The following is a 55,249-nucleotide window of genomic DNA, read 5'->3' as shown; positions in this document are numbered from 1 at the left end:
AGCGCGCCCGTCGTCGAGCACAACGGCAACGGCACCACGAAGGCCGCCGTCTGACCTCAGCCCCACCCCGACGCCCGCCGACCTTGCTGTGAGGGTCGGCGGGCGTCGTCGTGCGCGGCCGCCGGCCCACATAGCGCAACGACCCCCGTCAAGAGCATTGCTCTCGAAATGGATCGTCAGCCTCCACACCCTCGCCGACACGACGAGCCGGGACTGCCGGACGAGATGTCCGACGGCTAGGGTCCCTGAGAAGTAGTCGTCAGAACCCTCACGCCGTCGGAGGTGACCGTGCGCGCCGTCGTACTGTCCGGAGGCCTCACCCACGACTTCCCCGCGACGACAGCGTGTCTGGCCGCGCTGCTCGAGGGCGAGGGCGCCGAGGTCGAGGTGCACACCGGGACCGCGGGCGTCGACTCCGCGCTGTCGGCGCTGCCCGGCGCGGGGCTGTTCGTCGTCAACGCGCTGCGGTGGTCGATGACGGGGCCGCAGACGCCCGAGCGCTACCGCGGAGCAGCCGCCGCCGAAGAGGGTGTCAGCCCGTCGCCGGCTGCGCGTGAGGCACTCGCCGCGCACCTCGCCGCCGGTGGGGGCGTGCTCGGCATGCACACCGCGAGCATCTGTTTCGACGACTGGACCGACTGGGGCGACACGCTGGGCGGGGCGTGGGTGTGGGGGTCGTCGTCGCACCCGCCGCTGGGCCCGGACGTCGAGGTCGCGGTCACGGCGTCGCACCCGCTCGTCGACGGTCTCGACGACTTCCGGATCCTCGACGAGGTCTACAGCGACCTGCAGATGCGGCCCGGGATCGAGCCGTTGCTGGCCGCACGTCGCCCCGGCGACGACGCCGGTCCCGCGCAGCCGTTGCTGTGGGCGCGCGAGCACGGCGGCGGCCGGGTCGTCTACGACGCGCTGGGCCATCACGTCCCGTCCTACGAGGTCCCCGAGCACCGCGAGATGGTGCGCCGGGCGATCGCCTGGACGACCCGTGGCTGACGCGTGAACGACGGGCCGCGGACGCACCGCGGCGGGGTGGTGCTCACCGTCGCGACGATCGCGATCGGGCTCGGCAGCATCCCCGGCTTCCTGTTCGGCTACCTCGGCCCGCTGTTCGAGGCCGACCTCGGCATCTCCAAACCCGCCCTCGGCGTGCTGATCGGGGTGTTCTTCGGCGCGACGGGCCTCGCGTCGACGGTCGGTGGTGCGTGGGCCGAGCGGATCGGTGCGCACAAGGCCGTCGGGATCGACCTGCTGATGGTCGCGGCCGGGCTGGCGCTCGCGGTGCTGGTCCCGACCTACGCGTCGCTGCTGGTCATGGCCGTGTTCACCGGAGCCGGGTACGCGCTGGCCAACGCGGGCACCAACATGGCCGTCGCCGCGAGCATCGCGCCGGCCCGGCACGGCATCGCGATGGCGGTCCGCACCGCGGGAGTCCCGGCCGTCGGGGCGGTCCAGTCGCTCGTCGGGGTCGGCGCCGCCGCGGCGTTCGGCTGGCGGCCGGTGCTCGCCGTCGTGGTGCCCGTCGTCCTCGTGGTCGGGGTGCTCTGCTTCCGGCTGCTCCCCGCGGCGCGCAGCGCGGGTGACCCGGCGGCGGCCGTCGTCGAGGCCCACGACCTCGTCGGCGACGGACCGGGCACGACGCGGCGGGTCCGGCTGCCCGTCGGTTTCGGCTGGTACCCGGTGGCCGCGTTCCTGCTGATCGCCGGCACCCAGCCGATCTACTCCTGGACCGTCTCCTACCTCGACGAGGTGGGCGGGATGTCGGTCGCGACGGCGGGCGCGCTGGCCTCGATCGGGTCGGCGTTCGCCGTCGTCGCCATGATCGTGCTGGCCGGAAGGGCCGACCGCATCGGCGGCGACCGGGTCCGTCCCGTCGTGCTGCTGACGGGCGCGGCCACGGTCGGCGTCGGGCTGCTGTGGCTGGGGATCGTCGCCGGGCCGGTCGCGATGACGGCCGGGCTCGTCGTCGGCAGCCTCGCGCAGCTCACGGCGATCGGGCTGATGCACGCCGCGGTCGTGGCCACCGCACCGCACCTGGTCGGGCGGGCCTCGGGCGCGACGATGGCCGGCTACTACCTGGGCGCACTGCTCAGCGCCCCGCTGTTCGGCCTGTCGGTCAAGGCGACGGGTGGCTACGGGCTGGGCTGGGGCGTGAGCCTCGTGCTCGTCGCCGCGAGCGTGCTGTGCTTCGCGCGCTGCCGCAAGGTGACCGCGGACGCGCGCGCCGCCATGCAGACCGGCTGAGCCGTGCTAGTTGTTGCCGCGCCGTCCGCGTCGCGGCGGCGTCGTCGCCGACGTGCCGACGGGCCCGCGGGCCAGCAGCGCCGCCGGGATGCCGTGGTCGGCGCGCAGCCGGCGCAGCGCGGGGTCGGAGGTCCAGAACGACTCGAAGTCCTCCGGGGAGAACTTCTCGGCGATCAGGTGCATCGCGATGTCGTGGCGCACGTACTCCACCGCGACGAGGACGACGGCCGGGTCGTCGGTGTAGACGCCCCACGCGTCGCCGTTGACGACGCCGCCGATGACGGCCTGCTCCCGGTCCGCGGCCACGACGAGCAGCCGGCAGCCCAGGTTCTCCAGCGCCACCTCGGGCGTCGAGAAGCGGTGCGGGATCGTGGTGCCGACCGGGTCCGGGTCGTCGCCGAACATGACGACCGAGACGTCGACACCCTCGGCGTCGGCGCGGCGCACGACGGGCTTGAGCGGCTCGATCTCGGCCGGCCAACCGGAGAGGAACAGGTCGTTGCGGGCCGCGGCGACGACGTCCTCGGCGCGGGCGAGCAGCGACTCGCGGTCGGACAGGTTGTGCACCAGGCGGACCTGCGGCGGCGAGGCCACCTGGGGCAGCGCCTCGCGCAGCGCGTCGATGGAGCTGTCGAAGTCGCGCCGCATCCGGTCGAGCAGCGCCGACGGCGGCAGCGAGATGTAGCCGACGCTGGCCTCACCGGCCCGGACCTCGTAGGCGGCGCCGCGCACGACGAGCTTCGCGAGCGTCTCGTAGACGGTGCTGCGCGGCACCCCGGAACGCTTGGCGACCTCGTAGCCGTTGAGCGGTGTGCCGGCACCGACCAGGGCGACGTACGCCTTGGCCTCGTAGCCCGACATCCCGAGGCGTTGCAGCTCCTCGATCACGCTCTGCTGCGACATGGGCCCATCGTCGCATCCGCACGTCGCGACGCGGCACTCCCCCGCCGGGTCGTCGCTGGTCGCGCGGGCTACCTGACGCCCACCGAGTCGACCGCCTTCGGCCGCGGCAGCGACGCCAGCGCTCCCTTGATGATGCCGCCGTCCACGGCGATCGTCTGCCCGGAGATGTAGGACGCCTTGGCCGAGGCCAGGAACAGCACGGCGTCGGCGATGTCGTCGGCGGTGCCGAGGCGGCCCTGCGGGACCCGGCCCTCGCGCAGCTTGCGCACCTCGGGGTCGGCGTTGACGGCGTCGGACATCCCGGCGTTGATCAGGCCCGGGGCGACGGCGTTGACCCGCACGCCCAGGGGCGACCACTCGATGGCCATGTGCTCGGTGAGCATGACGATGCCGGCCTTGGAGGCGGTGTAGGCGCCCGCGTTGGGAGCCGCGGCCAGACCGTTGATCGACGCCATGTTGACGATCGCGCCACCGCCGGCCTCGATCATCCGGGCGGCGACCGCCCTTCCGACGAGGAACGTGCCCGTCAGGTTGACCTCGACGGCGGCGCGCCACTCGGCGGCGGCCAGCGTCAGCAGCGGACCGAAGCGCGCGATCCCGGCGTTGTTGACCAGCAGCGTGGGCGCCGCGGGCAGGTCCGCGACGGCGGCGGCGATCGAGTCCTCGTCGGTGACGTCGACGGTCGCCGCGACGCACGCGCCCCCCAGGTCGGCGGCGACGGCGGCGGCAGCATCACCGTCGACGTCCCACGCGGCGACCCGGTATCCCTCCTTGACGGCGTTGCGGGCGATGACGGCACCGATGCCGTTGCCCGCGCCGGTGACCACGGCCCACTCGTTCCTCACGGCCGACCTCCGTCGTCGCTCGCGCCCGCCCGGATCGACCCGGCCCGGTGGGCGGCGTTGGCTTTCTGACGACGCTAGTGGCGCACCGAGCCGCCGTCTACACACCCGATGCTGTGCCGACGTCACAGGCCTGCACGAATCGGTACGATCCACCCACTTCGACCGTCCGACAGGGGCTCCCCGCGTCCCCGTCCAGTGTGCGACACTGACCACAGGGCGGGACTAGTCGTCAGTCTTCTTACGGCGGTTCTCGCGACACGGATCGAACCCCAGTTACGACGACGTTCCGGGAGGCGCCGTGAGTGGCAGCATCCTCATCAGTGGCGGCACGCTCATCGACGGGACCGGCTCGCCGGCCCGCCGCGGCGAGGCCGTCCTGCTCCGCGACGGCCGGGTCACCGCACTCGGGCAGCAGGCCGTCGACGATGCCGAGACCAACGGTGTCGACGAGCGGATCGACGCGACCGGGCGCACCGTCATGCCCGGACTGATCGACGCGCACACCCATCTCACGTTCGGCGAGCCCACGGGCAACGACGAGCTGTTCAACCACCGCACCGAGGCCTACAGCTCGATGCTCTCGGCCTACAACGCACGCAAGGTGCTGCGGGCGGGCGTGACGAGCGTGCTCGACGCGGACTGCCTGTGGAACATCGGTGTGGAGCTGCGCGACGCGATCGAGGCCGGCATCGTCGAGGGCCCGCGGATGCGCGCCGGCGGCCAGGCCCTGATGACGATGCTCGGCGGCACCGCCGGGCGGATGATCAAGGACGAGGGCACCACCGGCTACGCGACGGTCGTCTCCGGCCGGGACGTGATGGTCAACGAGATCCGCCGCCAGATCAAGTACGGCGTCGACTGGATCAAGATCATGGTGACGGGGCTGATCCCGTCGATGAAGGGCCCCGAGGTCAAGGTCTGGAACATCGACGAGCTGCGGACGGTCTGCGACACCGCGCACGAGCTCAACACCAAGGTCGTCGCGCACTGCCGCAACTCCGACTCCACCCGCGACGCCGCGCGCGCGGGCGTCGACCTGATCTACCACGCCTCCTACCTCGACGACGAGGCCATCGAGGCGGTCATCGAGGCCGGCTCGGCGATGTGCCCGACGTTCACGCTGCTGGGCAACCTGGCCGACTACGGCGCGAAGGTCGGCACCGCGCCGGAGCTGCTCGACGTGTTCCGCGCCGAGATCGAGGTGACGGCCAAGCAGCTCACCAAGGCCCACGCCGCCGGGGTGACGTTCCTGACCGGCTCCGAGACCGGGTTCGCCGTCACGCCCGTCGGCGAGTGGCACGCCCGCGAGCTGGAGATGTTCGTCGAGTACATGGGGATGACGCCCATGGAGGCCATCGTCGCGGCGACGAAGAACGGCGCGTTCGCGATGCGCATGGAGGACGACCTCGGCACGCTCGAGCACGGCCGCATCGCCGACGTCCTGATCGTCGACGGCGACCCGCTGGCCGACGTCCGCGTCCTGCAGCAGAAGGACAAGATCGTCGAGGTCATCAAGGCGGGCAAGCGGATCGACCTCGTCACCCCGATCCCCGAGCACAAGCAGCGGACGTCGGACCAGGTGCGCTTCCTGGCGGCCTGCCCGCTGACCCGGTCCCTGGCGTTCACCGAGGAGCAGCTGGAGCGGATGTCGCATGTCTGAGGCCCGCATCATCGACGTGCACGCGCACGCCGTCCTGGAGCTCACCGAGGGAGCGGCGGGCGCCGCCGGCCCCGAGCTCGGCGCCACCGACGACGGCGTCCCGTTCTACCGCGTCGGCGAGTACCGGCTCATGGGCGTCAAGTACGCGGGCAGCCCGTTCATGGACGTCGACGTCCGGCTCGCCGCGATGGACGCCGCCGGGATCGACCTGCAGGTGCTGTCCCCCAACCCGATCACCTACTTCAACGACCTCCCCGCCGACGCCGCGACCGAGTTCGCGCGCAAGCACAACGACGGGCTGGCGGAGCTGGTCGGCAAGCACAAGGGGCGGCTGCTCGCGACGGCGCAGCTGCCGGTGCAGGACATCACCGCATCCGTGGCCGAGGCCCGCCGCGCCGTCCGCGACCTCGGCATGCCCGGCGTCTACATCGACACCGACCCCGCCGGGCGCACCCTCGACGACCCCGAGCTCGACCCGCTCTACGAGGCACTGGTCGACCTGAACGCCCCGCTGTTCGCGCACCCGTCCCCCCTGGGGAAGAACGGCCCGGCCGACGACGTGCGGCTGCGCCGCTTCGACCTCGACCTGACGTTCGGCTTCGCCTACGAGGAGACCCTCGCCGTCGCGGCGATCGTCTTCGGCGGGGTGCTGGAGCGCCACCCGGGTCTCGACGTCTGCATCTCCCACGGCGGTGGAGCCGCGGCCTTCGTGTCGGGCCGGTTCGCGCGCGCCGTCGAGAAGCGCCCGTGGGCCAGCAAGGCCCTGCGCGACAACGGGTTCGACCACTACTACAAGCGCATCTGGTTCGACACCCACGTGCACGACGGGGAGTCGCTGGACCTACTCGTCAGCCACGCGGGAACCGAGCGCCTGGTGTTCGGGACCAACTTCGCGGGCTGGGACTCCGGCGCGGGCGAACACCCCGCGGGCGACCTCGGCCCCACCCTCTCCGCCAACGCCGCCCGCCTGCTGCGCCTCTGACCCGTGAGCGGCCCCCGGGGCGTCGCCTACGAGGCGGCGCGCCCGGGGACCGGCTGCGACACTGGTGCCCGGACGACCGGCGTCCGGGCGAGGGGGCGGCGACGCCATGTCAGGCGGACACGGCGACCCCGGCGGGCCTGATGCCCGCGACGTCGTCTTCGTCGTGTTCGACGGCGTGAAGATGCTCGACGTCACCGGCCCCGCCGAGGTCTTCGCCGACGCCCACCGGTTCGGTGCCCGCTACCGGCTCCGCTACGTCTCGCCCTCGGGCAGGCCGGTGCGGACCTCGATCGGGCTCGAGCTGCCCGTGGACGGCTGCCCCGGCTCCGCCCCCGATCCCGACACCGTGATCGTCGCCGGTGGTGACGTGCTCGCCGAGGAGCCCGTCGCGCCGGAGCTGGTCGGTGCGGTCCGGGAGCTGGCGCCCCGCAGCCGCCGCGTCGTGTCGATCTGCACCGGCTCGTTCGCCCTCGCAGCGGCCGGTCTGCTCGACGGTCGGCGGGCCACCACCCACTGGCAGCACGCCGCGCTGCTGGCCCGGACCCACCCGCTGGTCCGGATGGAGCCGGACGCGCTGTTCGTCGAGGACGACGGGGTCTTCACCTCGGCCGGGGTGTCCGCCGGGATCGACCTCGCGCTCGCGCTCGTCGAGCAGGACCACGGGCCCGAGCTGGCCCGCACGGTGGCCCGCGACCTGGTGATGTTCATGCAGCGCCCGGGCGGGCAGTCCCAGTTCTCGGCGCCCCTGCAGCGGCGCCCTCCCCGCACCGCCGGCCTGCGCACGGTGGTCGACCTGGTCGCCGCCCGGCCCGACCTCGACCACAGCGCACACGCCCTCGCCGCCCGGGTCGGGGTCAGTCCGCGCCAGCTGGCCCGGATGTTCGCCACGGAGCTGCAGTCCACCCCGGCCAGGTTCGTCGAGCAGGTCCGGCTCGAGCACGCCCAGGCCCTGCTCGCGGACGGGCACGGTGTCGCGCAGGTCGCCCGGCGGTCGGGGTTCGGCAGCGCGGAGACGATGCGGCGCACCTTCGTCAGCCGGCTCGGCCTGTCGCCGAGCCAGTACCGGGCACGGTTCGGCACGACGCGGCGCGCCGCGGAGCCCCGCCGCACGCCCTGACACCGGCGGGCGTGCCATGTCCGGATCTGTGGGGCGCCCGGCAGGCCTCGCGGTGGGCACACCGCATACCGCTCGCAAGACTGGAACCAGTCCAGTACACACGAGCAGCTCCAGGAGGCACCCAATGCCGGAGACGATCGCCGGGATCGGCATCCCGGACACCGACCTCGTCCGCCAGGCCACCGACCTCGTCCGCGCCGCCGCCGACGACACCCTGTTCCACCACTCCCGCCGTGTGTTCCTCTGGGGCTCGCTCAAGGCCGCGGCGCGGGGGCTCGAGGTCGACCCTCAGCTCGCCTACGTCGGCGCGCTCTTCCACGATCTCGGGCTCACCGACACCTACCGCACCCGGGACCGCCGGTTCGAGATCGACGGCGCGGAGGTCGCCCAGGACTTCCTGCTCGCGCACGGCGCATCCCCGGCCGAGGCCCGCGCCGTGTGGCTGGGCATCGCACTGCACACCACCCCCGAGGTTCCGCAGTACCTCACCCCCGAGGTCACCGTCGTGACCCTGGGCGTGGAGACCGACGTCCTGGGGCTGGACCTGCACGAGATCACCGACGAGCAGCGCGCCCAGGTCGTCGCCGCCCACCCGCGTCCGGACTTCAAGAACCGGATCCTGCGGGCCTTCAACGACGGCATGGTCGACCGGCCGGACACCACCTTCGGGACCATGAACGACGACGTGCTCGCGCACTTCGACCCGTCCTTCCGCCGGACGGACTTCGTCGAGATCATCCGGAACAGCGCGTGGCCCGAGTGATCGGAGCACTCCGTCGGCGCACGCGACGGGGGGCGAGGCCGGCGCCGGCTACCAGCAGCACGGGGACCTCGATACGGGCGAGCACGTCGTCGCCCGCGGCGTGGGCGCCGACCGCCGTGGCGATCGCCTCGAGCGTGTCCTTCACGCACCGCCGCCATCAGCACCGGCAGGACCGGGCCCGCCGGAGGTCGGCGCGTCGTCGGGATCGGCGTAGAGGCGGATCTCGATGCCGTCCGGGTCGTGCAGCCCGACCAGCACCGAGCCGCCACGCGCTCCGGTGACCACTCCGCCGTGGGGTTCGCCGAGTGCGTCGAGCCGCTCCCGCCAGCGCGCCACCTCCGCCACGGACGGCAGGCCCAGCGCGAAGGCGTCGAAGCCCTTCATCGCCACGGCCCGGTCCGGATCCCCGCGCAGGGCGATGCCCGCGGTGCGCCCGGGGTCGGCGAGGCCGACGCCGGCGAGAACGCCGTCCTCGACGAACTCGATGTCGACCGTGTAGCCGAGCACCCGGCAGTACCAGTCCCGGCTGCGTGCGACGTCGCTCACCGGCAGTTTGACGTGGTGGAACCCGTTCAGCCGTGCCTCCATGGCCGACCTCCCGAACCTTGTAGTTGGACTCTAGCGTTAGAGTCCAGCCTTGTGGGGAGACCTGTCAAGGGCACCGGGCGCCGCGGCACCGGACGCAGCGCGCGGGCGCGGGAGACGCGGCGACGGATCGTCACGGCGGCCGGGGAGCTGTTCGTCGCACAGGGCTACGTGCCGACAACGCTCGAGGAGGTCGCCCAGCGCGCCGGCGTCGCGGTGCAGACCATCTACTTCCACTTCGGGAACAAGCGCACCGTGCTCAAGGAGGTCGTCGACGTCGCGGCCGTCGGTGACGACGAGCCCGTCGCCGTGCTGGACCGCCCGCAGGTCCGCGCGGCCGCCGACGAGGCCACCCCTGCCGCGGTGATCGCGGCCTGGTGCGAGGTCGGCCGCACCATCTACGAGCGGGTCGCGCCGATCATGCGGGTCGTGCGCGACACCGCGGCCGTCGACCCGGACATGGCCGAGCAGTGGCGTGTCAACGAGGAGCAGCGCAAGACGGCGTTCCGCGTGTGCGCGGGCCGGCTCGCCGAGCTCGGCGCGCTACGCCCGGGCCTGGACCTCGACGACGCCGTCGACATGATCGAAGCTCTCCACGGCCTCGACACCTACCACCTGCTCACGAGCCGCGGCTGGCCCCCTCGGCGGGTGCAGGCGTGGGCCGGCGAGATGCTCTGCGCCGCCCTGCTCGCCGACCCCCCGCCGCGCTCGTCGCCGGATGCGGGTCAGAGCAGCGCCTGGTAGGCCCCGCCGTCGACGGGCACAGCGGCGCCGGTGAGGAAGCCCGCCTGCTGCGAGCACAGGAAGGCGACGACCGCGCCGAAGTCGGCCGGGCTGCCGAGGCGGCCCGCGGGGACGTCGGCGAGCGCGCCGTCGAGCGCCGGGCCCTCCGTGCCGTAGACGCCGGTGATCCGGTCGGTCTCGTGCAGGCCCGGCTGGACCGAGTTGACGGTGACGCCGTCGCCCGCGATCTCCCGGGCCAGCGTGCGCAGGAAGCCCGTCGCGCCGGAGCGTGCGGTGTTGGACAGCGCCAGGTTCATGTACGGCTGGCGCACCCCCAGCGACGTGATCGCGACGACCCGCCCCCACCCGCGCTCGCGCATCCCGGGCGTCGCGGCGAGACACATCGCGACGACGGCGAGCAGGCTGCGGTCCAGCGCCGCCTGGTAGGCGTCGAGCGGGACCTCGGTGACGGCACCCGGCGCCGGGCCCGGCCCGTTGACGACGAGGATGTCGACCCCGCCCATCCGCTCGGCCGCGCCCTCGACGAACGCCGTCGCCCCCTCTGGGCCGCGCAGGTCGGCGACCAGCCACTCCGTGCCGCCGCCCAGCTTCTCCGCGGCGGCACGGGCCCGGTCGGCATCGGAGCTGCAGATGGTCACCCGCGCGCCCTCGGCGACGAGCGCCGCCGCGCCGGCATACCCCAGCCCCGCACTCGCCGCGGCCACCGCCGCCCGTTTCCCCGCGATCCCGAAGTCCATGCGCTGCATCCTTCCTTCCCGCGCGCGCACCCGCCGAACATCTCCCGGTTGCACGAACGGCACAGTCACGCCGTTCAGGTGCGCCACTGTGCCGATCGTGCAATTCCTGGCGGGCGCCGGTCGTGCCACGTCCGACCCCGGAACGGCTCAGTTGACGTCGATCTCCTCGCCCGAGTCCGCGTCCGTCACGACCAGCGCGCCCGAGGGGCAGGCGCGGGCGAGGTCGAGGATGCGTTCGTCGTGCGGCTGCTCGGCCCCGGGGATCATCTCGGCGATCTCGTCGTCGTCGAAACGGAAGAGGCCGGGGGCGTCGGCGACGCACTTGCCCGAGCTCATGCAGACCTCGGCGTCGACACCGATCCGGTAGGTCACGATCCACCCCCGAGCAGGACGGGGTAGGTGCCCCAGTAGGGGCGGGCGGTGGCGGCGTCGCGCTGGGGCGCGTTGTCGGGGTCGCGACGGACCCCGACCCCGAACATGTGCCGCACGGCCCCGGTGACCAGGCCGTGCAGGTGGTCGTCGGGATCCGTGCCCGGTCCGGCGACGACACCCGCGGCCAGGTCCTGCCCGATGCAGACGTGCATGCCGCCGCCGAAGCTCAGCCCGAACGGCGCGACGCCCGGCGGCATGGTGCGGGTCGGGTCGAAGTCGGCGGCGTCGGCACCGAAGAAGCTGGTGTCGCGGTTGATGGCCTGCAGGTCGATGACGACCGTCGCGCCCTCGGGGATGTGCTGCCCCGACTTCAGCGTGACCGGCGCGAGGGCGATGCGCCGGCCCGTCGGGCTCGAGGGGTTGAGCCGCACGGTCTCGTGGATGCAGCGCTGGACGAACAGGGCGTCGTCGCGGACCTTCGCCTCGTCGGCCGGGTGCTCATCGAGCCAGCCGAGGATGTGGTCGATCGCGCGGACGAACGCGGTCGCGGACGTGTGCGCGCCCGCGAGCAGGAAGAACGCCACCTCCCGGCGGATGACGTGCTGCGGCAGCTCCAGCTCGTCGCGGTGGCGCAGCAGGGTGGCGAGCACGTCGCGCGGGACGTCGACGTCCTCCCCCGCGGCCTCGCGCGCGAGCAGGTCGAGCCGCCGCGCGATCGAGGGCGCGAGGAACTCCTCGTCCCACTCCTCCAACGCCTGCGCGATCTCGCGTGACAGCGCCGCCTTGTCGCCGGTGGAGTGCGCCAACGTCGCGCCCTCGATGAACTTGGCGTTGTAGTCGAAGAGCCGCTTCGTCTCCTCGGCCGTGCCGAGCGGGCGGTCGATGCCCGCGGTCAGCGCCGACAGGTTGAGCATGAGCTCGTGGCCGAGGTGGACGAGGTCGACCCGGCCGGCGTCGAGGTAGGGCGCCAGCGTCTGCACCGTGACCTCGGGGAACAGCTCGCGCTCGTAGCGCTCGAAGACGTCGCGGCGGAACATCCGGTTCTCGACGCGGCGGCGGTCGCGGTGCTCGCGCCCGTGCAGGTTGACGAGCACGTCGGACATGACGACCTCGCCCTCGTCGTAGAGCGACTGGCGCAGGTCCTTGCTGCGGTAGGCGTCCTTGGCGTCGGCGAAGGTGCTCAGCACGATCGTCGAGGCCGCGGCGTCCTCGGCGACTGCGGTCATGGTTCCTCCGTGGTGGTGGGCACGGCTGCGAAATCCTGTGCTCCGGGTTCCCCTGCTGCGAAGGCCTCCGAGTCGACGGCAGCGGCGACGCGCAGCGCGGCCACCCCGTCGTCGAAGGTCGGGATGTCGTCGGTGTCGCCCGCGGCGAGGCTGCGGACGAGCAGGGCGAACGGTTCGGTCGGTCCGCCGTCCGCGGCGACGAGCGGGCGCAGTCCGTCGTCGCCGAGCCGCGCCCCGCGCAGCCCGACGGGGAAGTGCCCGGTGTGGCCCGCGGCCTCGGCGACGAGCACGCCCTCGGAGCCGTGCACGACCAGCCGCCAGCCGGCGCCGAACGGCGCGACCCACGAGCTGTGGACGGAGACGACGGCGCCGTCGGCGGTCCGTGCGGTCCAGGCGGCGCTGTCGGCGCTGGTGGCGGGGATCGGGCCGTCGGGGCCGGACCAGTCGGACCGGCGGGTGGCGGCGGTGCCCGTGACGTCGGTGAGCTCGCCGAACGTCCAGCGCAGGACGTCGGCGGTGTGCAGGCCGTGGACGCGCAGCGAGCTGGCGCCATCGGTGGCGTCGGCGCACCACCTGGACGACGCGACCGCCGCCGGCACCGTGAACGTCGGATAGAACGCCTGTGCCGCAACGTTGTCGACGCGTCCGACGTAGCCGTCGAGTACGAGCCGGCGCAGCTCGGCGATCCCGGGCCGGAACCGCGACTGCATGTCGACGACGCCGCAGACCCCGGCGGCGGCGGCGGCGCGGGCCATGGCCAGCCCGTCGTCGACGGTGGGCGCGAGCGGGGCCTCGCACAGCACGTGCTTGCCGGCGGCGATGGCGGCGAGCGTCATGTCCTTGTGCCGGCTGGGCCGGGTCGCGACGTCGACGAGGTCGACGTCGGGGTCCTCGCACAGCGCCTCGAAGCCGACGTGGGCGCGGCGGACGTCGAACTTCGCGGCGACGGCGTCGGCCGTCTCGCGGTGGGCGGTCGCGACGGCGACGAGCTCGACGATGCCCGCGGCGGCGAGCTCGGCGTAGACGGGCAGGTGGGTGCCGGAGGCGTAGCTCGCACCGACGACCCCGACCCGCAGCGGGCGCTGTGCGGTCATGCCTGGACCGTCGCGGTGTCCAGCTGCGGCAGCACCTCGGTCCCGAACAGCTCCATGGCCTCCAGGACGGCGCCGTTGTCAGGCCCGGTCGGGTACCGGAAGATCATCAGGAAGTCGTCGACCCCGGCCTGGTCGCGGAACCGGCCGATGGTGTCGACGCACTCGTCGGGGGTGCCGAACACGAAGCGGTCACGGACGAACTCGTCGAGGGTGATCTGGTCCGACGAGGTGACACCGGGCAGGTCGGTGATGGCGCCGTAGTCGAACAGGGTGCGCGCCATGGCGAGCGCGGTGTCGCCGAACTTCGCCAGTGCCGCCTCGCGGTCGCGGTAGGGCCAGCAGAACCGGATCGACGTGACGTGCGGGTCGCGCCCGCCCGCCGCGGCGGCGGCGGCCCGGTACTGGTCGGCCATCGCGGTCATGGTGTCCAGCGACATGAGCGCGTTGGTGATCCAGCCGTCGGCGAGGCGCCCTGCGCGGCGCAGCCCACCGGGCGTCCAGGCGGCGAGGTGCAGCGGGACACCCTCGGCACGGGCAGGGCGGGGGATGACGGAGACGTCGTCGAACGAGTAGACCTCGTCGGCGAAGGAGAAGCGGTCCTTCGTGTGGGCCTCGCGCAGGATGCGGACGGTCTCGTCGAACCGCTGCGCGCGGTCGTCCCAGGACACGCCGACGGTCGAGTAGTCGACAGGCATGTAGCCGACGCCGAGGCCCAGCCAGGCGCGCCCGCCCGAGAGCTGGTCGAGCATCGCGGAGTCCTGGGCGAGCTCGATCGGGTTGTAGAGCGGCGCGATCGCGATGGCCGTACCGACCTTGACGTTCCGTGTCCGCGCGGCGATGGCGAACGACAGGTGCAGCGGCGAGCCGAAGTACTCGTCGGAGTACTTGTGCTCGGTGGTCAGGGCGTGCGAGAAGCCGAGCCGGTCGGCGGCCTCCGCCTGCTCCAGGATCTCCCCGAGCACTGTGTGGGGGTCGCCGGTGACCAGCCCCTGGGTGAACAGGACTCCGACGGACATGTGTTGCTCCTCGTGGTGGGGGGTGGGCGGGCCACGACTCTGGGACCCGCCCGGCTCAGGGGGTGGGCTGTCCTTCGTGCTGCGGGTCGAGATGCACGAGCGCGATCCGCGTGTCGAGCATGCTCGGCATCCCGGCGTGCATCACGCTGCCGTGGTCGGTGCGGTCCTCGACACCACGGGCGACGGCCCGCCCCGCGATCCGGCCCAGGGTCAGGCCGCCGCAGATGTGGATGCCGCCGAGGTCGGAGACCGGGTTGAGCCCGCCGACGCAGTCGCCGCCGGCGAACAGGCCCGGGATGGGGGCGCCGAAGACGTCGACGACCTGCATGTCGGTCGTGGTCCGGAAGCCACCGCAGCAGAAGTTGACGCCCTCGATCATCGGGACGGCGGTGAACGGCCCGGTCGTGCACCGGCGGCGCCCGGGCGGCAGCACGACGCGGCCGTGGTCGGGATCGACGTCGGCGTCGGTGTCGAGGAAGGCGTTCCAGCGGTCGACGGTGGCGGCCAGCGCAGCGGCGGGGACGCCGATCGTCACGGCCAGGGCGTCGAGGGTGTCGGCCTGCACGGCCGGTTCGGGCATCTGCCCGATCAGGCCCGCCTTCTCACGGGCGACGACGTCGTCGACGACGTACCAGGCCCGCCGCCCCGGCTGGGCGTGCAGCTTCTCGACACGCTCCTCGTAGGGGCCGGCCTCGTCGTGGAACCGCTCGCCGGACTCGTTGACCGCGATCGCGTCCTCGACGACCGACGACGACACGATCACCAGCGGCGGCACGAACGTCATGTTGATCAGGTCCCCGCCGACGGCCTGGCCCATGAGATGGCCCGCCCCGCGGCAGGAGTCGACCCCCAGGTAAGGGGCGCGGGCGACGAACTCGGGCTGGTAGCGCCGCCGCAGCTCCGGGTTGGACTGGTAGCCGCCGGTGGCGAGCACCACGCCGCGCCGCGCGGTGATCTCGATCGTCTCGCCGGGGGCGTCAGCCCGGTGCGCCAGGACCCCGGTCACCCGGCCGTCGGTGACGACGAGCCGGTCGGCGAGGGTCCGGTAGAGCGTCGTGACGTTGTCGCGCTCGAAGTCCTCGCGGAACGCGCGGCCGATCATCCAGGTGTCCTCGACGGCGGCCATCCGGTCGACGGTGTGCTGCTTGGGCCGCGGGATGAACCGGCTGAACCGGACTCCCCGGTCGGTCAGGATGCGGTAGGTCTCGGCCGACTCGCGGGCGTAGAGCCGCACCAGCGCCTCGTCCCACTCGACGCCGAACTGGTCGCGTGCGAGGTCGACCATGTGCCGCGCGTCGGCGACGAAGGCCTCCTCGCTGTCGACGATCCCCTGCTCGGCCTGCATCCCGGAGTTCACGAAGGCCAGGTAACCGGTGGACCAGACCGCGTTGCCGCCGATGTGGTCCATCGCCTCGACCGCCAGGACCTGCGCACCGTCGGCCGCGGCGGCCGACACGGCGGCCATGCCCGCGGGACCGGTACCGAGGACGACGACGTCGGCGTCGTGGGTCTCGGGCACGGCGACCGCCTTTCGACGAGGTGAGCGGGGTCACCAGACCCTCTCCTGCCGAGGCAGCGGCGTCAACCCCCTAACGACGTCTTCGCGGGCCCCTGGATCGGCCGTCCGAGCCCCACCGCTCCGCCCCGGCCTGCCGGGGGTCGGACTCAGGTCCACCGGGCTCCGGCTCACGTCGGGGTCCGACTCACGTCGGGTCCGGCTCACGTCGGGTCCGGCTCTCGTCGGAGTCCTGGGCGGGTCGGGGTCCGGCTCACGAGAAGCGGTGCAGCGCCGGCAGCATCGACGGCAGGTCCTGCTCGTAGAACGACACGTACCCGAAACCCCAGCGTTCCCGCAGCTCGGCGAGCCGTTCGGCCACCGCACCTGCCGGCCCGATCAGCGCGTGCGGCGAGGCCAGCAGCTCGTCGGGGGTGAGGTCCAGGCCGAGCGCGGCGATCCGCCGGGCCGCCGCGGCTTCCGGGTCCTCGGTGACCTCCGACCAGTACGCGACCAGGTGCAGCAGCGGATCGCGATCGCCGGCCGCGGCCCGCACCCAGGCGACCTTCTCGTCGGTCGCGGCCGCGGTGGCCGACGCCGTGGCGTGTGCCCCGAGCCTGCCCTCGCGGACGTCGAAGTTGATCCCGACAACGTCGGCCGTCCGCCCGGCCAGGCCCAGCACCCGCCGCCCGCCACCACCGACGAACAGCCGCGGCGACGACGTCGGCGCCGGGATGTTGCGCAGGTCCCGGACGGCGACACCCGGCGCGTCGAGGTCCACTGCCGCGGTCGCGACGCCGTCGCGCGGGAAGAGGGCCCGGAGCAGCTCGAGGGTGCCGCCGAGCCGGTCGATCCGCCGGCCCGCGGGTTCGCGGACGATGCCGGAGACCTCGTAGTCGTCGTCCATCCAGCCGGCGCCGACGCCGATCTCGAGCCTGCCGTCGCACAGCACCGACAGCGACGCGATCTCCTTGGCCAGCACGGCCGGCGTGCGGAAGTCGTTGTTGAGCACCAGGGTTCCCAGCCGGATCCGGCTCGTGACCTGGGCCGCCGCGGCGAGCGCCACGAGCGGGCTGACCGGGGCGCGGTCGAAGTGGTCGGTGGCGTGCAGCGTCGACAGGCCGTCGTCCTCCATCCGTCGCGCCCGGTCACGCCACTGGCCCGCCGACGTCACGGCCTCCATCATCAGGACGCCGAATTCCATGGCCCACTCCGTTCAACGACCTCGGAGGAGCCTGGACGGCCCCACTGCCAGTTGATAGCGTCGTTAGAAGTATCACGCCGAACCTCCGGACAGGGACACGCCGATGCAGACGATCACCCTCGACGGCTTCGCCGACGTCCGCGAGGCGTTCCGGCAGCACGACCTCGAGCAGGCCCTCTACGACGCCGGTGGCGTCGTCATGGCCGACTGCCTGCTCGTGCTGCACGGATCCGACCACCGCAAGCGGCGCCGCGTCGAGAACCGGCTGTTCCGCCGCGGGACGTTCCGCTACTGGGAGAAGGCGTTCCTGCGCGACGTCGTGCGCGACACCCTGGCACCGTTCGCCGCGGCGGGGCGGGCCGACCTGCAGGAGCTCGGCTACCGCACGATCATGAACCTCACCGCGATGGTCGCCGGACTCGACCAGCCCACGGGCTCGGTCGAGGAGACCGACGCGCTGTACCGGTTCGCGAAGAAGTTCTCCGAGGGCGCCACCCTCGTGCACACCACCCGCGACCCCGAGGTCGTGCGCGCCGAGGTGCAGCAGGCCCTCGACGACTTCGACGCCGTGTTCCTGCAGCCCTCGATCACCCGCCGCCGCGCCCTGCTCGCGCAGCTGGAGGCAGGCGAGATCACCGAGGACGACCTGCCGCGCGACGTACTCACCGCGCTGCTGCGCAACTGGGACGAGCTCGACATCGACGACGACATCCTGCGCCGCGAGTGCGCCTTCTACCTGCAGGCCGGTTCGCACTCCACCGCCGACGCGTTCACCCATGCCGCCGACGACTACTTCGCGTGGGCGCAGCGCGACCCCGCTGCCGCGGCCCAGGCCCGGAAGGATCCGGCCGTCCTGCAACGCTGCGTCTACGAGACCCTGCGGCTCCACCCCGCGAGCCCCGTCGCCCAGCGCCGCGCGCTCGCGCCGATCACGCTGAAGGGCGGCACCGAGATCCCGGAGGGCTCGTCGGTCGTCCTCGACCTCGCCGCCGCCAACCGCGACCCCGCCGTCTTCGACCGCCCCGACGTCTTCGACCCGCTGCGCGAGGTCCCCGCCGAGGTGCCGCGCTGGGGGCACGCCTTCGGCGGCGGGATGCACGCGTGCATCGGGACGGAGCTGGCGGGCGGGGTCCCGTCCTCGGAGAAGGCGCCGTCCCCGGACGAGGCCCACGACCAGGTCCTCGGCACCGTCACGCTGATGCTCGACGCGCTGCTCGGCGCCGGTGGGCGTCCCGACCCGGAGCGCGCACCGCAGCGCGACCCGCATTCCGCGCGTGACCACTTCTCGTCCTACCCGGTGGTCTTCGAAGGGTGAGCACCCGAGAGGTCGTGGCACGCTTCCTCGCCGCCGTGGGCGCCGGTGACGCCGACGCGGCCGCCGCCTGCTTCTCCCCCGACGCGACGTACGCGAACATGCCGCACCCGCCGGTCACCGGACCGGCGGGGGTGAAAGCCCTGCTCGCGCCCATTCTGGACCGGGCCGAGTACGTCGAGTGGGAGATCGTCACCGCGAGCTACGGCGAGACCCGTGCCTGGCTCGAGCGCGTCGACCGCTTCCGCATCGACGGCCGCGAGTACGCCATCGAGTGCAACGGCGTCGTCGAGGTCGACCCCGCGTCCGGGCTGATCACGGCGTTCCGCGACTACGTGGACCTCGGCGTGTGGCGGGCCCGGCTCGGGGACGTGCTGGGGTGACGGGCGGGCGGGGATGAGACTCAGCGTCGGGATCGGGCTCTACACCGGTCAGGGCAGCGACTACCGCGACGCCGTCCCCCTCGCCGTCGCCGCCGAGGACGCGGGCTTCGACTCGTTCTGGGTCACCGAGCACCACGGGCTCCCCGACGGCTACCTCCCCTCCCCGTTGACACTGCTGGCCGCGCTCGCGCCGGCGACGTCGCGCATCGAGCTCGGCACCGGCCTCGTCCTCGCGCCCCTGCAGCATCCGTTGCGCCTCGCCGAGGACGCGGTCGTCGTCGACCGGCTGTCCGGCGGACGGCTGGTCCTCGGGCTCGGGCTGGGCTACGCCGAGCACGAGTACCGGGCGTTCGGGGTCGATCCCTCGTCGAGAGGAACCCGGCTGACCGCGCTGGTCGACGCCCTGCGGGATGCCTGGACCGGACTCCCGTTCTCGTCTCCGGCGCTCGAGCTGCGCGACGTCCGCGTCACCCCGACCCCCACCCGGCCCGTCCCGATCTGGCTCGGCGGGTACGCGGCCACGGCGGTCACGCGCGCCGGACGGATCGCTGACGGGCACCTCGTCGGACGCGGGGCACCGCACATCGTCGATGCCGCGTCCGCGCAGCTCGCCGCCGTCCGCGACCCGGCGGATCCGTCGTTCACCCGGGCCGTCAACGTCACCTGCGTGCTCGACGCCCCCGGCGGCGGCGCCGCGTCGGCCCGCGCGGGGTTCACCGCGCAACAGCTGGTCTACGAGTCGATCCAGGCGGGGCGGCCGGTGTACGCGGGGCTGGTCGGCGACCCGTCCGGCTCGGCGGGCCTGGCACTCGGCGACATCGACTCCTACGTCCAGGTCGCGGGCGACGTCGACGCGGTCGTCGCCGGGCTGCGCGCGGTGCTCCACGGCCTGCGTGACTGGGCGAACGTGCACCTCGTCCTGCGGGTGCTGTTCCCCGAACCCGATCCGGACGTCCAGCTGACCCGGCTCGCCACCTTCGGCGAACAGGTGCTGCCCCGAGTCAAGGAGGCCTGACGATGCGCATCGAGGACCGCGTGGCGATCGGCGACCTGATGGCGCTCTACTGCGAACGCGTCGACGAGTACGACATCGACGCCGTCGCCGCCCTCTTCACCCCCGACTGCGTGACCGACTACGGCCCCGGCCGCGGCGGGCTCGTCACCGGCCGCGACGCGGTGCGCGAGCGGATCGCCGGGGGTCAGGCCCAGTTCCGGCGAACGCACCACCAGCTCGGGCAGAGCCGGGTCGTCTTCGACCCCGCCGACCCCGACCGCGCCAGTGCCGTCACCTACGTGACCGCCTCCCACGAGGAATGGGAGGGGCGCCAGTGGCGGGCGCACCTGCGCTACATCGACGTCCTCGCCCACACCCGTGACGGCTGGCAGTTCGCCGAGCGCCGCGTCCACGCCGCCGTCATCGAGAACCGCCCCGAGATCACCTGGGAGTGGGTCCCCCGCCAGGAGCCGGGCGCCCACGCCTGACCGCCGCCCCCCTGTTCGTTCGGACCCGTCTGCGTTGCCGCAACCACCAATCTCTGATAACAATATGGCTCATCAAGCCGAGTGATCCGCATCACAGACGGTTCTCGGTCCGGGGACGACGACGTCACCAGGAGGCAGTCCGTGACCACCAACCCGCTGGGCCAGATGCAGGTCATCCACGTGGACGACCAGCCGTGGGTCGAGTACGAGGACGAGACGGGCTTCATCCCGCCGGGCGCGGCGGTCAAGCCCCTCATCGATCCGGAGACCGGGCACACCTTCATGCTCACGCGCTTCGCCCCCGACTACAAAGCGCCCTCGCACTGGCACCCCTCGGACACGATCTACGTCATCACCCAGGGCGAGTTCTCCGTGGAGGGCGAAGGCACCTACCGCCCCGGCGACGTGCGCTGGGTGCAGGGCGGCACCGCGTACGGGTCGGAGTCGGCCGGTCCGGAGGGCTGCGAGTTCTACATCGTGAGCCTGGGCCCGTTCGACGTGAACGACCCGGCCTCCGACACCCCGCCACGCGGTGACTGGCGGTCCCTGGAGCGCTGAGCCCTCCGCTCACAGGTCACGCAGGCAGGGGACGTCCGCACCGCCAGGGGTCGATCGTCGACAGGGCCGGGTGCGCGGCCGCCGCGAGCTGGCGGCCCGCGTGTTCCGACCCCTCCCCGAACGAACGGCACAGTCGCGCAACTGAGGTGTGGTCCTGGGATCGTCGCAACACCTTGATCGTGGAATCGGGGGTGGGCCGGTGCGCCGCCTCAGTCCGACAGCGCCGTCGTCGCGGCGATGCGGCCGAAGCAGAAGGCCTCGGAGAGGTTGGCCCCGTCGGCCGGGTAGAGCATGCCGACGGGCTGCCCCAGCTCCCCCGCGGCGTAGAGCCCGGGGATCGGCACGTCGTAGGGGTCGAGGACCCGGCTGCCGGCATCGCGGACCGGGCCGCCGCACGTGTTGGACCCGCCCGGGTAGACCGGCACGCAGTAGTAGGGCGGCGAGTCGAGCGGGACGAGGGTCTCGGCGGCCCGCCCCAGTGGGTCGACGCCGGCCGCGCAGGCGGCGTTGTACTCGGCGACGCTGCGCGCCAATGCCTCCGGGTCCTCCATCCCCGCGGCCACAGCGGCCTCGAACGGGGTGTCCCCGCGGGCGATCCAGCCGCGTTCGATCTCGGCGGAGTTGTCGGCGCTCCAGTCGTAGAGACCGACCTTCACCGCGCCGATGTGCGCCAACGTCAGCGGGCCCGCGGCGCGGCGGCGTTCGTCGAAGACCCACCAGCTGGGGATGCGGCTGTACTCGGCGCGCTCGTAGTCGTAGCGCAGCATCTCGTAGTAGAAGCCGTGCAGGAGCTGGGCCTGCATCGTCTCGTCGGCGTACCGCTCACCGTGACGATCGGCGATCACGTGTCCCGGCGGGTCGATCGAGATGATGAAGTTGAGCCATCCCCCCTCGGCCGACTCCAGCGGGAAGTGCCCGATCGCCCGGCCGACCATCGAGTTCATGTGCCACAGCCCGGCCCCTGCGGCCTGCGCCATGCGGACGCCGTCGCCGGTGTTGCCGGGGTTGCCGTAGAAGTGCACCGGGTAGGCGCGGAGGTTGTCGCGCTTGAGGTTCTCGTCGAACTCGTAGCCGCCGCAGGTGAGCACGACCCCGCGCCTCGCCCTGATCGGCCCGCCGGCGGTCTGCACCCCGACGACCCGCCCGTCCTCGACGATCAGCCGCTGCGCGGGCGTCGACCAGCGGACCTCGATCTCTCGCGAACGGACGGCCGCGGCGACAGCGGCGAAGAGCGCGTCGCCCGCGCCTGCGGACGGGTCGAGCCGGAACGCGGCATCGCCCGGCTGGTGGACCCCGACCCCGGACGCGCCGGGGAGCTCGGGATGCTCGGCGGTGTTGATGCACGAGAACGTGAGCCCCGCGGTCTTGCGCAGCCAGTCGAGGACGTCGGTGGCCGACTCGGCCCAGGCGGCGGTGACGTCGGCAGGCACCATGCCGCCCGCGCAGGCGTCGAGGTAGGCGGCGCCGTCGGGCGCGGAGTCCACGGCCATGACGAGCCCGCCCGACATCCGGGTGCTGGGCGTGTGGGCGTCCGCGGCCTGCTTCTCGCACACGACGACGGTCGCACCGGCGTCGTGCGCGGTGATCGCCGCGGCGGCACCCGCACCGCCGAACCCGACGACGACCAGATCGACCTCGTCCACCCGTACCTCCGCTGAGCCCACACCGTCGTGGGAGAAGAACCGTCGTGAGGAAAAGACCATCGTGACGGAAGGACCGTCGTGAGTGGCGATGGTCGCCATGGCGACCATCGCCACTCACAGGGACTGCAGGGCTTCCCGGTACCGGGCCACGGAGGCGAGCTTGATGTCCTCGTAGCCGCGGATCATGTCGGGCAGCTCCGCGATCTCCACCGCACGGGGCAGGGAGCGGGCGGACAGGTCCGCCAGCAGGCCGTCGACGACCGTGCGGTACTCCTCGATCAGCTCCCGCTCGACCCGGCGCACGTGCGCGAGACCGAACGGGTCGAACCTGGTGCCGCGCAGGCGGCGCATGGCGCGCAGGGTGCGGAACGCCGGTCCCGCGGTCCGTCGCAGGGCGATCTTGCGGTTCATCCCCAGCGCGCGCAGCACCGGCGGGTGCAGCTTGTAGGCGACGCGGGCGCCGGCGCCGAACTGCTCCTCCACCGACGCCGCGACCGCGGGGTCGAGGCTCAGCCGGGCGACCTCGTACTCGTCCTTGTAGGCCATCAGCTTGTGCAGGTTCACCGCGACGGCCTCGGCGAGCGCGGTCGAGCCGGGGACCGCGGCGTCCTCGGCGACGCGGACGCGCTCCACGTCCGCGGCGTACGACGCGGCGTAGGCCGCGGACTGGTACGCGGTGAGCTCCTCGACCCGCGTGCCGACGATCCCCGCGAGGTCGGTCGGCGCCGCGACAGCAGCGGGAGACAGGACCCGGTCCAGCCCCGCCGGGTCCGCGACGGCCTGCCGGCCCCGCCGGAAGGCCTGGACGTTCGACGCGACGGCCGCGCCGTTGAGCTCGATGGCCCGCTCGATCGCAGCGGCGGGGACGGGCAGCGCGCCCATCTGGTAGCCGGCGCCGACAAGGATCATGTTGGCGTACTGGTCGTCGCCGAACAGCTGCTCGGACAGTCCCCGCGCGTCGAGGTAGGTGCCGGCGCGGACGTTGTCGGCGATGCGCCGGACGACCCCGTCGACCTGCGGGAACGAGACCGACGGATCGGTGACCATGGCACCGGTGGGGACCTGGGTCGTCGACACCACGGCGACCGTGCGCGCGGGGTCGGTGACCGCGAGCTGGGCCTTGTCGGCAGCGACGAGGAGGTCGGCGCCGAGGTAGAGGTCGCACTCCCGCTCGCCGAGCTTGCCCGGGGCATCGGTTCCCCCGAGAGAGATCCGCAGGTCCGAGACGACCGCGCCGCCCTTCTGCGCGAGCCCGGTCTGGTCGAGCCCGCGGACCTCGCGCCCGGCGATGACGGCGGCCGTCGCGAGGATCGCGGAGACGGTGACGACGCCCGTACCGCCGACGCCCGCGAGCCGGACGGTGACGTCGGTGCGGCCGTCGAAGAGCGGCTCGGGCAACGCTGCCAGGTACGGCGCCGTCGTCGTCGGGAGGGTCCCGGGAACGACCGACAGGAACGACGGGCAGTCCCCGTCGAGGCAGGAGAAGTCGAGGTTGCAGGACGACTGATGGATCTGCGTCTTGCGCCCGAACTCGGTCTCGACGGGCTGCACCGACAGGCAGTTGGACTTCTGCCCGCAGTCGCCGCAGCCCTCGCAGACGCGTTCGTTGATCATGACGCGCGTCGTCGGGGTGGCGGCCTTGCCGCGCTTGCGCTTGCGGCGCTTCTCCGCGGCGCACTCCTGGTCGTGGATCAGGACGGTGACGCCGGGGACCGTCGCGAGCAGCCGCTGGGCCTCCTCCACGCGGTCGCGGTGCCAGACCTCCACGCCCTGGGCCAGGCGGACGCCGCGGTACCGCGCGGGCTCGTCGGTGGTGACGATCGTGCGCGCCACCCCTTCGACGGCGAGCAGCCCGGTGATGGCCGGGACGCCGAGCGCGCCGATGGCGTCCTGCCCGCCGGTCATGGCGACGGTCCCGTTGTGCAGCAGCCTGTAGGTGATGTTGACGCCGGACGCGACGGCCGCACGGATCGCCAGCGAACCGGAGTGGTGGAAGGTGCCGTCACCGAGGTTCTGGACGAGGTGCCCGGCCTCGACGAACGGCGACATCCCGATCCACTGGGTGCCCTCGCCGCCCATCTGTGTCAGCCCGATGACCTCGCCGACCTGCTCCGGGTCCATCAGCAGCACCATCGTGTGGCAGCCGATGCCTGCGGCGACCAGCGAGTCCTGGGGCGGCGCGGTCGAGGTGTTGTGCGGGCAGCCGGAGCAGAAGTACGGGGTGCGGCTCGCGGCGAGCGGCAGCATGACCGGTCCGCGGCGGGCGGGGCGGCGGGCCTCGCGCCAGGCGACGACCGACGGCAGGTCGTGAAGGACCGTCGCGAGTCCGGCGGCGACGTCGTCGGACCCGAGCTCGCCGTGCGGCGCGAACAGGTCCTTGCCGCGCACGGCGGGGGCGCCGGAGCCGCCGTAGAGGATCTCCTTGACCGCGGTCTCGAGGAACGCTCGCTTCTCCTCGACGACGACGATCTCGCGCAGGCCCGAGGCGAACTCGCGGACGATGCCCGGTTCGACGGGGTGGATCATGCCGAGCTTGAGCAGCCGGACGCCGCGGCGGCGCAGCTCGTCGTCGTCGAGGCCGAGGACGTCGAGGGCGTGCCGCAGGTCGAGCCAGGTCTTGCCGGCGGCGACGATGCCGATCCGGTCGTCGCCGGTGCGGACGGGGATCGTGTTGAGACCGTTGGCGGCGGCGTAGCGCAGGGCGAGCTGGGTGCGGGCGCCGTGCAGGTCGCGCTCCAACGGGCCGAGGGTCGGCTGGAGCAGCCGCCCGGTCACCGTGTGCTGGAAGGGACGGCCGTCGACCAGCAGCGCCGGCACCACCGGCCGGAGCGCGAAGTCCGACGCGTGGACGGTCGTGGACCCGTCGGCGACGGCCGTCGTGATCTTCATACCGGCCCACAGGCCGCTGGCCCGTGACAACGCGACACCGTGCAGCCCCAGCGTGACGACCTCGGAGGGTTCGGCCGGGTAGAGCGTCGGAACGGCGAGGTCGGCGAACGTCATCTCCGACGTGCAGGGCACGCTCGACGACTTCGCGGCCGGATCGTCGCCGACGACGGCGAGGACGCCACCGGTGCGGTGGGTGCCCATGAGGTTGGCGTGCCGGATGGCGTCGCTGGCCCGGTCGAGGCCGGGCGCCTTGCCGTACCAGAACCCGGTGACGCCGTCGTGGCGCAGGCCGCCGGCGATCGCGGCGAGCTGGGTGCCCTGCACGGCGGTTGCGGCGGACTCCTCGTTGAGCCCAGGGGTGAAGACGACGCCGTGCTCGTCGAGCAGGGCGCGGCGGCGACCGAGCTCGAGGTCGAAGCCGCCGAGCGGGGAGCCCTCGTAGCCGGAGACGAACATGCGCGTGTCGAGGCCGGCGGCGCGGTCGTGGCGGCTCTGCTGGAACAGCAGCCGGACCAGCGCCTGCACCCCGTTCATGTGGACGACGCCGTCGTCGGCGACGTAGCGGTCGTCGAGGGAGTACGGCCGCGCGGGCGCGAGAGTCTCCACCGGGCCCGGTTCCACGATCGTCACGGCTGCCTCCTCGTATCGACCCGTCGTACTGACCCGGATGACGCGACGCTAGGAACCGATCGAGCATCCGTCCAGGATCAATACCGATCCATCGGGCCATCGGTACAGTGCGGGTCCGCGACGCCCGACCAAGGGAGGCCAACGGACCATGACCCTCGACGAGCTCGACCGGTCGTTGCTGCAGCTGCTGCTGGAGCACCCGCGGGCCGGCCTGCGCGAGCACGCGCGCACCCTCGGCGTCGCCCGTGGCACGGTCGCCGCGCGGTTCCTGCGACTGCAGGAGTCGGGGGTGATCTCGGGCCTGGCACCGCAGGTCGAGCCGCGGGCGTTCGGCTACCAGATGCTCGCCTTCGTGCACCTCGACCTGACCCAGGGTTATCTCGACTCGGTCGTCGAGGACCTGACGGCGATCCCGGAGGTCGTCGAGGCGCACACCGTCACCGGCGACGGGGACCTGCTGTGCCAGGTCGTCGCCCGCGACACCACCGAGCTGGAACACGTCATCCAGCGGCTGATCGCGGTCCCCGGCGTGATGCGGACCCGGTCGCAGATGGCCCTGACGCAGCGCATCCCGCACCGGACCCTTCCGCTCGTACGGGCCGGCCACTGGGCACCGACCCGCAACCGCTGATCGACAGAGCGCCGCCCTTGCGACCCGTCACGCGGCGGCGTTAGGTTCCTAACGTCGTGATCGGCGACACGCCGCGGCACCGGCGCCGCGGCTGTGAGGACGGGGAGGTCCACATGGGATCGATGGTCGGCGCGGCGGTCATCCGCAAGGAGGACCCGGCCCTGCTCACCGGCCGTGGGACCTTCGTCGACGACATCCGGCTCCCCGGCACCGTCCACATGGTCTACGTCCGCAGCTACCTCGCGCACGCGAGGATCGTCTCGATCGACGTCTCCGAGGCCGCCGCGAAACCCGGCGTCCTCGGCGTCTGGACGAACGCCGACCTGGAGGGCCTGCCGCCGAACCGTTCGGTCCCCGGCATGGAGCGCCCGTGTCTGGCCAGGGACAAGGTGCGGTTCGTCGGCGAGCCCGTGGCCGTCGTCGTGGCGGCCGACCGCTACGCCGCCGCCGACGCCGCCGAGGCCGTCCTCGTCGAGTACGAGGAGCTCCCGGTCATGGCGAGCGTCGAGGCCGCGACCGCCGAGGGCGCCGTCCCGATCCTCGACGGGCTGGAGTCCAACATCGTCCTGGAGCACGTCCTCTCGGCCACCGACGCCGAGGCCGAGCTCGCCGCGGCCCCGCACCGGCTCGCCATCCACCTGAAGAACCAGCGCTGCGCCGCGGTCCCGATGGAGCCGACCGTGTGCCTCGCCGACTGGCAGGCGTCCGGCCTCACGCTCTGGGCGACCACCCAGACCCCGCACCACTCCCGCAACGAGCTGGCCGCGATGTTCGGGCTCTCCCAGCAGGAGGTGCGCGTCGTCGCCCCGGACGTCGGCGGTGGGTTCGGCGCCAAGGCGTCCTGCTACCCCGAGTTCATCCTCACCTCGGAGCTGTCGCGGCGGCTGCGGCGCCCGGTCAAGTACGTCGAGACCCGCAGCGAGAACATGACCTCGATGGTCCACGGCCGGGCCCAGGACCACGAGGTCGAGGTCGGTTTCGACGACGACGGCGCGCTCCTCGCGCTGCGCGTGAAGATCACCCAGGACTGCGGCGGCTGGCCCGACGCCACCGGCATCGGCCTGCCGACGCTGACCTCGTTCATGGCGGGCGGCTGCTACAAGATCCCGGTCATCGCGCCGAGCTTCCGGTCGGTCGTCACCAACACCACGCCCGTCGGCGCGTACCGCGGCGCGGGCCGGCCCGAGGCGTCGTTCATGATCGAGCGGGTCGTCGACCACGTCGCCGCCGAGCTGGGCCTCGACCCCCTCGACGTGCGGCGGCGCAACTTCGTCCAGCCCGGCGAGATGCCGTTCGCGACCCAGTTCGAGGGCATCGTCTACGACGAGGGCGACTTCCCCGGCGCGCTGGCGAAGCTCCTGGAGAGCATCGACTACGACGCGCTGCGCGCCGACCGCGACGCCCGCCGCGACGACCCGGCGAAACCGTTGCTGGGCATCGGCTTCTCCACGTTCGTCGAGATGGGTGGCTTCGGGCCGACGCCGCTGTTCGAGCAGTTCGGCTACGTCGGCGGCTGGGAGTCGGCCAACATCCGGCTCAACACCGACGGGTCCGCGGTGGTCAAGGTCGGCACCAGCCCACACGGGCAGGGCCACCAGACCGCGTTCGCCCAGATCGTCGCCGACGAGCTGTCGATCCCGTTCGAGCGGATCAGCCTCGTGCACGGCGACACCGCGATGGTGCAGGAGGGCATCGGGACGATGGGCAGCCGCGGCGCGCCCGTCGGCGGCTCCGCGGTGTTCAAGGCCGCGGGCAAGGTGCGGGACAAGGCGATGAAGATCGCCGCGCACATGCTGGAGGCCGACGAGTCCGACCTCGAGCTCGTCGACGGCCGGTTCAGCGTCAAGGGCGCCCCCGACCAGGGCGTCTCGATGGCCGAGGTCGCCGTCCGCTCGTTCAAGCCGCACCTGCTGCCCGACGGCTTCGACCTCGGCCTCAACGAGACGGCCTACTTCGAACCGTCGAACCTGTCGTACCCGTCGGGGGCGCACTGCTGCGTCGTCGAGATCGACCGCGACACCGGCTTCGTGAAGGTCGCCCGCTACATCGCCGTCGACGACTGCGGCACCGTCATCAACCCCCTGATGGCGACGGGCCAGATCCACGGCGGTGTCGCGCAGGGCATCGCGCAGGCGCTGATCGAGGAGGTCCGCTACGGCGACGACGGCCAGCCCGCGTCGGGCACCCTCGTCGACTACACGCTGCCGTCGGCGATGGACCTGCCCCGCTACGAGACCGACCACATCGTCACGAAGACGAGCTTCAACCCCCTGGGCGCCAAGGGCCTCGGCGAGTCCGGCGCCACCGCGGCGCCGCAGGCCGTCGTCAACGCGGTCGTCGACGCGCTCTCGCACCTGGGCGTGCGCGACGTCGAGATGCCGTGCACCCCGCAGAAGGTCTGGCGCATCCTGGCGCAGAAGGCGAGCTGACATGTCCCACCACAAGATCAGCGTCACCGTCAACGGCTCGACGAGCGACGACGAGGTCGAGTCCCGGCTGCTGCTGGTGCACTACCTGCGCGAGGTCCGCGGGCTGACCGGCACCCACGTCGGCTGCGACACCTCCAACTGCGGCGCCTGCACCGTGATGCTCGACGGGCGGACCGTGAAGTCGTGCTCGGTGCTGGCCGTGGCGGCCGACGGCGCCGACGTCCTGACCATCGAGGGCCTCGCCGCCGACGGCGAGATGTCGCCGGTCCAGCAGGGCTTCCAGCAGTGCCACGGCCTGCAGTGCGGCTACTGCACACCCGGCATGGTCATGGCCGCCACCGGCCTGCTGCTGGAGAACCCCGACCCCGACGAGGACGAGGTGCGCGAAGGCATCGAGGGCAACCTCTGCCGCTGCACCGGCTACTCGATGATCGTCGACTCGGTGCGCTGGGCCGCCGAGCACGGCGGCGCGGGCGACGTCGCGGCCCGTCACACCGCCCACTGAACCTGCACAGAACTACTCCGGAGGTGACGATGCCCGCAGTGCTGCGCGGCCTCGAAGGCAAGAACGTGCTGATCACGGGCGCGGGCAAGGGCCAGGGCGCGAACCACGCCAGGGCGTTCGCCGACGCGGGGGCCAACGTCGCCGCGCTCGACATCACCGACCCGATCCCCGACATCTACCCGCTCGCGACCGAGGCGATGCTCCTCGAGACCGTCGACGAGGTCGAGTCGCGCGGGGGCCGGGCGATCGCGCTGCCCTGCGACATCCGCGACGTCGACCAGGTCGAAGCCGCCGTCTCCAAGGCACTGGGGTTCTTCGACAACCGCATCGACGTACTGGTCTGCAACGCCGGCGTCGCCGCACTGGACTCCATCCAGGACATGCGCCCGCACGTCATGGACGCGGTGATCGACACGATCGTCAAGGGCCACATGCACGTCGCGAAGTTCGTGGTGCCCAACATGATCGGCCGCCGGGCCGGGAAGATCGTCAACATCTCCTCCGGCGTGACCGGGTCCGGGCACGCCATGCTGTCGCACTACGTCGCGGCCAAGCACGCCATGGAGGGCCTCACCACCGCGTGGGCGTTCGAGCTGGCCGAGTTCGGGGTCAACGTCAACTGCATCGCCCCGGCGACGATCAAGCCCGGTGAGGGCCGCGGGTCCGGGATGGTGTCCGGGCTCGCGGGCGAGGTCGACATGACCCCCGACGCCGCCTACGAGATGTTCTCCGCCGCGGGCAACATGCCGGGCGACAAGTGGCGGACCGAGGCCCAGCACATCACCGACGCCGTGCTGTTCCTCGCCTCCGACAACGCCGATCAGATCACCGGCACCGTCCTCCGGGTCGACGCCGGACAGGGAGCCAAGTGAGCCGCGTACTGATCACCGGAGCCGGGTCGGGCATCGGCGCCGGCACCGCCGAGCTGCTGGCCGGGCAGGGCTGGGACGTCGTCGGCGCCGACCTCAAGCCGGCCGACGGCATCCTTCAGCTCGACGCCGCCGACGAGCACGCCTGGGACCGCGTCCTCGACGAGGCCGGCCCCGTCGACGCGCTGGTCAACTGCGCGGGGTTCCGCAGTCGGGCGCCGCTCGTCGACCTCGAGGTCGACGAGTGGGACCGGATGATGAACGTGCACGTCCGCGGCACGTTCCTGGGCATCCGCGGCTGCGCGCGACGCTGGCTCGCCGCGGGATCGCCGGGCGCGGTCGTGGCCATCGCCTCGGTGACGGCGACGCACGCCGTCGGTGGGCAGCCGCACTACGTCGCGGCCAAGGCGGGCATCGCCGGGCTGGTCCGGGCGGCCGCGGTGGAGCTGGCACCGTCGCGGATCCGGGTCAACGCCATCGCTCCCGGCATCATCTCGACGCCCATGACGGCCGACCGCCTGGGCGACCCGTCGCAGCGCGGGTGGCTGGAGAACCGCGTCCCCGCGGGCGAGCACGGCGAGGTCTCCGACATCGCGGGCGCCGCCGCCTACCTGATCTCCGACGCCGCCCGCTACGTCAACGGCGTGCTCCTGCCCGTCGACGGCGCCTGGAGCGCCTGCTGAGCCTGCCGCCGACCCACCCGCAGAGTGGGCCGGGTGGGGGCTTGACCCGCGTCGCGGGGGGCAAAAGGATGCGGCACATGCAGTTGCTCCCCGGGGTGCGGTCCGTCGTCGTTCCCACCGACCGGCTGGAGGTCCATCTCGTCGAGTACGGGCCCGAGGACGGCGTGCCCGTCGTCATGCTGCACGGCAACCTCTCGACCGGCCGCTTCTTCGAGCATCTGTTCCCCACCGCGCCCGAGGGCTACCGGATCATCGCCCCGGACATGCGCGGCTTCGGTGACACCGAGCACCTCCCGCTCGACGCGACCCGCGGCCTCGCCGACTGGGCCGACGACACCGCCGCCCTCCTGCGGGCCCTCGGCATCACGCGGCCGGTCCACCTGCTCGGCTGGTCGACGGCGGGCGCGGCGATCGTCGACTTCGCGAGCACGCACCCCGTCGCGTCGCTGACGTTCCTGGACCCGGTGTCGCCCTTCGGGTTCGGCGGCGTCCACGCCGACGGCACGCCCTGCTTCCCCGACTTCGCGGGATCGGGCGGCGGCATCGTCAACGCCGAGGTGGTCCGCCGGATCGCCGAGGGCGACGACACCACCGACAGCCCGTTCTCGATCCGGTCGGTCATGCGCGGCGCCTACTGGATGGCCGCACACACCGAGCCGCGCGAGGACCTGTTCGTCGCCGAGGTGCTCAAGACCGTCACCGGCGACGACAACTACCCCGGCGACTCGACGCCGTCGCCGAACTGGCCCGGCAGCGCCCCGGGCACGACCGGGATCATCAACGCCCTGTCCCCCAAGTACTGCAACTGGACCCGCGTCGTCGACCTCGACCCGAAACCGCCGGTGCTGTGGACGCACGGCGCCGAGGACACGGTCGTGTCCGACCAGTCGATGCAGGACCTCGGCGTCCTGGGTGGACTGGGCCACGTGCCCGGCTGGCCGGGTGCGGACGTCTTCCCTGCGCAGCCGATGGTGTCGCAGATCCGTGAGGTGCTCGGCCGCTACGCCGCGGCGGGCGGGACCGTGCGCACCGAGATCATCCCGGGCGCCGGGCACAGCCCGCACATCGAGTCGCCGGACCTGTGGGCATCGCTGTTCTGGGACTTCGTCGGCGCCGCGGAACGCTGACGCTCCTCCGATCGGGTGACACACCGACGGAAACCCGCCATCCCGGACGAGGAAGGGTCGTGAACAGCGACGAGCAGGTACGACCTGACCCGGGTCTCGCGCTGCTCGCGCTGTACGACACCGCACTGCCGGAGGTCTACGGCTACCTCCTCGCCCGCTGCGGGCGGAAGGCACTGGCCGAGGACCTCACCGCGGACACGTTCCTGGCCGCGGTGCAGGAGTGCCGGCGCACGGCCACCGATCCGACGATCGCGTGGCTGGTCGGCATCGCCCGGCACAAGCTCGCCGACCACTGGCGGGCGCTGGCCCGCGAGGAGCGGGGCCTGCGTGCCGTCGCCGACACCGCGGTCGACCAGGACAACCCGTGGGACGACGAGATCGACGCGTTGCTGGCGCGCGAGGTGCTGGGCGAGCAGAGCCCGCTGCACCGCGCGGCGTTGACGCTGCGCTATCTCGACGGCCTGTCTGTCGGCGAGGTCGCCCGCCTGCTCGGACGCACCGAGGGGGCCGCCGAGTCCGTCCTGACCCGGGCGCGCACCGCGTTCCGGCACACGTACCTGCGACGCACGGGAGGGGATTCGGCATGAGCGACCCGCTGGACGCCCTTCACGAGCCCGTCCGCCCGGTCGATCCCGACCCGGCCTTCGCCGCGCGGCTGCGCGCCCGCCTCGAGCGTGAGGTGCTCGCCGCGCCCCGTCCCCGTGAAAGGGGAGACGCCATGACCAGCACGATCTCTCATGGAACCGCACTCGCCCTGCACTCGATCACCCCCTACATCGCGGTGCCCGACGCCGCAGCGGCACTGGACTTCTACGTCGGCGCCTTCGGCGCGACGCGGCGCGGCGCGCCGATCGTCATGCCCGACGGCCGCGTCGGGCACGCCGAGATCGCCATCGGCGACAGCGTGCTGATGCTCGCGGAGCAGTTCCCCGAGATGGGCATCGTCGCGCCCCGCGAGGGCGAGTCGCCGATGTCGATGCGGCTGGAGGTGGCGGATCCGGACGCCGTCGTCGAGCGTGCGGTCGAGCTGGGAGCCCGGCTGGAGCGGCCCGTCGGCGACTCGCCGTACGGCCGTGGCGGCGTCGTCGTCGACCCGGCCGGGCACCGGTGGATGGTCTCCCGCGAGGCTGCGGCAGGGCGCCCGCTGCAGGTCGGCGACGTCGGCTATGCCTCGCTGTGGCGGCGCGACGTGGGCGCCGCCGAGCGGTTCTACGGCGCCGTCCTGGGCTGGACCACCGAGGGCGACCACACCGGCCGGCGCCGTCAGGTCACCGGCCGCGGCCGGTCCCTCGGGTTGTTCGGCGGGCAGGACCTCGCGACGACGCTGTGCTGCTACGCCGTCGACGACGTCGACGAGACCGTCGCGCTGGTCCGCGCCGCGGGCGGCACCGCCGGGGAGCCGACGGAGGAGCCCTACGGTCGCCTCGCCGACTGCACCGACGACCAGGGCGTCCCGTTCGCCGTGTTCACCCCGGGGCCGGACGCGACGCGCCCCGGCGACACCGAGCCCGGCGCATTGACCTACCTGACGATCGAGATCCCCGACGCCGGCCGCGCCCGGGCCTTCTACGGCACCGTTCTCGGCTGGCGGTTCAGCCCGGGCCGGGTGGCCGAGGGCTGGGCCGTGCACGCCGGCTCCGGCGGTGCGACCTCACCGACGACGGGCCTGCACGGTGGCGCCGACACCGGCCGGGTCGTCCCGATGTTCGTCGTCACCGACATCGCCGCCGCCGTCGGCACGGTCCGTTCCGCGGGCGGGACCGCCGACGACCCCGCCGACGCCGGCTACGGCACCTCGGCGCGCTGCACCGACGACCAGGGCGCGGCGTTCTGGCTGGTGCAGTACTGACCTTCGCGCCGCCGGCGCCCGCCCGGGCGGGGTGGGCCTCCTGCGCCTCGTCGTCCGCGCGGTCGGCGACACCGGCACCGGATCCGTCGCCGCAAAGGACGTTCCTCACCACGGTCGTCGAGTCGGCGACCCTCGACGCACTCGACCTCCTCACCGACCCCGGGGACATCCGGCGGCGGGCTCTCGACGACGCCGACCGGCTCCGGTCGCTTCTGCGGCTCGATCTCGTCGCCGTGGCCCACGAGCTGCCGTCGCGGCGGAGCAGCCGCGACGAGACCGAACGACGGCTGAGGGTCGCGCTCGGCCCTGACGCCGTCATCGAGCCGTGCCGGACACGGCGGCGCATCGGTCCGGACCGACGGCCGGGACGGGGTCCCCGGGCTCGACGTCCCGGCACCGGCACCACCGGCCGACGACCTGCTCGGGTGCCGGTTCACCGAACCCGATCCCGACATCCTCCATCGCGTCCTGCGCGGGCTCGGCGGCGTTTGACGATCACCGACGGACGAGCGTGCCGTCGTCGACCGGTTCCCGCGGGCGGCCGATCCGCTCACCGGCGGGTCCGAGCCGTACACCGCGCTGCGCGCTCCCGGGCCGCGAGGTCGTCGTGACGGAGACCACGGCCGTCGATCGGTTCCGACCGCTCGTCGGCGACAGCAGTCCGGGCATCACAGCAGCTCAGAGTTCGCCGCAGAGTGACGACCTTCGATCTCTTCACTCGACAGGTATCACTCTGCTGTGTGACCACCGGGCTACGATCTGCAACGTGCCCGTGATGCGCGAGGTCGGTGTGATCCTGTCGGAGTGGTCCGCACGCCGGACACTGCGCCGCATGATCGACGAGTTCGGTCGTCCCGGTCTCGCCGCTGCCGGCCGGTCCCCCGGCCTCGGCGCGGCGCTCGACCAGCACGTCGCCGCGGTCCGCGACCTGCTCGACGACAGGCCTTTCTCCCACCGGTCCTCGGTCCTCACCCGCATGCCCGCGCGCGAGCTGGCCCCGCGGCTGGCCGCCTACGCGCGGAGCCTGCTCGAGGAGCAGCGCCGCGGCGGTGGTGCCGTGCCCACTCCGCGTCCCGGCGAGTGGGACCGCGCCGACTGGCTGACCCTGCGGCTCCTCGCGATCTGCCATCTGGGCCGCGAGGCTGCCCGCCGCGGCTGACCGCAACCCCTGGGACGAGACCCGCTCGGCCGGAGGGTCCTCCGCTGGACACGGTGCCGGCCGGCAGGCCGACGCCGTGCTCGACGACCGCACCCGCCCTGCTGAGGGACCCGCCCGTGGGCTCACATCGAGATCGAGCCCTTCCGGAAGTCGCTGCGGCCCAGGCGCACGTCGACGAGCACGGGGCCGTCCGCGGCTTTGGCCTTCGCGAGCGCCGCGGGCAGCTCGGCCACGTCGTCGACGTGCAGGCCTGTCGCGCCGAACCCGGCGGCGACCAGGTCGTAGCGGGTGTGGGCCAGCGTCGTACCGACGTCGTCGCGCAGCAGCTCCACCTGCTCACGGGCGATCTGCGACCACGCCGCGTCGTTGCCCACGACCGCGACCACGCCGATCCCGTGCCGGACGAAGGTGTCGAACTCCGAGAGCGAGTAGCCGACCGAGCCGTCGCCGAACACGATCCACAGCGGCGCATCCGGGTACACCGTCGCCGCGCCCAGCGCGAACCCCGCGCCGACGCCCAGCGTCCCGAACACACCCGGGTCGAGCCAGCGCAGCGGACCGTCGGGACGCAGCACGTACGACGCCGTCGCGACGATGTCACCGCCGTCGCCGACGACGATCGTCCCGGGCGGCATCGCGGACGCGATCTCCTGGCACATCCGGACCGGGTTCACCCCGTCGTCGGCCGGGGCCTCGCCCTGCTCGGCGATGTCGGCCTCGCGGGCGGCGTCGCGCTCCCGCACAACGTCGAGCCACTCCGGCCAGCGGCCCGACCTTCCGGCGTCGAGCGCGGGCAGGGCCGCCGCGACACCGGCGAGCGCCAGCGCCGCGTCGCCCAGGATCGCGACGTCGGGGCGGCGGTTGCGGCGCAGGTCGGCGCTGCTTCGGTTGGCCGACAGCAGCGTCGCGCCGCGGCGGACGTGGTTGCCGTAGTCGAGCCGGAAGTCGGCGGGCACCCCGGCGAGGACGACGAGGTCGGCGGCCTTGAGGCTGTCGCGGCGTTTGTGCCTGGCCTGCAACGGATGGTCCGCCCCCAGCAGCCCGCGCGCGGTGCCCGACAGGTAGACCGGCGCACCGATCCGCTCCAGCGCAGGGACGAGCCGCTCCGCCGCGCCCGGTGACACCATCGCCTGGCTGCCGACGAGGATCACCGGCCGCTTCGCCTTCGCCAGCGCGGTGGCCGCGGCGCCCACGCGGTCGGGTGCCGGGATGGGGGCCGGTACGTCGACCAGGGGGCCGGGGGTGTTGCGCCCGGCGCCGCGGAACATCCGCGCCACCCGCGCCTTCAGGTAGGTCTGGACGGCCCGCTCCCCCAGCGACCGGCCGCTGCGGGCCGCGCCGTACCACTGCCGCACCACGACCTCGTCGTAGAGCAGGTCGATCGGCAGCTCCACGAACACCGGTCCCGGCACCCCGGACCGCGCGATCCGGAACGCCTCCTCGACGGCCGGGCCGATCTCGCGGACCCGGCGCACCGCGTACGCCCACTTCACGTGCGGCCGCAGCAGCGCCATCTGGTCGATGTCCTGCAACGCGCCCCGGCCCTGCAGCACGGTCGGCGCCGCGCCCCCGAGCAGCACGACCGGCGACTGTGCCAGCTGCGCGTTCTTCACCGCCGTCACCGTGTTGGTCAGCCCCGGACCGGCCGTGACCGCCGCGACGCCCGGACGGCCGGTCAGTCGCGCGACGGCGTCGGCCGCGAAGACCGCCGTCGCCTCGTGCCGGGTGTCGACGATCCGGATGCCCCGGGCCTTGGCGCCCACCAGGATCGGTGAGATGTGCCCACCGCACAGGGTGAACAGGGCGTGCACGCCCTGCGCGCTGAGGACCTCGGCGACCTGATCGCCTCCGTGCACAGTGTGCTCCCCTCGCCCGCGGGTACCCGTTGCCCAGCCTACGAGTGTCGCGGCGCACTGCCGAGCCCGTCGGTCGCCGGTTCATCCCTTTCGTCGGCGCCGACGACCCTCCCGCGACCCCGTGAACACCCCACACCCTCGCGGGATGTGAGCGGGCGGGCGGGCCGATCGGTCAGCCGATCGGTCAACCGATCGCCCGCCGGTCGCTCAGCCGGTCGCGACGGCGGCGGCGCGGCCGGTCTGGCGGCCGCCGAACAGGCAGCCGCCGAGGAAGGTGCCCTCCAGCGACCGGTAGCCGTGCATCCCGCCGCCACCGAACCCGGCGACCTCCCCCGCTGCGTACAGCCCGGGAACCGGCTCCCCGCCCGCGTCGAGGACACGTCCGGACAGGTCGGTCTGCAGGCCGCCGAGCGTCTTGCGGGTGAGGATGTTGAGCCGCACCGCGATCAACGGACCGTGCTTCGGGTCGAGGATCCGGTGCGGCGACGCGACCCGCACCAGCCTGTCGCCGCGGTAGCGCCTCGCGCCCCGCAGCGCGATGACCTGCAGGTCCTTGGCGAACGGGTTGTCGATCTCGCGGTCACGGGCGACGATCTGGCGCTCCAGCTCCGCGAGGGACACCAGCTTCTCGCCGGTGAGCTCGTTCATCCCGGCGACGAGGCGGGGCAGCGTGTCGGCGACGACGAAGTCCTCGCCGTGCTCCATGAACGCCGCCACCGGCGCCGGCGCACCGGAGCGGACCCGGCCCAGCGTCGCGCGGACGTCCTTCGCCGTGAGGTCGGGGTTCTGCTCCGACCCCGACAGCGCGAACTCCTTCTCGATGATCGTCTGCGTCAGCACGTACCAGGAGTGGTCGTAGCCGGTGTCGGTGATGGCCTTCAGCGTCGAGAGGGTGTCGAATCCCGGGAACGCGGGCGCGGGGAAGCGGCGGCCGCGCGCGTCGAACCACATCGACGACGGCCCGGGCAGGATGCGGATGCCGTGCCGGTCCCAGATCGGGTCCCAGTTGCGCAGGCCCTCGGTGTAGTGCCACATGCGGTCCCGGTTGACGACGCGCCCGCCCGCGCCCTCGGTGATGCCCAGCATCCGGCCGTCGACGTGTGCGGGCACCCCGACGACGAGCTCGCGCGGCGGCCGGCCGAGGCGTTCGGGCCAGTTCTCCCGCACCAGGTCGACGTTGCCGCCGATCCCGCCGGAGGTGACGACGACCGCCTGCGCGCTCAGCTCGAACTCACCGGTGACGACGCGGGAGCTCGCGGTGCCGCGCGCGGCCGTCGACGGTTCGAGGACCGCGCCGCGCACCCCGTCGACGGTGCCGCCGGTGCGGGTGAGGGCGTCGACGCGGTGGCGGAACCGCAGGTCGACGCGGCCGGCGGCGGCGTGCTCGCGGACCCGGCGCTCGAACGGCTCGACCAGCCCGGGCCCGGTGCCCCACGTGACGTGGAAGCGGGGCACGGAGTTGCCGTGGCCGTCGGCGAGCCCCCCGCCACGCTCGGCCCAGCCGACGACGGGGAACCAGCGCACCCCCATGGCGTGCAACCAGGAACGCTTCTCCCCGGCGGCGAAGTCGACGTAGGCGCGGGCCCAGCGCAGGGCCCAGTGGTCGGGGCCTGCGAGGTCGTCGGGGTCGCGGTCGAAGCCTGCGGAGCCGAGCCAGTCCTGCCAGGCGAGGTCCGCGGAGTCGCGGACGCCGAGGCGGCGCTGTTCCGGGGAGTCGACGAGGAACAGCCCACCGAACGACCAGTGCGCCTGCCCGCCGAGTGACGCGTCCGGTTCCTGGTCGAGCAGTATCACCCGGCGTCCCGCGTCCGCGAGCTCCGCGGTGGCGGCCAGCCCGGCCAGACCCCCGCCGACGACGATCACGTCGGTGTCCATGCCCGCGAGGATGCCAGTCCGCAGGTCCGGACCCCGAACCCCGCCCTCCGGCTCCCGCGCCCGGCGCGAGCCGCCACCACGCCGGGCCGGCGTGCGGGCGGGGTCGCTCCGGGAGCCGGTGATCGCCCCGTAGGCTGGGCGGCGGCCGCGACCGTGAGGATCCGCATGCTCCTGCGCTACGGCACCAACCCGCACCAACAGCCGGCTCGTGCCGAGTTCGTCGACCCTGCGCGTCCGCCGCTGCGGGTGCTGTCGGGGCGGCCGTCGTACGTGAACATGTTGGACGCGTTGACCGGCTGGGCGCTGGTCCGGGAGGCGGCCGCGGCGTGCGGCGCACCGGTCGCGGCGTCGATGAAGCACGTGTCGCCCGCGGGGGTGGCGCTCGAGGGCCGGGTCGACGAGGTCGCCGCGGAGACGTTCGGCCTCGACGCCGCGTCGGTCGGGCCGTTGACGAGCGCCTACGTCCGGGCCCGCGACGCCGACCCGCGGGCGTCGTTCGGTGACATGATCGCCGTGTCCGAGCCGGTCGACGCCGAGCTCGCCGACCTGGTGCGCCGGCTGACCAGCGACGGGATCATCGCGCCGGGATACGCCCCGGGCACGGTGGAGACGTTGGCGGCCAAGAAGGACGGCCGGTTCCTGGTGCTGGAGGCCGACCCGTCGGTACCCCCGCCGGTGCGGGAGGCCCGCGAGATCGGCGGGGTCCGGCTGGAGCAGCCACGCGACGCCGCGCCGCTCACCGCCCACCTCCTCACGCGGTCCGCGCCCGCACTCGCGCCGCGCGCCGTGACGGACCTGCTGCTGGGCCTGGTCGCGATGCGCCACACCGAGTCCAACGCCGTCGCCTACCTGCGCGACGGCATGGCGCTGGGGATCGGCGCCGGCCAGCAGTCGCGGATCGACTGCACCCGGCTGGCCGGGTCGAAGGCCGACAACTGGTGGCTGCGCCGCCATCCCGCGGTGCGGTCGATGACGTTCGTCGAGGGCGTCTCGCGGACGGAGCGGACGAACTGGCGGCTGCGCGTCGTCGAGGGCGATCTCGACCACCGGGAGACGGCGATGCTGTCGGCGGCGACGCGCGGGTTCACGTTGTTCACGGCGCGGGAGCGGGCGTCGTGGGTCGGGCGTCTCGACGAGGTCGCGTTCGTCTCCGACGGGGCGATCCCGTTCCGGGACAACGTCGACCAGGCGGCGCGGCACGGGGTGCGGCATCTCGCGGAGCCGGGCGGGTCGACGCGGTCCTCGGACGTCGCCGCGGCGTGCCGGGAGCATCGCATCACCCGGGTCCCGGACGTACCGCGGCTCTTCCGGCACTGAGCGCGGCTCCCAGCGTGTCGATTGACATTCGATAGATCATCGTCGAAACTCGATCCATGATGATCGAGCGTCGAGCGATACCTGTGCTCCGGGTGTTCCTCGTGGTGCTGTTCTTCGTCCTGCTCGTGTTCCAGACGCTGTCGATACCCGGCACCTTCCGCTACATGGCCGAGCAGAACCCCAACGACGCGCCCCTGCGCTGGCCGGCGACGATCATCGCCGTCTTCTGGGTGCTGTGCGTGCAGGTCGTGATCGTCGCGACGTGGCAGCTGCTCACCCGCGTCGCGCAGGACCGCATCTTCAGCGAGAGCTCCCTGCGCTGGGTCGACGTGATCGTCGGGGCGATCGGCGCGGGCTGGCTCGTGCTCGTGGCCGTCGACGTCTTCGTCCTGACCCAGGCCGACGACCCCGGCATGCCGATGCTCCTGCTGCTGCTCACCACGGGCGTCACCGTCTTCGGACTGCTCGTGCTCGTGCTGCGGGCGCTGCTGCGCCAGGCCACGACGTTGCGCACCGACCTGGACGCGGTGATCTGAATGGCGATCGTCGTGCGTATCGACGTGGAGCTGGCCCGGCGCAAGATGAGTGTCGGCGAGTTCGCCGAACGGGTCGGGCTCACCCCGGCCAACGTGGCCGTCCTCAAGAACGGCCGCGCCAAGGCCGTGCGGTTCTCGACGCTCGAGGCCATGTGCCGGGTCCTGGAGTGCCAGCCCGGCGACCTGCTGGAGTTCGTCGACGAGCCGGCCGACGACCGCACCCCCAGCTCGACCTGACCGCCCCGCCGGGTCCGACGTCGAGCTCCGCGGATCGCGGGAAGGGGGCGGACCGTCGACACGACCGGTCCACCCTCGTGACGTTACGTGTCGTAACGTCGATCAGCTCGTGAGGGGGACCTGCCGATGACCACCCCGGACGTGCACGGCGTCGACACCGGGCCGGCGCGACGCGGACCACGGCGTGAGCGACGGATCCGTCGCTCAGGCGCCTGGAACGGTGATCACCAGCCGGTCAGGGGCGGAGGAGGCGTTCCAGGGCGTCGCGGGCGGCGGCGTCGCGGGCGGCGATCCGGCTCAGGTCGACGGCCAGCGCCTCCAGCCACTGGTCCACCGCGACCGGACGGCGGCTGATCACCACACCCCGCACGACCTGCCGGATCTCGGCCTCGACCACGCCGCGGGCGCCCTCGCGCAGCTCCAGGTCACGGTCCTGGCCGTGCACCAGCACCACGACGGGCCGCCCCTCGCGCCCGGCCATCCGGTCGGCCAGCCCCCGCTTGTGCTCCACCTCGACCATCCCGGCGGGCAGCGCCCCCGCGAGCGCCCCGGCGAGCAGGCGGGCGTAGGAGGCCACGTCGGTGCGGTCGCTGCGCAGCATCGCCGCGAGCAGCTGAACGTCGCCCATCGGGCCGAGCCCGCTCGGTTCCGTCACGGACACGAGTTCTACCGGTCGGTGAGCGGGAGCACGAGCTGCGGGGTGGGGATCGTGTGGTCGGCGCGCAACGGCCGCACGGCGGTGCCGATCGCGAAGAACTCCGTCGTGTGCCCGCCCCAGCGGTGCCCGTGCGACCGCAGCTGCACCCCGACGATGCCCTCGGCGTGCAGCTCCTCGGCCTCGGCCTGCATCCGGCTCATCGCGAGCTCGCGGGCGTCGTAGAGCGCCTCGGTGAACTGCGGCAGCTCGACGTTCTGCCCGATGTTGCCCATCGCCTGCCAGAACCGCTGGTGGGCGACGTGGTAGACGCACGAGCCCATGACCATGCCCAGCGGGGCGTAGCCGGCCTGGACGAGCGTCCAGAAGTCCTGGCCGGACAGGTCGGAGGTGAAGGGCTGGTTCTTGTTGTTGCGCCAGCCGAACCCGTCGGGGGTCTGCGGCTCGTCGGCCTTCACCGCGGTACCGACGGCGATGAACTCGGCGAGGTCGGAGCCGAACTCCTTGAACTCGATGTCGAGGCGGACGCCGACGATGCCGTCGGCGCCGAGCTGGTCGGCCTCGGCCTCCATGCGGGTCATGGCGAGCTCCCTGGCGTGGTACATCGCCTGGGAGAGCATCGTCAGCTCCTGGTTCCTGTTCCACCGGCCCACCTGGAACCCGACGTGGTAGATGCTCGACCCGAGCACCAGCCCGAGCGGGCGGAACCCCGCCTCGCGGACCAGCAGGAACTCGTTGACCGACAGGTCGGAGGTGAACAGGCTGGTCGCCTGCCCGGGCCGCATCTCCGCCAACCGGCGCATCGCGTCCTCGGGGATGCCCAGCTCGGTCGGGTCGGCGGTCACGCGGTCCTCCAGGTCGGTAGCGCTCAGCGCAGCGGCAGGTACGTCAACGAACGGGTCGGGGCGGCCGTGCCCGTGTGGAAGCGGGCCAGCGCCGTGCCGAAGAGGGTCGCCTCGGCGACGTGGTCGCGGTGGTTCTCCCCCGGCTCGACCGACCACACCGAGAGCGTCATGTCGTCCACGACGGCGCCGTCGGCCCCGCTGCGGCGCACGGCGTCGTGCAGCAGCCGGCGGGCGTCGGCGCGGGTGGTGCCGACCAGGTCGGTGTAGCCCTCGACCTCGACGTTGCCCGCGTTCCACGACGCCTGCGCGCGGGTGGCCCAGTCGTCGTGACGGATGGCGACGGAGATGCCGTAGACGATCTGCGCAGGCATCCAGCCGGCCCGCAGCAGCTTGGCGACGTCCTGGGCGGCCAGCACCGTCGTGAAGACCCGTCCTGGCCTGGTCGTGGACCGGGCGCGCACCGCGGTGCCGAGCGCGGTGAACTCGCGGGCGCCGCCGAACTCGGTGGACTGCCCGAGCCGGATGCCGACGACACCGTCGGCGCCGATGGCGGTGGCCTCGGCGACGAGCCGGCCGATGGCGGTGTCGTAGCCGGTGTGGAGGGCCCGGACGTAGGGGGCGAAGCCGGAGAAGCGGTCGCCGTCCGACGACGTGATCGTCGTGGGCCGCCCGCCCCAGCCGTACCCGCCGCAGCCGCGGTAGCCGGCCCAGCCCATGCGCTGCACGATGCTGCCCATCACCTCGCCGACGGGGTCGAACCCGGCGACCTCGAGTCCTGCGGCGGCGGGGGCGCTCAGCAGCGACGTCCACGCCCCGCCCGCTGCGGCGCGACGTATGCGTTCCGCGGCGACCGGCGGCAGCCCCTGCCCGTCCCACTCGGCCACACGACCGACCCTAGCCACGTCCGCCGACCCGGGGGCGCGGTTGCGCCCGAGGCGTCCCCGATGCCCGGAATCCGTGTGCCGCATTGTGTCGGGGCCGACGGATAGCGTCGCTGCATGCCGTCGTTCCTCGACCTCCACCACGCCGACACCCCGCTGCTGATCCCCAACCCGTGGGACGCCGGGTCCGCCCGGCTGCTCGCCTCGCTCGGCTTCCAGGCCCTGGCCACGACGAGCAGCGGGTTCGCGGGGACCCTCGGGCGCCGCGACGGCGGCGTGACCCGCGACGAGGCACTCGCCCACGCCGCGTCGATCGTCGCGGCCACCGACCTGCCGGTCTCGGCCGACCTGGAGAACGGGTTCGGCCACTCGCCCGACGACGTCGCCGCCACCATCACCGCGGCCCGCGGCGCCGGCCTGGCCGGGGCGTCGGTCGAGGACTTCACCGGCGACGCGGCCGACCCGGTCTACTCCCGCGACGCCGCGGTCGAGCGGATCGTCGCCGCGGTCGAGGCGAGCGGCGATCTCGTGCTCACGGCCCGCTGCGAGAACCTCCTGCACGGCGTCGACGACCTCGCCGACACCATCGGCCGGCTGCAGGCCTACCAGGAGGCCGGCGCCGACGTCCTCTACGCGCCGGGGCTGGTCCGGATCGCTGATGTCGAGACGGTGGTGCGCAACGTCGACCGGCCGGTGAACGTGCTGTTGCTCGACGGCGGCCCGGCCCCCGCCGAGCTGGCCGGGGCCGGGGTCGCGCGCATCTCCGTCGGCGGCACGTTCTTCTACGCCGCGGCGGGCGCGCTGGTCGACGCCGGGACGGCTCTGCTGGCGGGCGAGACGTCGTTCTTCGCCCGGGCCGCGACCGGGCGCACGGGCGCCGCTGCAGCGTTCTCCTGATCCCCGGCCGCACCCCGAGCCGGTGACGGTCCGCCGTCAGGCGACAGCGGCGGCGCGGCGACGGCCGGCGAGACGTTGCGCGACGAGGGCCAGCACGCCGAGTGTGACGACCATGACCCCGTATCCGGCAGTCGCGACCTGCAGGCCGAGCGACGTCGCGGCGAAGCCCGCGGCGACGGCCGGGATGCTGAAGGCCAGGTAGGAGATCGTGTACGCGACCGCAAACAGGGCACCGCGCTCGTGGGGTGCGGCGATGCGCGCGTAGGTCCCGAAGGTCCCCAGCGCCGCGGCACCGAACCCGACCCCGGCGACGACGGTGCCCAGCGTCCCGACGATCCCGAGCCGGTTGTCGACGCCGACGAGCGCGACCGCGGTCCCGACGGTGACGAACACGCCCGCGAGGGTGAGCAGCCGCTCCAGCGGCCACGATCGCAACAGCAACGACGTCAGCGCGCCGGGCGCGCACAGCAGGACGACGACGAGCCCGCCGACCAGGTGGTTGTGCAGGCCGAGGACCTCGGCGGCCACCGACGGCCCGAGCGAGAAGAACAACCCGCCCAGCGACCACGAGGCCAGCAGGATCGGCACCAGGGCGATGACCTCGGCACGCAGCCTGCGCGGGACACCGACGACGGGCCGCAGCGACCCGAGCGCGCCGGGCACCCGGGCGGACGTCTCGGGCATGAACGCGACGGCGACGACGGCGACGACGAGCAGCACCAGGAAGACGACGAACACGAGGTGGGTCGGGGCCGGCGCGTACTGGACGAGGGCGCCGGCGCCGAGGGCACCGAGCCCGAGCCCGGCGACCGGGGCGACACTGCTGACCACGCCGGCCCGACCGGGTTCGTGGGTGGGGGCGTTGTCGACGAGTGCGGCGGACAGCGCCGTGATGGCGGCACCGGTGGCGAGTCCCTGCAGGGCGCGGGCGACGAGAAGCACCGGGACGCCCCCGGCGACGAGGAAGAGCACGAAGGCGACGGCCTCGAGGCCGATCGCGGCCACGAGGACGGGGCGGCGGCCGATGTGGTCGGACAGGGCGCCCGCGACGAGGAGCGAGGTGAGCAGGCCGAGGACGTAGACGGCGAAGACCACGGTGAGCGTCGTCTTGGAGAATCCCCAGGCCTGCTGGTAGACGACGTAGAGCGGGGTCGGGGCCCCCGCGGCGGCCATGAACAGCACGACGACGGCGGCGACGGCGGCGAAGGTGCGGTCACGGGACAGCCGTCGTGACGGGTTCGTCGCCGGCGGGGCGGCGGAGGGTGCGGTGGCGGACATCGCGCTCCAGACTGCAGTGATCGTTGCGTTAGAGACGACGGCGTCAACGCAACGATCGCTGCAATAATGCCGTCATGGCCACGCGCGCGGCAGACACCACCCGTTCGGACGCCGATCCGCGTCCGGAAACGGACACCACTCTCCGAACCGCCCACGCCGGACCGCGGGCGCGCCCCGGCGGCCGCTCGGCGCGCGTCCGGACCGCGGTGCACCGCGCGGTCATCGAACTACTGGCCGACGCCCCCGCCGAGCAGCTCACGATGCCCGCGATCGCCGCGCGGGCAGGCGTGCACCCGACGACGGTCTACCGGCGCTGGGCCTCCCTCGGTGACCTGCTCGCCGCCGTCGCGGAGAGCCGGTTCACCGACGACCTCGTCGTCCCCGACACCGGCTCGCTACGCGGTGACCTGCGACGTTGGGTCACCGACGTCGCCACCGACCTCACCGACCCCGAGACGCTCGCGATCATCCGCGCGGCACTGGGCAGCAGCACCGGAGGCGGGTGCGCGTGCATCGTCGAGCGCCGCACCCAGCTCGGGGCGATGCTCGACCGGGAGCGGGACCGGGGCGGCGTGGTGCCGACCGTCGACCGGGCCGCCGACGTCCTGATGGCCCCCTTGTACTTCCGCGCGCTGTTCACCGATCAGCCCGGCGACGCCGACTGGGCCCACGACCTGGCGGACTCCCTCGTCGACCACTGCGCCACGACCGCCGTGGCCACGCGACCCAGCTCAGCCTGACCTTCCGAGAGCGAGCGCACAGCGCCCTTTTCTGGACTTGATCCAGAAAAGGCGTAATCTGGATTCAGTCCAGAAAGAAGCGACTCACCCCGAGGAGGCCCACCCACCATGGATCTCGACCGCATCGGTACCGACCTGCAGGACACGCTCGTCGAGCTGACCGACCTCGCACTGCAGGCCAAGCAGCTGCACTGGAACGTCACCGGCCGCTCCTTCCTCCCGGTCCACGAGCAGCTCGACGGGCTGACCGACGAGGCGCGCGCCGCGGGCGACGCCGTCGCCGAGCGCGCCGTCGCACTGGGCCTTCCCGCCGACGGTCGCGTCGCCATCGTCGCCAAGGAGACCCCGCTCGCCGAGGCCCCCGAGGGCCGCATCCCCGACAGCGGCGCCGTCGCGCATGCCGTGCGCATCCTCGACACCGTGATCGCACGGACGCGCACCCGGATCGACCGCCTCGGCGAGCTCGACCCGGTGACCCAGGACCTGCTGATCGGCATCGTCGCCGGGCTGGAGAAGCAGCGGTGGATGTTCGACGCGCAGCAGGCCTGAGCAGGCGCCAGGACATTCCCTGAACGCCGTGACCCGACCGTCGGTCGGGTCACGGCCCTGTGACCAGCGACATCACGAATCGGTCACCGTCTCTTTTCGAGACATCCAGCGCCTCGCCACAGGGTCACGATGCGTCCGGGCCACCACGCGAGCCGGTGTGCGTGGCCCCGTCCACATCGTCGGTCCAGGAGGTCCCCGCGGCCACGGTGCCCGCGCACGCCATGGCACGCACGTCCCTCGCCGTACTCACGAAGTACTCACCGCTGCAGTACCGAACTCAACGAGGAGATCCGGTCATGACAGTCGAGAACGAGGCGCAGGCCCCCGTCGCCGAGGCGCCGGCAGCTGCTGCCGCCCCGGCCGCCAACCCGTCGCTGTTCGCGCTACCGTGCTTCCTGGTCGGGAGTATCACGCTCGGCCTGTGGCTGGTCGGCTACCTACCGGCCGCTCTTCCCGGCGGTCTGGTCCCGGCCGTCTTCTTCGCCGCCGGAATCGGCGTGCTGGCCTCGGGCCTGTGGGCCGCCCGGGCAGGCCAGAGCGCCATCGCCGGCATCTTCGGGATGTTCGGTGTGTTCTGGATGAGCTTCGGGTTCATGGTCATGGGCCTGGTCAACGGGTGGTTCGGGGTGTCCGCCACGGACGCCACCGCCGCCGCATCCCAGATCCAGTCCCTGCAGGCCACGTTCCTGATCTCGTGGCTGGTGGTGCTGGTCGTCGTCACCCTCGCGACGATGCGGCTGCCGCTGGCCTTCACCCTGCTGTTCGTCGTCGTCGACATCGCGGTCGCGCTGGTCCTCGCCGGTGTCCTCGGTGGGTCGACCGGAATGCTCACGGGCGGCGGCATCGCCGTGTTCGTGTTCTGCCTGATCGGCATCTACCTGTTCTACGACGCCATGAACCAGGAGCTGGGAGGACGGGCGCTGCCGATGGGCGCGCCGGTCGTCAAGTAGGACTCCGGGTGCGGGTCCCGCGATCCGGGGCCCGCACCCGGCACCAACCCGCGCCGGCGGCTCACCCCCGCCGGCGCTTCTTCCTCGTCAGACGTCGAGCCTCCGCTGCACCCACGCCGCCGTCGCGAGCAGCTGCGCCTCCCGTCCGGGGTGGCCGACGAGCTGCATCCCCAGCGGCAGACCCTCGGGAGTCCGCATCCCGGGCACCGCGACGGCGGGCAGGTTCATCACCTGGAACGGCCGCGACATCGTCGGCTTCCCGGTGGCGCCCAAGCCCTCCGGTGCCGGGCCGGGGGCGGCGGGCAGCAGGATCGCGTCCGCCTCGCCGAGCATCCCGGTGACCAGGTCGCGCTGGGCCGTGGCCCGGGCCCGCGCGGCCGACCACGCTGCCTCGCTGACGGTCGTCCCCTTCTCCAGCATCTCGCGCAGGATGTCGCTGAGCCGGTCGGGCACCGTCGTGAGCTCGGTGCGCATCGAGATCGCCGCCTCGTACTCCATGACCGTGAGGTGGTCGTCCTCCAGCGGTCCCAGGCGCAGCGCCGCCTCGGTGATCCGCGCCCCGGCGCCGCGCAGTGCCGCGACGGCCCGCTCCAGCCCGCCCGCCATCGCCGGCTCGACCGGGCCGAGCTCGTCGCCGCGCATCAGCAGCAGCGTGGGCGCGTCAGTGCGTGCGGCGGGCACGTCGTTCCAGGCACCGACGGCCGCACGGACCAGCGCCAGGTCCTCGACGGTCCTCGCGAAGAAGCCGACCGTGTCCAGCGACGGGCACATCGGGTGCACCCCCTCGTAGGACAGCGCGCCGACCGGCGGCACGTAGGAGGCGACACCGCAGAACGCGGCGGGCCGGATCACCGACGCGGCGGTCTGCGTGCCGACGGCCACCGGCACGACCCCGGCCGCGACCGCGGCGGCCGATCCGCTGGACGAGCCGCCCGGGGTGCGGGACAGGTCGCGCGGGTTGCGGGTCGGACCGGGCTCGAAGTAGGCGAACTCCGTGGTCACGGTCTTGCCGAGGACGATCGCGCCCGCCTCCCGCAACCGGGCGACGACCCAGGCGTCCGCGGTCGCGACGGCGCCGGCGCACAGCGGCGATCCGCACTCGGTCGGGAGCCCGGCCACATCGACGATGTCCTTGATCCCGACGGGGACGCCGTGCAGCAGGCCCCGGTGCGGGCCCGCGTCGAGGCGGCGGGCCTCGTCACGGGCGGCGTCGGCGGCGACGGTCACCCAGGCGTGGATGTCGGGTTCGGTCGCGGCGAGGCGCTCGAGCGCCTCCTCGACCAGCCGGCTTGCGGTGGTGGCGCCGCTCGCGACATCGCGGGCGGTCGCGGTCAGCGACGCGGTCACGGCAGCCGACCCTACGCCCGCACGACGGTGCGGGCCCGCGATCCCGCGGACCCGCACCGGTCGGTCGTGCTGTACCGCTGTCCTAGTGCGCGACCGGCTTCTCGGCGCCGGCACCGGTGAGCGACCGGACCTCCATCTCGGCGAAGCGGGCCTTGTCGACCTTCTCCTTCGACAGCATCGTGCCGAGGAAGCCGAGCAGGAACGACACCGGGATCGAGACCAGGCCCGGGTTGTCGAGCGGGAACCAGTGGAAGTCCACGCCCTGCAGCATCGACGGGCTCCGGCCCGTCACCGGGTCGACCGGCTTGCCCGACACCGCCGGTGAGAAGACGATCAGCACCAGGGTGATCGTGAGACCGCCGTAGATGCTCCACAGCGCGCCTGCGGTGTTGAACCGCTTCCAGAACAGCGAGTACAGGATCGTCGGCAGGTTCGCCGAGGCCGCCACCGCGAAGGCCAGCGCCACGAGGAACGCGATGTTCTGGCCGTTGGCCAGGATGCCGCCGGCGATCGCCACGATGCCGATCACGACGGCCGTGCGCCGCGCGATCTTCACCTCGGTGTGCTGGGTGTCGTCGACCTTGCCACGCTTGATCACGTTGACGTAGATGTCATGGGCGAACGACGCCGACGCAGTGATCGTGAGCCCGGCGACGACGGCGAGGATCGTCGCGAACGCGACCGCCGCGATCAGGCCCAGCAGGACCGTCCCGCCCAGCTCGTAGGCCAGCAGCGGCGCCGCCGAGTTGGCCGCACCGGGGGCCTTCTTGATCGCGTCCGGGCCGACGAGCGCACCGGCGCCGTAGCCCAGGACCAGCGTGAACAGGTAGAACAGGCCGATCAGCCAGATCGCCCAGACCACCGAGCGGCGGGCCTCCTTGGCCGTCGGCACGGTGTAGAAGCGCATCAGGATGTGCGGCAGGCCGGCGGTCCCGAGCACGAGCGCGAGGCCCAGCGACACGAAGTCGAGCTTGGTCAGCCCGGTCTTGCCGTACTGCGCGCCCGGGTTGAGCAGCTTCTCCCCGCCCTGGCCGGCGCGGTCCACGGCGCCACCCATCAGCTGTGAGAGGTTGACGCCGAACTTGCCGAGGACCCAGAACGTCATGACACCTGCGCCGACGATGAGCAGGACGGCCTTGATGATCTGGACCCACGTCGTGCCGCGCATGCCACCGATGAGCACGTAGGCGATCATCAGCACGCCGACGATCGCGATGACGATGGACTGCCCGGTCTTGGACTTGACGTCGAGCAACAGGGCGACGAGCCCGCCGGCACCGGCCATCTGGGCGAGAAGGTAGAAGAACGACACCACGAGCGTCGACGTGGCCGCGGCCGCCCGGACGGGCCGCTGCCGCATCCGGAACGCCAGGACGTCGCCCATCGTGAAGCGGCCGGTGTTGCGCAGCAGCTCCGCGACGAGCAGCAACGCGACGAGCCACGCGACGAGGAAGCCGATCGAGTAGAGGAAGCCGTCGTAGCCGTAGAGCGCGATGGCACCGGCGATGCCGAGGAACGACGCCGCCGACAGGTAGTCACCGGAGATCGCGATGCCGTTCTGGGGACCGGAGAACCCGCCGCCCGCGGTGTAGAAGTCCTTCGCGCCGCTGGTCGCACGCTTGGACACCCGCACGACGATCGTCAGCGTCACGATGACGAAGACGGCGAAGATGCCGATGTTGAGCCACGGGTTGCTGCCCGCGACGCCGCCGGCGGCCTGAGCCAGGTTCATCGCCCGCTCCCCTCGATCTCCTCACGGATGGCGGCGGCGGGTGGGTCGAAGTTCTTGTCGGCCCACTTCACGTACCAGGTGGTGATCGCGAAGGTGGTCACGAACTGCAGGAGCCCGAAGATCAGCCCGATGTTGATGTTGCCGGCGACCTTCGTCGCCATGAACGCCGGTGCGTAGCTGGCCAGCAGCACGTAGAGCAGGTACCAGACGAGGAAGGCCGCGGTCAGCGGGAAGACGAAGCGCCGCAGCCGGCGTCGCAGCGACTGGAACTCCGGGCTCGCCTGGACCGTTTCCCAGTCGGCGTCCCTCACCCCGTCCGCAGGGGGTGGTGACTCGGTGGTGCTCACGTTGCCTCCTCGCAGGCCTGCCGGTCGACTCCGGCACGAGGAAAGCGGCACCGGTGAGCAGCCGGAAGTAACGCGCGACACACACCTCACCGCGACGACGAACGGTCGACCAACGGTCGCGTTCCACGTCGAACGGTGGCGCTGGTCACGCCCGTGTCTCGTCCAGGTGGAGGCGCAACATGGCCGACTCGGCACCGGGTGGGGGCCGGTCGCGCAGCGAGACGAGCACCATCGTCAGGAAGGCCAGCGGCACCGACCAGAGCGCGGGCTGGCCCAGCAGCAGCGCCGTGACGCCGGGCGCGGGCTGGATCAGCAGGCTCGCGGCCATCACCCCCGCCGACGCGGCCAGGCCGATGCCCATGCCGACGAACGCGCCGCGCACCGTCAACCGTCGCCACCAGATCCCGAGCACCAGCAGCGGGCAGAACGTCGACGCCGCGACCGCGAACGCCGAGGTCACGACGGCCCCGACGTCGACGCGCGATGCCAGCAACGCGATCGGGACGACGACGGCCGCCGCGACCAGCGCCGTCAGCCGCAGCCGGCGCAGCGAGCCGGGCAGCAGGTCGTGGGAGACGGCGCCGGCGAGCGCGAGCAGCAGCCCCAGCGACGTCGCGAGGAACGCCGCGAACGCCCCCGCCGTCAGCAGCCCGGTGAACACCTGCCCGGCGGTGCCGTCGTCGACCCGGCCGGGCAGCTCGACGACCGCGGTGTCGGTGGCCCCCGACAGGTACAGCTCCGGCATGAGCACCCCGCCGAGCAGCCCGTACACCCACGTGAACAGGTAGAACGTGCCCAGCAGGCCGACGGTGATCGCCGCGGTCCGGCGGGCGGCGCGGCCGTCGGGGCTGGTGTGGAAGCGGACGATGACGTGGGGCAGCCCCATCGTCCCGAGGGCGGTGGCCACGAGCACCGACCACGTCGCGAGCAGCGAGTGCCCGGAGCGGTCGGAGTCGAGCAGCGGGCGCTGCCAGTCGTCGCTGCCGGGCAGGGCGGTGCCGCGGATGCGCGGCACGTCGGCACCCGCGGGGAACACCCAGCGGGCCTGGCCGGGCACGACGTACGGGCCCGGCTCCAGGTGCACCGGGACCGGACCGGCGTCGGTGTCGGCGAGGACCGTCATGGGTGCGGGGACCTCGATGCGCGTGGGCAGCCGGAACTCGACGGGCGTGTCCGCGGTGAACCGGCTGAACTCCGCCGGGTGCAGCGCGTCGTGGCGGGTCTCGGGCCCGACCGCGGTCATCAGCCACACCGCCGGGACGATGAACAGCAGCAGCTTGAGGACGAACTGGAACGCCTGCACGTACGTCGCCGCCCGCATGCCGCCGAGGGCGAGGGTGACGCTCACCGCCACCCCGGAGACGACGACACCGACCCAGTACGGCAGGCCGCTGACCGCCATCAACACCTGCCCGGCGGCGGTGAACTGCGGCACCAGGTAGAGCCCCGCGATCACGAGTACGACGACCGCGCAGAACCGGCGCAGGGCGGGTGAGCCCAGCCGCGCCTCCGCGAAGTCGGGCACCGTCAGCGCGCCGGTGCGCCGCATCGGGGCCGCGACGAACAGCAGCATCGCCAGGTAGCCCGCCGTGAACCCGACCGGGTACCAGAGCGCCCCCACCCCGTTCTTGACGACGAGCCCCGCCACCCCCAGGAACGACGCCGCCGACAGGTACTCCCCCGACACCGCGGCCGCGTTCAGTGTCGGTGAGATGCGCCGGGACGCGACGAGGAAGTCCGACGTCGACCGCAGCGCCGCGACCCCGCGAGCCCCGACGAGCAGCGTCGCCAGCACCACCGGCAGCGCGGCGAGGGCGATCACGTGTCGTCGTCCCCGGTGTTCTCGTCTGCTCGTTCGAGGCGTTCGGCCCGGCGCAGCTGCCGCCACGCGAGCAGGGCGAGCGCCGGGTAGGGCAGCACCGCGACGGCCACCCAGCTCACCGGCAGCCCGAACAGCCGCGGCCGGATCAGCTCCGGCACGGCGTCGAGCAGGATCGGCAGCCCGACGAGCAACAGCGCGAGGCCCGCCAGCCCGACGAGCGCGAGCCGCAGCTGGGCTCGGCGGAGGCGTTCGGCGCGGTCACGCTCGACCGCCGAGAGCCGCGGTGGTGGCGACGACACCGCGCCGCGCCGCGCGGTCAGCACGACGGCGGTCTGCGGGCTCGTCACGGTGATCCTGCGGGGGCGGCTCACCACGCCGAGCTCACCTGGCCCCGCGCAAGTCGCCGCGCGTCGCGGCGTCGAGGAGCAGGTCGCGCAGCGCGCGGGCGTGCCGGCGGCTCACCGGGACGTCGCCCGCGTCGGTGTGGGCGAGCAGCCCGCCGCCGCTGTCGCTGCGCAGCTCCAGCACCGAGCAGACGTCGAGCAGGAAGCTGCGGTGCACGCGGGTGTAGCCGTGGTCGGCCCAGTGCTCCTCGAGCCGCGAGATCGGCATCCGCAGCAGGTGCGACCCACCGCGGGTGTGCAGCCGCACGTAGTCGCCCTGGGCCTCGACGAAACGCACGTCGTCGCGGCGCACCCAGCGGGTCCGCCCGCCCAGCTCCACGGGCACCGCGGCCAGCTGGTCGACCGGCTCGGCCGCGCGGACGCCGGTCGGCACCTCCTCCCGCGACGCCCCCACGACGCGGCGGATCCGGGCGAGCGCACCGTCGAGACGTTCCGTCGACACCGGTTTGAGCAGGTAGTCCAGGGCACCGACGCCGTAGGCCGACACGGCGTGCTCCTCGAAGGCGGTGACGAACACGATCTCCGGTGGGTCGGCCAGCCGCGACAGCAGCGACCCCAGCTCCAGCCCGTCCATGCCCGGCATCGAGATGTCGAGGAACGCGGCGTCGAACGGCCCGTCCCGGTCGGCGGCCTGGATCAGGCGCAGCGCCGTCACCGCGTCGGCGGCCGGGACGACCTCCCCCACGCACGGCGAGTCGCGCAGCATCCCGCAGAGCTCGTCGAGGGCGGGCGCGACGTCGTCGACGACGAGGACCCGCAACCGGTCGGCCATCAGAGGGCCACCACTCCGGGCGCGAACCGCGGCACCCGCACCACGATCCGGGTGCCCGCACCCTCCGCCGTCTCGATCACCAGGCCGTACTGCGGCCCGTAGACCGCACGCAGCCTGCGGTCGACGTTCGCGAGCGCCAGCCCCGAGCCCTGCCCCTCCCCCGCGAGCGCCGCGCGGGCGTGCTCCGGGTCCATGCCGGGGCCGTCGTCCTCCACCGCGATGACGCAGTCCGTCCCCTGCGCCTCCCCGCTGACCTGCACCGACCCGCCACCCTCGATCCGCTCGACACCGTGCTGCACGGCGTTCTCCACGAGCGGCTGCAGTGTGAGGAACGGTAGTGCGACGGGAAGCACCTCCGGCGCGATGCGCACCTGCACCCGCAGCCGCTCCCCGAGCACCGCCCGCGCGAGCTCCAGGTAGGCCTCGATCGCGCGGAACTCCCCGGCCAGCGTCGTGTACTCGCCGCGGCGGGCCAGGTTGTGCCGGATGTACTCGGCGAAGTCGCGGATCAGCTCGCGGGCCCGGTCGGGGTCCGAGCGCACGAACGCCGCGATCGTCGTCAACGCGTTGTAGACGAAGTGCGGCGAGATCTCCGCGCGCAGCGCCCGCAGCTCGGCCCGCTCCGCGGCCTCCGCCGACGACTCCAGCCTGCTGCGGGCCAGCGCCTCCCCCGTCCACGCGGCCGCCTGCCGCGCCGCCGCCGCGGGCACCGCACCCACGACGACCAGCACCCCACCCGGTTCGCCGCGCACGGGCAGCGGCAGCGCGAGGGTGCGCCCGGCACGGCCCGCCCGGTGCCCGTCACGACGCACCTGGTCGACGAGGCCGGTCGCCGCCTCGTCGGGCCGCCCCGCCCACGCCAGCGGACCGGACATCCCGGCGAGACCGACGGCCTCGGCGTCGAGCAGCGACCGCAGTCGCCGCGCCGCCCTTCCGGCCCGGTCGTGGACGAGCCCGCCCCGGAGGTCCTCGGCGATCGCGGCGCCTACCGCGAGCACCGCCGTCGCATCCGACGACGGGAGCCGGCGCGACCGCCGCCACCAGCGGCGTCGCCGCGCCGCGGGCATGTCGGGATC

The 55,249-nt window shown here is 73.1% G+C and carries 53 protein-coding genes; 28 read left to right on the top strand and 25 right to left on the bottom strand.

Annotated features, from left to right (window positions below; all coding sequences use genetic code 11):
- Window positions 1-288: 288 nt before the first annotated feature.
- Both TOK_RS00810 and TOK_RS00805 read left to right on the top strand, forming a co-directional pair.
- Window positions 289-993, top strand: coding sequence for a ThuA domain-containing protein (locus tag TOK_RS00810; RefSeq protein WP_098955816.1), 705 nt, complete (start codon window positions 289-291; stop codon window positions 991-993).
- A 3-nt stretch (window positions 994-996) separates the two neighbouring features.
- Entirely contained in the window at window positions 997-2,241 is a 1,245-nt protein-coding gene (locus TOK_RS00805; protein WP_098955793.1) for an MFS transporter, read from the top strand.
- A 6-nt stretch (window positions 2,242-2,247) separates the two neighbouring features.
- Here TOK_RS00805 and TOK_RS00800 read toward each other — a convergent pair whose 3' ends face one another.
- Together TOK_RS00800 and TOK_RS00795 are read right to left on the bottom strand one after the other, a co-directional pair.
- Window positions 2,248-3,144, bottom strand: coding sequence for a TrmB family transcriptional regulator (locus TOK_RS00800; protein ID WP_098955792.1), 897 nt, complete (start codon window positions 3,142-3,144; stop codon window positions 2,248-2,250).
- A 68-nt stretch (window positions 3,145-3,212) separates the two neighbouring features.
- Window positions 3,213-3,989 carry an SDR family NAD(P)-dependent oxidoreductase gene (locus TOK_RS00795; protein ID WP_098955791.1) on the bottom strand — a complete coding sequence of 259 codons (777 nt, stop codon included), beginning with the start codon at window positions 3,987-3,989 and terminating at the stop codon, window positions 3,213-3,215.
- Window positions 3,990-4,287: 298 nt separating this feature from the next.
- Between TOK_RS00795 and TOK_RS00790 the strand changes: the two genes are divergently transcribed.
- From TOK_RS00790 to TOK_RS00775, 4 genes are all read left to right on the top strand, one after another.
- The gene (locus TOK_RS00790) at window positions 4,288-5,649 is read left to right on the top strand and encodes an amidohydrolase family protein (protein WP_098955790.1); all 1,362 of its coding nucleotides are present in this window, start codon (window positions 4,288-4,290) and stop codon (window positions 5,647-5,649) included.
- Window positions 5,642-6,631 carry an amidohydrolase family protein gene (locus TOK_RS00785; RefSeq protein WP_098955789.1) on the top strand — a complete coding sequence of 330 codons (990 nt, stop codon included), beginning with the start codon at window positions 5,642-5,644 and terminating at the stop codon, window positions 6,629-6,631. Before TOK_RS00790 ends, TOK_RS00785 begins: the two co-directional genes overlap by 8 nt.
- A gap of 106 nt (window positions 6,632-6,737) precedes the next feature.
- On the top strand, window positions 6,738-7,748 hold the full coding sequence (locus tag TOK_RS00780; protein ID WP_098955788.1) for a GlxA family transcriptional regulator: 1,011 nt from the start codon (window positions 6,738-6,740) through the stop codon (window positions 7,746-7,748).
- Window positions 7,749-7,872: 124 nt separating this feature from the next.
- Entirely contained in the window at window positions 7,873-8,511 is a 639-nt protein-coding gene (locus tag TOK_RS00775; RefSeq protein WP_098955787.1) for an HD domain-containing protein, read from the top strand.
- A gap of 141 nt (window positions 8,512-8,652) precedes the next feature.
- Here TOK_RS00775 and TOK_RS00770 read toward each other — a convergent pair whose 3' ends face one another.
- Window positions 8,653-9,099 carry a VOC family protein gene (locus TOK_RS00770; protein WP_098955786.1) on the bottom strand — a complete coding sequence of 149 codons (447 nt, stop codon included), beginning with the start codon at window positions 9,097-9,099 and terminating at the stop codon, window positions 8,653-8,655.
- A gap of 51 nt (window positions 9,100-9,150) precedes the next feature.
- Here TOK_RS00770 and TOK_RS00765 point away from each other — a divergent pair, with 51 nt between their 5' ends.
- Window positions 9,151-9,840, top strand: a complete 690-nt coding sequence (locus TOK_RS00765; protein WP_098955785.1) for a TetR/AcrR family transcriptional regulator — start codon at window positions 9,151-9,153, stop codon at window positions 9,838-9,840.
- Here TOK_RS00765 and TOK_RS00760 read toward each other — a convergent pair.
- The 7 genes from TOK_RS00760 to TOK_RS00730 form a co-directional block, all read right to left on the bottom strand.
- Window positions 9,822-10,577 carry an SDR family oxidoreductase gene (locus tag TOK_RS00760; RefSeq protein ID WP_098955784.1) on the bottom strand — a complete coding sequence of 252 codons (756 nt, stop codon included), beginning with the start codon at window positions 10,575-10,577 and terminating at the stop codon, window positions 9,822-9,824. The genes TOK_RS00765 and TOK_RS00760 overlap by 19 nt on opposite strands.
- A 147-nt stretch (window positions 10,578-10,724) precedes the next feature.
- Window positions 10,725-10,949, bottom strand: a complete 225-nt coding sequence (locus tag TOK_RS00755) for a ferredoxin (protein WP_098955783.1) — start codon at window positions 10,947-10,949, stop codon at window positions 10,725-10,727.
- Window positions 10,946-12,175 carry a cytochrome P450 gene (locus TOK_RS00750; RefSeq protein WP_098955782.1) on the bottom strand — a complete coding sequence of 410 codons (1,230 nt, stop codon included), beginning with the start codon at window positions 12,173-12,175 and terminating at the stop codon, window positions 10,946-10,948. Before TOK_RS00750 ends, TOK_RS00755 begins: the two co-directional genes overlap by 4 nt.
- Window positions 12,172-13,269, bottom strand: coding sequence for a Gfo/Idh/MocA family protein (locus tag TOK_RS00745; RefSeq protein WP_253258099.1), 1,098 nt, complete (start codon window positions 13,267-13,269; stop codon window positions 12,172-12,174). The genes TOK_RS00750 and TOK_RS00745 overlap by 4 nt, the downstream gene beginning before the upstream one ends.
- Window positions 13,266-14,285, bottom strand: a complete 1,020-nt coding sequence (locus tag TOK_RS00740; protein ID WP_098955781.1) for an LLM class flavin-dependent oxidoreductase — start codon at window positions 14,283-14,285, stop codon at window positions 13,266-13,268. The genes TOK_RS00745 and TOK_RS00740 overlap by 4 nt, the downstream gene beginning before the upstream one ends.
- 55 nt (window positions 14,286-14,340) lie before the next feature.
- Entirely contained in the window at window positions 14,341-15,804 is a 1,464-nt protein-coding gene (locus TOK_RS00735; RefSeq protein ID WP_098955780.1) for an FAD-dependent oxidoreductase, read from the bottom strand.
- Between the two features lie 250 nt (window positions 15,805-16,054).
- Entirely contained in the window at window positions 16,055-16,984 is a 930-nt protein-coding gene (locus tag TOK_RS00730; RefSeq protein ID WP_098955779.1) for a TIGR03621 family F420-dependent LLM class oxidoreductase, read from the bottom strand.
- A gap of 103 nt (window positions 16,985-17,087) precedes the next feature.
- Here TOK_RS00730 and TOK_RS00725 point away from each other — a divergent pair, with 103 nt between their 5' ends.
- The 5 genes from TOK_RS00725 to TOK_RS00705 all read left to right on the top strand — a co-directional run bounded on the left by TOK_RS00725 (window position 17,088) and on the right by TOK_RS00705 (window position 20,719).
- Complete coding sequence (locus TOK_RS00725; protein WP_098955778.1) at window positions 17,088-18,299, top strand: cytochrome P450; 1,212 nt, start codon at window positions 17,088-17,090, stop codon at window positions 18,297-18,299.
- Window positions 18,296-18,679: a nuclear transport factor 2 family protein gene (locus TOK_RS00720; protein WP_098955777.1), complete on the top strand. Its 384-nt coding sequence runs from the start codon at window positions 18,296-18,298 to the stop codon at window positions 18,677-18,679. The genes TOK_RS00725 and TOK_RS00720 overlap by 4 nt, the downstream gene beginning before the upstream one ends.
- A gap of 13 nt (window positions 18,680-18,692) precedes the next feature.
- The gene (locus TOK_RS00715; RefSeq protein WP_098955776.1) at window positions 18,693-19,694 is read left to right on the top strand and encodes an LLM class flavin-dependent oxidoreductase; all 1,002 of its coding nucleotides are present in this window, start codon (window positions 18,693-18,695) and stop codon (window positions 19,692-19,694) included.
- 2 nt (window positions 19,695-19,696) lie between these two features.
- A complete protein-coding gene (locus tag TOK_RS00710) occupies window positions 19,697-20,161 on the top strand; it encodes a nuclear transport factor 2 family protein (RefSeq protein WP_098955775.1) in 465 nt (154 codons plus the stop codon).
- Between the two features lie 141 nt (window positions 20,162-20,302).
- Complete coding sequence (locus tag TOK_RS00705; protein ID WP_098955774.1) at window positions 20,303-20,719, top strand: cupin domain-containing protein; 417 nt, start codon at window positions 20,303-20,305, stop codon at window positions 20,717-20,719.
- Between the two features lie 209 nt (window positions 20,720-20,928).
- Here TOK_RS00705 and TOK_RS00700 read toward each other — a convergent pair whose 3' ends face one another.
- A complete protein-coding gene (locus TOK_RS00700) occupies window positions 20,929-22,362 on the bottom strand; it encodes an FAD-dependent oxidoreductase (RefSeq protein WP_172457331.1) in 1,434 nt (477 codons plus the stop codon).
- Window positions 22,363-22,476: 114 nt separating this feature from the next.
- The gene (locus tag TOK_RS00695; RefSeq protein WP_098955772.1) at window positions 22,477-25,881 is read right to left on the bottom strand and encodes an indolepyruvate ferredoxin oxidoreductase family protein; all 3,405 of its coding nucleotides are present in this window, start codon (window positions 25,879-25,881) and stop codon (window positions 22,477-22,479) included.
- Window positions 25,882-26,029: 148 nt separating this feature from the next.
- Between TOK_RS00695 and TOK_RS00690 the strand changes: the two genes are divergently transcribed.
- The 9 genes from TOK_RS00690 (at window position 26,030) to TOK_RS00650 (ending at window position 35,133) form a co-directional block, all read left to right on the top strand.
- On the top strand, window positions 26,030-26,512 hold the full coding sequence (locus TOK_RS00690) for an Lrp/AsnC family transcriptional regulator (protein ID WP_098955771.1): 483 nt from the start codon (window positions 26,030-26,032) through the stop codon (window positions 26,510-26,512).
- Between the two features lie 113 nt (window positions 26,513-26,625).
- The gene (locus TOK_RS00685) at window positions 26,626-28,941 is read left to right on the top strand and encodes a xanthine dehydrogenase family protein molybdopterin-binding subunit (protein ID WP_098955815.1); all 2,316 of its coding nucleotides are present in this window, start codon (window positions 26,626-26,628) and stop codon (window positions 28,939-28,941) included.
- Between the two features lies 1 nt (window position 28,942).
- Window positions 28,943-29,446 carry a (2Fe-2S)-binding protein gene (locus TOK_RS00680; RefSeq protein ID WP_098955770.1) on the top strand — a complete coding sequence of 168 codons (504 nt, stop codon included), beginning with the start codon at window positions 28,943-28,945 and terminating at the stop codon, window positions 29,444-29,446.
- A 29-nt stretch (window positions 29,447-29,475) separates the two neighbouring features.
- The gene (locus tag TOK_RS00675) at window positions 29,476-30,318 is read left to right on the top strand and encodes an SDR family NAD(P)-dependent oxidoreductase (protein ID WP_098955769.1); all 843 of its coding nucleotides are present in this window, start codon (window positions 29,476-29,478) and stop codon (window positions 30,316-30,318) included.
- Entirely contained in the window at window positions 30,315-30,998 is a 684-nt protein-coding gene (locus TOK_RS00670; protein WP_172457330.1) for an SDR family NAD(P)-dependent oxidoreductase, read from the top strand. Before TOK_RS00675 ends, TOK_RS00670 begins: the two co-directional genes overlap by 4 nt.
- A gap of 77 nt (window positions 30,999-31,075) precedes the next feature.
- Window positions 31,076-32,125, top strand: a complete 1,050-nt coding sequence (locus TOK_RS00665) for an alpha/beta hydrolase (RefSeq protein ID WP_098955767.1) — start codon at window positions 31,076-31,078, stop codon at window positions 32,123-32,125.
- A gap of 59 nt (window positions 32,126-32,184) precedes the next feature.
- The gene (locus TOK_RS00660) at window positions 32,185-32,712 is read left to right on the top strand and encodes an RNA polymerase sigma factor (protein WP_098955766.1); all 528 of its coding nucleotides are present in this window, start codon (window positions 32,185-32,187) and stop codon (window positions 32,710-32,712) included.
- Window positions 32,709-33,974, top strand: coding sequence for a VOC family protein (locus TOK_RS00655; protein WP_098955765.1), 1,266 nt, complete (start codon window positions 32,709-32,711; stop codon window positions 33,972-33,974). Before TOK_RS00660 ends, TOK_RS00655 begins: the two co-directional genes overlap by 4 nt.
- A 775-nt stretch (window positions 33,975-34,749) precedes the next feature.
- Window positions 34,750-35,133, top strand: coding sequence for a DUF6401 family natural product biosynthesis protein (locus TOK_RS00650; RefSeq protein WP_098955764.1), 384 nt, complete (start codon window positions 34,750-34,752; stop codon window positions 35,131-35,133).
- Between the two features lie 122 nt (window positions 35,134-35,255).
- On the opposite strand, the gene TOK_RS00645 is transcribed toward TOK_RS00650, so the two are convergent.
- Both TOK_RS00645 and TOK_RS00640 read right to left on the bottom strand, forming a co-directional pair.
- The gene (locus tag TOK_RS00645; RefSeq protein WP_098955763.1) at window positions 35,256-36,989 is read right to left on the bottom strand and encodes a thiamine pyrophosphate-binding protein; all 1,734 of its coding nucleotides are present in this window, start codon (window positions 36,987-36,989) and stop codon (window positions 35,256-35,258) included.
- Window positions 36,990-37,196: 207 nt separating this feature from the next.
- The gene (locus TOK_RS00640; RefSeq protein WP_098955762.1) at window positions 37,197-38,864 is read right to left on the bottom strand and encodes an FAD-binding dehydrogenase; all 1,668 of its coding nucleotides are present in this window, start codon (window positions 38,862-38,864) and stop codon (window positions 37,197-37,199) included.
- Between the two features lie 165 nt (window positions 38,865-39,029).
- On the opposite strand from TOK_RS00640, the gene TOK_RS00635 reads away from it, so the two are divergent.
- Genes TOK_RS00635 through TOK_RS00625 form a run of 3 tightly spaced genes read left to right on the top strand, consistent with a single transcriptional unit; the run spans window position 39,030 to window position 40,954 of the window.
- Window positions 39,030-40,181, top strand: a complete 1,152-nt coding sequence (locus tag TOK_RS00635; protein WP_098955761.1) for a 5-aminoimidazole-4-carboxamide ribonucleotide transformylase — start codon at window positions 39,030-39,032, stop codon at window positions 40,179-40,181.
- Window positions 40,182-40,237: 56 nt separating this feature from the next.
- Complete coding sequence (locus TOK_RS00630; RefSeq protein ID WP_098955760.1) at window positions 40,238-40,717, top strand: DUF2975 domain-containing protein; 480 nt, start codon at window positions 40,238-40,240, stop codon at window positions 40,715-40,717.
- Window positions 40,718-40,954, top strand: a complete 237-nt coding sequence (locus TOK_RS00625; protein ID WP_098955759.1) for a helix-turn-helix transcriptional regulator — start codon at window positions 40,718-40,720, stop codon at window positions 40,952-40,954. It begins immediately after the preceding gene.
- 235 nt (window positions 40,955-41,189) lie between these two features.
- Here the strand turns inward: TOK_RS00625 and TOK_RS00620 are convergent, their stop codons facing one another.
- From TOK_RS00620 to TOK_RS00610, 3 genes are read right to left on the bottom strand one after another with little or no spacing between them, the layout of a single operon-like run.
- Window positions 41,190-41,609, bottom strand: coding sequence for a hypothetical protein (locus tag TOK_RS00620; RefSeq protein ID WP_253258098.1), 420 nt, complete (start codon window positions 41,607-41,609; stop codon window positions 41,190-41,192).
- A gap of 11 nt (window positions 41,610-41,620) precedes the next feature.
- On the bottom strand, window positions 41,621-42,454 hold the full coding sequence (locus tag TOK_RS00615) for a heavy metal-binding domain-containing protein (RefSeq protein ID WP_253258097.1): 834 nt from the start codon (window positions 42,452-42,454) through the stop codon (window positions 41,621-41,623).
- 23 nt (window positions 42,455-42,477) lie between these two features.
- The gene (locus TOK_RS00610; RefSeq protein WP_098955758.1) at window positions 42,478-43,338 is read right to left on the bottom strand and encodes a heavy metal-binding domain-containing protein; all 861 of its coding nucleotides are present in this window, start codon (window positions 43,336-43,338) and stop codon (window positions 42,478-42,480) included.
- 114 nt (window positions 43,339-43,452) lie between these two features.
- Here TOK_RS00610 and TOK_RS00605 point away from each other — a divergent pair, with 114 nt between their 5' ends.
- Window positions 43,453-44,232 (top strand): oxaloacetate decarboxylase, encoded by a 780-nt coding sequence (locus tag TOK_RS00605; RefSeq protein WP_098955757.1) that lies wholly within the window; start codon window positions 43,453-43,455, stop codon window positions 44,230-44,232.
- Window positions 44,233-44,268: 36 nt separating this feature from the next.
- Here the strand turns inward: TOK_RS00605 and TOK_RS00600 are convergent, their stop codons facing one another.
- The gene (locus TOK_RS00600; RefSeq protein ID WP_098955756.1) at window positions 44,269-45,510 is read right to left on the bottom strand and encodes an MFS transporter; all 1,242 of its coding nucleotides are present in this window, start codon (window positions 45,508-45,510) and stop codon (window positions 44,269-44,271) included.
- A 206-nt stretch (window positions 45,511-45,716) separates the two neighbouring features.
- Between TOK_RS00600 and TOK_RS00595 the strand changes: the two genes are divergently transcribed.
- The 3 genes from TOK_RS00595 to TOK_RS00585 all read left to right on the top strand — a co-directional run bounded on the left by TOK_RS00595 (window position 45,717) and on the right by TOK_RS00585 (window position 47,749).
- Entirely contained in the window at window positions 45,717-46,250 is a 534-nt protein-coding gene (locus tag TOK_RS00595; RefSeq protein ID WP_253258096.1) for a TetR/AcrR family transcriptional regulator, read from the top strand.
- 108 nt (window positions 46,251-46,358) lie between these two features.
- Window positions 46,359-46,799: a DNA starvation/stationary phase protection protein gene (locus tag TOK_RS00590; protein ID WP_098955754.1), complete on the top strand. Its 441-nt coding sequence runs from the start codon at window positions 46,359-46,361 to the stop codon at window positions 46,797-46,799.
- A 296-nt stretch (window positions 46,800-47,095) separates the two neighbouring features.
- Complete coding sequence (locus TOK_RS00585) at window positions 47,096-47,749, top strand: GPR1/FUN34/YaaH family transporter (RefSeq protein ID WP_098955753.1); 654 nt, start codon at window positions 47,096-47,098, stop codon at window positions 47,747-47,749.
- Between the two features lie 87 nt (window positions 47,750-47,836).
- Here the strand turns inward: TOK_RS00585 and TOK_RS00580 are convergent, their stop codons facing one another.
- From TOK_RS00580 to TOK_RS00550, 7 genes are all read right to left on the bottom strand, one after another.
- A complete protein-coding gene (locus TOK_RS00580; protein WP_098955752.1) occupies window positions 47,837-49,096 on the bottom strand; it encodes an amidase in 1,260 nt (419 codons plus the stop codon).
- An 82-nt stretch (window positions 49,097-49,178) separates the two neighbouring features.
- Window positions 49,179-50,828, bottom strand: a complete 1,650-nt coding sequence (locus TOK_RS00575) for a cation acetate symporter (protein WP_374754836.1) — start codon at window positions 50,826-50,828, stop codon at window positions 49,179-49,181.
- Window positions 50,825-51,175: a DUF485 domain-containing protein gene (locus TOK_RS00570; protein ID WP_098955751.1), complete on the bottom strand. Its 351-nt coding sequence runs from the start codon at window positions 51,173-51,175 to the stop codon at window positions 50,825-50,827. The genes TOK_RS00575 and TOK_RS00570 overlap by 4 nt, the downstream gene beginning before the upstream one ends.
- Before the next feature lie 145 nt (window positions 51,176-51,320).
- A complete protein-coding gene (locus tag TOK_RS00565) occupies window positions 51,321-52,997 on the bottom strand; it encodes a cation acetate symporter (RefSeq protein ID WP_098955750.1) in 1,677 nt (558 codons plus the stop codon).
- Window positions 52,994-53,344, bottom strand: coding sequence for a hypothetical protein (locus TOK_RS00560; protein ID WP_253258095.1), 351 nt, complete (start codon window positions 53,342-53,344; stop codon window positions 52,994-52,996). The genes TOK_RS00565 and TOK_RS00560 overlap by 4 nt, the downstream gene beginning before the upstream one ends.
- Before the next feature lie 34 nt (window positions 53,345-53,378).
- Window positions 53,379-54,173, bottom strand: a complete 795-nt coding sequence (locus TOK_RS00555) for a LytTR family DNA-binding domain-containing protein (RefSeq protein WP_098955749.1) — start codon at window positions 54,171-54,173, stop codon at window positions 53,379-53,381.
- Window positions 54,173-55,240, bottom strand: a complete 1,068-nt coding sequence (locus TOK_RS00550; RefSeq protein ID WP_098955810.1) for a sensor histidine kinase — start codon at window positions 55,238-55,240, stop codon at window positions 54,173-54,175. Before TOK_RS00550 ends, TOK_RS00555 begins: the two co-directional genes overlap by 1 nt.
- Window positions 55,241-55,249 lie beyond the last annotated feature (9 nt).

The organism is Pseudonocardia sp. N23, from assembly GCF_002583555.1.
Classification (GTDB): Bacteria; Actinomycetota; Actinomycetes; order Mycobacteriales; family Pseudonocardiaceae; genus Pseudonocardia.
This window is presented reverse-complemented; position numbering and strand designations above follow the sequence as displayed.

Coding starts and splice junctions, on each gene's coding strand:
- TOK_RS00655 (WP_098955765.1), top strand. CDS start 32,709: ATGAGCGACCCGCTGGACGCCCTTCACGAGCCCGTCCGCCCGGTCGAT.
- TOK_RS00665 (WP_098955767.1), top strand. CDS start 31,076: ATGCAGTTGCTCCCCGGGGTGCGGTCCGTCGTCGTTCCCACCGACCGG.
- TOK_RS00555 (WP_098955749.1), bottom strand. CDS start 54,173: ATGGCCGACCGGTTGCGGGTCCTCGTCGTCGACGACGTCGCGCCCGCC.
- TOK_RS00690 (WP_098955771.1), top strand. CDS start 26,030: ATGACCCTCGACGAGCTCGACCGGTCGTTGCTGCAGCTGCTGCTGGAG.
- TOK_RS00685 (WP_098955815.1), top strand. CDS start 26,626: ATGGGATCGATGGTCGGCGCGGCGGTCATCCGCAAGGAGGACCCGGCC.
- TOK_RS00715 (WP_098955776.1), top strand. CDS start 18,693: ATGAGACTCAGCGTCGGGATCGGGCTCTACACCGGTCAGGGCAGCGAC.
- TOK_RS00650 (WP_098955764.1), top strand. CDS start 34,750: ATGCGCGAGGTCGGTGTGATCCTGTCGGAGTGGTCCGCACGCCGGACA.
- TOK_RS00550 (WP_098955810.1), bottom strand. CDS start 55,240: ATGCCCGCGGCGCGGCGACGCCGCTGGTGGCGGCGGTCGCGCCGGCTC.
- TOK_RS00710 (WP_098955775.1), top strand. CDS start 19,697: ATGCGCATCGAGGACCGCGTGGCGATCGGCGACCTGATGGCGCTCTAC.
- TOK_RS00780 (WP_098955788.1), top strand. CDS start 6,738: ATGTCAGGCGGACACGGCGACCCCGGCGGGCCTGATGCCCGCGACGTC.
- TOK_RS00630 (WP_098955760.1), top strand. CDS start 40,238: ATGATGATCGAGCGTCGAGCGATACCTGTGCTCCGGGTGTTCCTCGTG.
- TOK_RS00770 (WP_098955786.1), bottom strand. CDS start 9,099: ATGGAGGCACGGCTGAACGGGTTCCACCACGTCAAACTGCCGGTGAGC.
- TOK_RS00585 (WP_098955753.1), top strand. CDS start 47,096: ATGACAGTCGAGAACGAGGCGCAGGCCCCCGTCGCCGAGGCGCCGGCA.
- TOK_RS00625 (WP_098955759.1), top strand. CDS start 40,718: ATGGCGATCGTCGTGCGTATCGACGTGGAGCTGGCCCGGCGCAAGATG.
- TOK_RS00800 (WP_098955792.1), bottom strand. CDS start 3,144: ATGTCGCAGCAGAGCGTGATCGAGGAGCTGCAACGCCTCGGGATGTCG.
- TOK_RS00575 (WP_374754836.1), bottom strand. CDS start 50,828: ATGAACCTGGCTCAGGCCGCCGGCGGCGTCGCGGGCAGCAACCCGTGG.
- TOK_RS00750 (WP_098955782.1), bottom strand. CDS start 12,175: ATGACCGCAGTCGCCGAGGACGCCGCGGCCTCGACGATCGTGCTGAGC.
- TOK_RS00740 (WP_098955781.1), bottom strand. CDS start 14,285: ATGTCCGTCGGAGTCCTGTTCACCCAGGGGCTGGTCACCGGCGACCCC.
- TOK_RS00760 (WP_098955784.1), bottom strand. CDS start 10,577: ATGGACTTCGGGATCGCGGGGAAACGGGCGGCGGTGGCCGCGGCGAGT.
- TOK_RS00680 (WP_098955770.1), top strand. CDS start 28,943: ATGTCCCACCACAAGATCAGCGTCACCGTCAACGGCTCGACGAGCGAC.
- TOK_RS00785 (WP_098955789.1), top strand. CDS start 5,642: ATGTCTGAGGCCCGCATCATCGACGTGCACGCGCACGCCGTCCTGGAG.
- TOK_RS00775 (WP_098955787.1), top strand. CDS start 7,873: ATGCCGGAGACGATCGCCGGGATCGGCATCCCGGACACCGACCTCGTC.
- TOK_RS00745 (WP_253258099.1), bottom strand. CDS start 13,269: ATGACCGCACAGCGCCCGCTGCGGGTCGGGGTCGTCGGTGCGAGCTAC.
- TOK_RS00640 (WP_098955762.1), bottom strand. CDS start 38,864: ATGGACACCGACGTGATCGTCGTCGGCGGGGGTCTGGCCGGGCTGGCC.
- TOK_RS00635 (WP_098955761.1), top strand. CDS start 39,030: ATGCTCCTGCGCTACGGCACCAACCCGCACCAACAGCCGGCTCGTGCC.
- TOK_RS00730 (WP_098955779.1), bottom strand. CDS start 16,984: ATGGAATTCGGCGTCCTGATGATGGAGGCCGTGACGTCGGCGGGCCAG.
- TOK_RS00725 (WP_098955778.1), top strand. CDS start 17,088: ATGCAGACGATCACCCTCGACGGCTTCGCCGACGTCCGCGAGGCGTTC.
- TOK_RS00590 (WP_098955754.1), top strand. CDS start 46,359: ATGGATCTCGACCGCATCGGTACCGACCTGCAGGACACGCTCGTCGAG.
- TOK_RS00675 (WP_098955769.1), top strand. CDS start 29,476: ATGCCCGCAGTGCTGCGCGGCCTCGAAGGCAAGAACGTGCTGATCACG.
- TOK_RS00605 (WP_098955757.1), top strand. CDS start 43,453: ATGCCGTCGTTCCTCGACCTCCACCACGCCGACACCCCGCTGCTGATC.
- TOK_RS00600 (WP_098955756.1), bottom strand. CDS start 45,510: ATGTCCGCCACCGCACCCTCCGCCGCCCCGCCGGCGACGAACCCGTCA.